The sequence below is a fragment of the Streptomyces sp. Tu 3180 genome (assembly GCF_009852415.1).
Taxonomy (GTDB): Bacteria; Actinomycetota; Actinomycetes; order Streptomycetales; family Streptomycetaceae; genus Streptomyces.
This window is the reverse complement of the sequence record NZ_WOXS01000002.1, coordinates 7,854,994-7,911,127: the sequence shown is the minus strand read 5'-3', so window position 1 is coordinate 7,911,127 and position 56,134 is coordinate 7,854,994. Positions and strand designations below refer to the sequence as shown.

General features: G+C 74.6%; 49 protein-coding genes and 2 pseudogenes (2 of these 51 running past the window's edge). 20 read left to right on the top strand and 31 right to left on the bottom strand.

Annotated features, from left to right (window positions below; translation table 11 throughout):
• The 7 genes from GL259_RS35610 to GL259_RS35580 form a co-directional block, all read right to left on the bottom strand.
• Positions 1-627, bottom strand: partial view of an ABC transporter ATP-binding protein gene (locus GL259_RS35610; RefSeq protein ID WP_159537686.1) — the 5' portion only. The gene continues 177 nt to the left of window position 1, outside the view; only the first 627 of its 804 coding nucleotides appear in the window; it begins with the start codon at positions 625-627; the stop codon falls past the left edge of the window.
• Complete coding sequence (locus tag GL259_RS35605) at positions 624-1,406, bottom strand: ABC transporter ATP-binding protein (protein ID WP_159537684.1); 783 nt, start codon at positions 1,404-1,406, stop codon at positions 624-626. Before GL259_RS35605 ends, GL259_RS35610 begins: the two co-directional genes overlap by 4 nt.
• A 230-nt stretch (positions 1,407-1,636) precedes the next feature.
• Positions 1,637-2,890: a helix-turn-helix domain-containing protein gene (locus GL259_RS35600; protein WP_159537682.1), complete on the bottom strand. Its 1,254-nt coding sequence runs from the start codon at positions 2,888-2,890 to the stop codon at positions 1,637-1,639.
• 143 nt (positions 2,891-3,033) lie between these two features.
• The gene (locus GL259_RS35595; protein WP_159537680.1) at positions 3,034-5,934 is read right to left on the bottom strand and encodes a helix-turn-helix transcriptional regulator; all 2,901 of its coding nucleotides are present in this window, start codon (positions 5,932-5,934) and stop codon (positions 3,034-3,036) included.
• Positions 5,935-6,171: 237 nt separating this feature from the next.
• Positions 6,172-7,116 (bottom strand): alpha/beta hydrolase, encoded by a 945-nt coding sequence (locus tag GL259_RS35590; RefSeq protein WP_159537679.1) that lies wholly within the window; start codon positions 7,114-7,116, stop codon positions 6,172-6,174.
• Positions 7,117-7,778: 662 nt separating this feature from the next.
• A complete protein-coding gene (locus tag GL259_RS35585; RefSeq protein ID WP_159537678.1) occupies positions 7,779-7,991 on the bottom strand; it encodes a hypothetical protein in 213 nt (70 codons plus the stop codon).
• Between the two features lie 455 nt (positions 7,992-8,446).
• Complete coding sequence (locus GL259_RS35580; protein WP_159537677.1) at positions 8,447-10,132, bottom strand: hypothetical protein; 1,686 nt, start codon at positions 10,130-10,132, stop codon at positions 8,447-8,449.
• Between the two features lie 300 nt (positions 10,133-10,432).
• On the opposite strand from GL259_RS35580, the gene GL259_RS35575 reads away from it, so the two are divergent.
• Entirely contained in the window at positions 10,433-11,254 is an 822-nt protein-coding gene (locus GL259_RS35575; RefSeq protein WP_159537676.1) for an SAM-dependent methyltransferase, read from the top strand.
• A 68-nt stretch (positions 11,255-11,322) separates the two neighbouring features.
• On the opposite strand, the gene GL259_RS35570 is transcribed toward GL259_RS35575, so the two are convergent.
• Together GL259_RS35570 and GL259_RS35565 are read right to left on the bottom strand one after the other, a co-directional pair.
• Positions 11,323-12,243, bottom strand: a complete 921-nt coding sequence (locus GL259_RS35570; protein WP_159537675.1) for a helix-turn-helix transcriptional regulator — start codon at positions 12,241-12,243, stop codon at positions 11,323-11,325.
• A 147-nt stretch (positions 12,244-12,390) separates the two neighbouring features.
• Positions 12,391-12,621: a DUF397 domain-containing protein gene (locus GL259_RS35565; protein ID WP_159537674.1), complete on the bottom strand. Its 231-nt coding sequence runs from the start codon at positions 12,619-12,621 to the stop codon at positions 12,391-12,393.
• A 210-nt stretch (positions 12,622-12,831) separates the two neighbouring features.
• Here GL259_RS35565 and GL259_RS35560 point away from each other — a divergent pair, with 210 nt between their 5' ends.
• The 5 genes and pseudogenes from GL259_RS35560 to GL259_RS35540 all read left to right on the top strand — a co-directional run bounded on the left by GL259_RS35560 (position 12,832) and on the right by GL259_RS35540 (position 19,069).
• Positions 12,832-13,386, top strand: a complete 555-nt coding sequence (locus tag GL259_RS35560; protein WP_166461605.1) for an ATP-binding protein — start codon at positions 12,832-12,834, stop codon at positions 13,384-13,386.
• A gap of 29 nt (positions 13,387-13,415) precedes the next feature.
• On the top strand, positions 13,416-13,961 hold the full coding sequence (locus tag GL259_RS35555) for a hypothetical protein (protein WP_208026560.1): 546 nt from the start codon (positions 13,416-13,418) through the stop codon (positions 13,959-13,961).
• Between the two features lie 260 nt (positions 13,962-14,221).
• Positions 14,222-16,936: a SpoIIE family protein phosphatase/ATP-binding protein gene (locus GL259_RS35550; protein ID WP_243762619.1), complete on the top strand. Its 2,715-nt coding sequence runs from the start codon at positions 14,222-14,224 to the stop codon at positions 16,934-16,936.
• Positions 16,937-17,062: 126 nt separating this feature from the next.
• A pseudogene (locus GL259_RS35545) lies at positions 17,063-18,426 on the top strand (FAD-dependent oxidoreductase).
• Between the two features lie 145 nt (positions 18,427-18,571).
• Positions 18,572-19,069, top strand: coding sequence for a lamin tail domain-containing protein (locus GL259_RS35540; RefSeq protein ID WP_159537671.1), 498 nt, complete (start codon positions 18,572-18,574; stop codon positions 19,067-19,069).
• Positions 19,070-19,105: 36 nt separating this feature from the next.
• Here GL259_RS35540 and GL259_RS35535 read toward each other — a convergent pair whose 3' ends face one another.
• From GL259_RS35535 to GL259_RS35525, 3 genes are all read right to left on the bottom strand, one after another.
• The gene (locus GL259_RS35535; protein WP_159537669.1) at positions 19,106-19,615 is read right to left on the bottom strand and encodes a flavodoxin domain-containing protein; all 510 of its coding nucleotides are present in this window, start codon (positions 19,613-19,615) and stop codon (positions 19,106-19,108) included.
• A 114-nt stretch (positions 19,616-19,729) separates the two neighbouring features.
• A complete protein-coding gene (locus tag GL259_RS35530) occupies positions 19,730-22,099 on the bottom strand; it encodes a glycosyl hydrolase family 65 protein (protein ID WP_159537667.1) in 2,370 nt (789 codons plus the stop codon).
• A gap of 656 nt (positions 22,100-22,755) precedes the next feature.
• A complete protein-coding gene (locus GL259_RS35525) occupies positions 22,756-23,430 on the bottom strand; it encodes a pyridoxamine 5'-phosphate oxidase family protein (RefSeq protein ID WP_208026558.1) in 675 nt (224 codons plus the stop codon).
• Positions 23,431-23,813: 383 nt separating this feature from the next.
• Between GL259_RS35525 and GL259_RS35520 the strand changes: the two genes are divergently transcribed.
• Positions 23,814-25,016: a globin domain-containing protein gene (locus tag GL259_RS35520; RefSeq protein WP_159537663.1), complete on the top strand. Its 1,203-nt coding sequence runs from the start codon at positions 23,814-23,816 to the stop codon at positions 25,014-25,016.
• Positions 25,017-25,134: 118 nt separating this feature from the next.
• Here the strand turns inward: GL259_RS35520 and GL259_RS35515 are convergent, their stop codons facing one another.
• From GL259_RS35515 to GL259_RS35500, 4 genes are all read right to left on the bottom strand, one after another.
• The gene (locus tag GL259_RS35515) at positions 25,135-25,509 is read right to left on the bottom strand and encodes a hypothetical protein (protein WP_159537661.1); all 375 of its coding nucleotides are present in this window, start codon (positions 25,507-25,509) and stop codon (positions 25,135-25,137) included.
• Positions 25,510-25,593: 84 nt separating this feature from the next.
• On the bottom strand, positions 25,594-26,106 hold the full coding sequence (locus tag GL259_RS35510) for a roadblock/LC7 domain-containing protein (protein WP_159537659.1): 513 nt from the start codon (positions 26,104-26,106) through the stop codon (positions 25,594-25,596).
• Between the two features lie 38 nt (positions 26,107-26,144).
• On the bottom strand, positions 26,145-26,924 hold the full coding sequence (locus tag GL259_RS35505) for a DUF4388 domain-containing protein (RefSeq protein ID WP_159537657.1): 780 nt from the start codon (positions 26,922-26,924) through the stop codon (positions 26,145-26,147).
• Positions 26,921-27,325, bottom strand: a complete 405-nt coding sequence (locus tag GL259_RS35500) for a hypothetical protein (RefSeq protein WP_159537655.1) — start codon at positions 27,323-27,325, stop codon at positions 26,921-26,923. Before GL259_RS35500 ends, GL259_RS35505 begins: the two co-directional genes overlap by 4 nt.
• Before the next feature lie 455 nt (positions 27,326-27,780).
• On the opposite strand from GL259_RS35500, the gene GL259_RS35495 reads away from it, so the two are divergent.
• From GL259_RS35495 to tgmB, 4 genes are all read left to right on the top strand, one after another.
• Positions 27,781-28,956 (top strand): hypothetical protein, encoded by a 1,176-nt coding sequence (locus tag GL259_RS35495; RefSeq protein WP_243762489.1) that lies wholly within the window; start codon positions 27,781-27,783, stop codon positions 28,954-28,956.
• A gap of 449 nt (positions 28,957-29,405) precedes the next feature.
• Positions 29,406-29,732, top strand: a complete 327-nt coding sequence (locus GL259_RS35490) for a YkvA family protein (RefSeq protein ID WP_166461604.1) — start codon at positions 29,406-29,408, stop codon at positions 29,730-29,732.
• Positions 29,733-29,852: 120 nt separating this feature from the next.
• Complete coding sequence (tgmA, locus tag GL259_RS35485) at positions 29,853-30,044, top strand: putative ATP-grasp-modified RiPP (RefSeq protein ID WP_159537653.1); 192 nt, start codon at positions 29,853-29,855, stop codon at positions 30,042-30,044.
• Positions 30,045-30,060: 16 nt separating this feature from the next.
• Positions 30,061-31,044 carry an ATP-grasp ribosomal peptide maturase gene (gene tgmB, locus GL259_RS35480; protein WP_159537651.1) on the top strand — a complete coding sequence of 328 codons (984 nt, stop codon included), beginning with the start codon at positions 30,061-30,063 and terminating at the stop codon, positions 31,042-31,044.
• A 43-nt stretch (positions 31,045-31,087) separates the two neighbouring features.
• On the opposite strand, the gene GL259_RS35475 is transcribed toward tgmB, so the two are convergent.
• Both GL259_RS35475 and GL259_RS35470 read right to left on the bottom strand, forming a co-directional pair.
• Positions 31,088-31,303 carry a hypothetical protein gene (locus GL259_RS35475; protein ID WP_073934139.1) on the bottom strand — a complete coding sequence of 72 codons (216 nt, stop codon included), beginning with the start codon at positions 31,301-31,303 and terminating at the stop codon, positions 31,088-31,090.
• A gap of 163 nt (positions 31,304-31,466) precedes the next feature.
• The gene (locus GL259_RS35470) at positions 31,467-31,940 is read right to left on the bottom strand and encodes a hypothetical protein (RefSeq protein ID WP_159537649.1); all 474 of its coding nucleotides are present in this window, start codon (positions 31,938-31,940) and stop codon (positions 31,467-31,469) included.
• A gap of 187 nt (positions 31,941-32,127) precedes the next feature.
• Between GL259_RS35470 and GL259_RS35465 the strand changes: the two genes are divergently transcribed.
• Positions 32,128-33,099: a helix-turn-helix domain-containing protein gene (locus GL259_RS35465; protein WP_159537647.1), complete on the top strand. Its 972-nt coding sequence runs from the start codon at positions 32,128-32,130 to the stop codon at positions 33,097-33,099.
• 108 nt (positions 33,100-33,207) lie between these two features.
• On the opposite strand, the gene GL259_RS35460 is transcribed toward GL259_RS35465, so the two are convergent.
• From GL259_RS35460 to GL259_RS35445, 4 genes are all read right to left on the bottom strand, one after another.
• A complete protein-coding gene (locus GL259_RS35460; RefSeq protein WP_159537644.1) occupies positions 33,208-33,462 on the bottom strand; it encodes a DUF5133 domain-containing protein in 255 nt (84 codons plus the stop codon).
• Between the two features lie 110 nt (positions 33,463-33,572).
• Positions 33,573-35,342: an ABC transporter ATP-binding protein gene (locus GL259_RS35455; RefSeq protein WP_159537642.1), complete on the bottom strand. Its 1,770-nt coding sequence runs from the start codon at positions 35,340-35,342 to the stop codon at positions 33,573-33,575.
• 205 nt (positions 35,343-35,547) lie between these two features.
• Complete coding sequence (locus GL259_RS35450; protein ID WP_159537640.1) at positions 35,548-36,405, bottom strand: aldo/keto reductase; 858 nt, start codon at positions 36,403-36,405, stop codon at positions 35,548-35,550.
• A 358-nt stretch (positions 36,406-36,763) separates the two neighbouring features.
• Positions 36,764-37,645 carry a GNAT family N-acetyltransferase gene (locus GL259_RS35445; protein ID WP_159537638.1) on the bottom strand — a complete coding sequence of 294 codons (882 nt, stop codon included), beginning with the start codon at positions 37,643-37,645 and terminating at the stop codon, positions 36,764-36,766.
• A gap of 291 nt (positions 37,646-37,936) precedes the next feature.
• Here GL259_RS35445 and GL259_RS35440 point away from each other — a divergent pair, with 291 nt between their 5' ends.
• Complete coding sequence (locus GL259_RS35440; protein WP_159537636.1) at positions 37,937-38,827, top strand: Gfo/Idh/MocA family oxidoreductase; 891 nt, start codon at positions 37,937-37,939, stop codon at positions 38,825-38,827.
• Between the two features lie 92 nt (positions 38,828-38,919).
• Here the strand turns inward: GL259_RS35440 and GL259_RS39150 are convergent.
• Together GL259_RS39150 and GL259_RS35435 are read right to left on the bottom strand one after the other, a co-directional pair.
• Positions 38,920-39,021 (bottom strand): annotated as a pseudogene (locus tag GL259_RS39150) (IS5/IS1182 family transposase); the annotation flags it as partial.
• A 190-nt stretch (positions 39,022-39,211) separates the two neighbouring features.
• Positions 39,212-41,641, bottom strand: coding sequence for a SpoIIE family protein phosphatase (locus GL259_RS35435; protein ID WP_159537634.1), 2,430 nt, complete (start codon positions 41,639-41,641; stop codon positions 39,212-39,214).
• Positions 41,642-42,368: 727 nt separating this feature from the next.
• On the opposite strand from GL259_RS35435, the gene GL259_RS35430 reads away from it, so the two are divergent.
• Both GL259_RS35430 and GL259_RS35425 read left to right on the top strand, forming a co-directional pair.
• Positions 42,369-43,571, top strand: coding sequence for a glycoside hydrolase family 64 protein (locus GL259_RS35430; protein ID WP_159537632.1), 1,203 nt, complete (start codon positions 42,369-42,371; stop codon positions 43,569-43,571).
• A 323-nt stretch (positions 43,572-43,894) separates the two neighbouring features.
• Complete coding sequence (locus GL259_RS35425) at positions 43,895-44,101, top strand: hypothetical protein (protein ID WP_159537630.1); 207 nt, start codon at positions 43,895-43,897, stop codon at positions 44,099-44,101.
• 103 nt (positions 44,102-44,204) lie between these two features.
• On the opposite strand, the gene GL259_RS35420 is transcribed toward GL259_RS35425, so the two are convergent.
• From GL259_RS35420 to GL259_RS35400, 5 genes are all read right to left on the bottom strand, one after another.
• Positions 44,205-44,693, bottom strand: a complete 489-nt coding sequence (locus tag GL259_RS35420; RefSeq protein WP_159537628.1) for a DUF5709 domain-containing protein — start codon at positions 44,691-44,693, stop codon at positions 44,205-44,207.
• Between the two features lie 125 nt (positions 44,694-44,818).
• Entirely contained in the window at positions 44,819-45,664 is an 846-nt protein-coding gene (prcB, locus tag GL259_RS35415) for a proteasome subunit beta (RefSeq protein ID WP_159537626.1), read from the bottom strand.
• Positions 45,665-45,755: 91 nt separating this feature from the next.
• On the bottom strand, positions 45,756-47,252 hold the full coding sequence (locus tag GL259_RS35410) for a hypothetical protein (RefSeq protein WP_159537624.1): 1,497 nt from the start codon (positions 47,250-47,252) through the stop codon (positions 45,756-45,758).
• 216 nt (positions 47,253-47,468) lie between these two features.
• Positions 47,469-49,823, bottom strand: coding sequence for a glycosyl hydrolase family 65 protein (locus GL259_RS35405; protein WP_159537622.1), 2,355 nt, complete (start codon positions 49,821-49,823; stop codon positions 47,469-47,471).
• Positions 49,820-50,557, bottom strand: coding sequence for a beta-phosphoglucomutase family hydrolase (locus tag GL259_RS35400; RefSeq protein WP_159537620.1), 738 nt, complete (start codon positions 50,555-50,557; stop codon positions 49,820-49,822). The genes GL259_RS35405 and GL259_RS35400 overlap by 4 nt, the downstream gene beginning before the upstream one ends.
• Before the next feature lie 93 nt (positions 50,558-50,650).
• Between GL259_RS35400 and GL259_RS35395 the strand changes: the two genes are divergently transcribed.
• Positions 50,651-51,367 (top strand): nucleoside/nucleotide kinase family protein, encoded by a 717-nt coding sequence (locus tag GL259_RS35395; RefSeq protein WP_159537618.1) that lies wholly within the window; start codon positions 50,651-50,653, stop codon positions 51,365-51,367.
• 44 nt (positions 51,368-51,411) lie between these two features.
• The gene (locus GL259_RS35390) at positions 51,412-51,915 is read left to right on the top strand and encodes a GNAT family N-acetyltransferase (protein WP_159537616.1); all 504 of its coding nucleotides are present in this window, start codon (positions 51,412-51,414) and stop codon (positions 51,913-51,915) included.
• A gap of 362 nt (positions 51,916-52,277) precedes the next feature.
• On the opposite strand, the gene GL259_RS35385 is transcribed toward GL259_RS35390, so the two are convergent.
• On the bottom strand, positions 52,278-52,679 hold the full coding sequence (locus tag GL259_RS35385; protein ID WP_159537614.1) for a DUF3662 domain-containing protein: 402 nt from the start codon (positions 52,677-52,679) through the stop codon (positions 52,278-52,280).
• 50 nt (positions 52,680-52,729) lie between these two features.
• Complete coding sequence (locus tag GL259_RS37830; RefSeq protein ID WP_166461603.1) at positions 52,730-52,891, bottom strand: hypothetical protein; 162 nt, start codon at positions 52,889-52,891, stop codon at positions 52,730-52,732.
• A 199-nt stretch (positions 52,892-53,090) separates the two neighbouring features.
• Here GL259_RS37830 and GL259_RS35380 point away from each other — a divergent pair, with 199 nt between their 5' ends.
• The 3 genes from GL259_RS35380 to GL259_RS35370 all read left to right on the top strand — a co-directional run.
• On the top strand, positions 53,091-54,008 hold the full coding sequence (locus tag GL259_RS35380; RefSeq protein WP_166461602.1) for a MurR/RpiR family transcriptional regulator: 918 nt from the start codon (positions 53,091-53,093) through the stop codon (positions 54,006-54,008).
• 322 nt (positions 54,009-54,330) lie between these two features.
• Positions 54,331-54,705 (top strand): hypothetical protein, encoded by a 375-nt coding sequence (locus tag GL259_RS35375; RefSeq protein WP_166461601.1) that lies wholly within the window; start codon positions 54,331-54,333, stop codon positions 54,703-54,705.
• 203 nt (positions 54,706-54,908) lie between these two features.
• Positions 54,909-56,134: the 5' portion of a SpoIIE family protein phosphatase gene (locus tag GL259_RS35370; protein WP_243762488.1), read on the top strand. 1,195 nt of this gene lie beyond the right edge of the window; only the first 1,226 of its 2,421 coding nucleotides appear in the window; its start codon is at positions 54,909-54,911; its stop codon lies off the right edge, out of view.

The following is a 56,134-nucleotide window of genomic DNA, read 5'->3' as shown; positions in this document are numbered from 1 at the left end:
GCCGAGTTCGGCGCGCAGTTGGGCCACGACCTCGGCGGTGCGGGCGCGTTCGGCGGCGTTCATGCCGGCCACGGGTTCGTCGAGGAGCAGCACACGGGGCTCCAGGCAGAGGGCGCGGGCGAGTTCGACGCGCTTGCGGTCGCCGTACGACAGCAGCGCGACGGGGCTGTCGAAGTGGGCACCGAGACCGGTCAGTTCGGCGATCTCGCGGGCCCGTCCGAGGTGCTCGCGCTGTTCGCGCCGGGCGCCCGGCAGCCGTAGCGCGCTCGCCGCGAAACCGGCGCGGGACAGGGCGTGGCGGCCGAGCATCAGGTTGTCGGCGACCGTGCCGTGGGTGGTGACGATGTTCTGGAAGGTGCGGGCCACGCCGAGCGCGGCGATGCGGTGCGGGGCGAGCCGGGTCAGCTCGGTGTCACCGAGCGTCACCGCCCCGGCGGCCGGCCGGCACAGGCCGGACAGCACGTTGAAGCAGGTCGACTTGCCGGCGCCGTTGGGGCCGATGAGCGCGTGCACCGAGCCGGGGGCGACGGTGAAGGAGACGCCGTCGAGGGCGGTGAGGCCGGCGAAGCGCACGGTGACGTCCCGTACGTCGAGCACGGGCGGCGCGGCGGGGGTGCGGTCGTTCACGCGGCCCCCTGGTCCTCGGCCGACTCGCCCAGGTAGAGGCGGCGTACGGCGTCGGTGCGGGCGAGTTCCGCGGCGGGACCGGACAGGCGGGTCTCCCCGACCTCCAGGACGTGGGCGTGGTCGGCCAGGGAGAGGGCCATGCCCGCGTTCTGCTCGACCAGGAGCACGGCGGTGCCCTGGGCGTTGATCTCGCGGATCACCTCGGCGATGCGGTGCACCATCTGCGGGGCGAGGCCCAGGGAGGGCTCGTCGAGGAGCAGCAGGCGCGGGGCGGCCATCAGGGCGCGGCCGATGGCGAGCATCTGCTGTTCGCCCCCGGACAGCAGTCCGGCGGCCTGGTGGGTGCGTTCGGCGAGCCGCGGGAAGAGCGCGAAGACGCGGTCGCGGGCCTCCTGGACCTGGACGCGCCCGCGCCGGCCGAGCCCGAGCCCGCCGGAGCGCAGGTTCTCGTCGACCGAGAGTCCGGCGAACACCCGCCGGCCCTCGGGGACCTGGACGACTCCGGCGCGTACCGCCGCGACGGGGTCCCTGCCGTCGAGCACCGTCTCGCCGTAGCGGACGCGGCCGGCCGTGATCGCGCCGCGGTGCAGGCGCAGCGTGCCGGACACGGCCCGCAGCAGGGTCGTCTTGCCGGCGCCGTTGGCGCCGAGCAGGGCGACGACGGCGCCGTGCGGCACGGTCAGGGACACGGATCGGAGGGCGGACACGGCGCGTCCGTACGTCACGTCGACGTTCTCGACGTGCAGCGCGGCCGGCTCGTCCGGTGGTGCTTCGGGCATCGCGGCTCCTCGGGGCCGTACCGCCCGGGGCGGCGACGGCTTCGGGGTGAAGGGGAGCTCACGACAGCACGGGCGCGGTGGGGCGGTACAGGCTTCCGGGTCCGCTCGCTGCGGCGTACCAACGGGGACGGGCGGGGGTTGTGCGGGTGCCCAGGCGGTGCGGCGGGAACGGCCCGGTGGCGCCCCACGGGCCCGCCCGGCCCCGCCCGTCCTCAGGGGGCGCCCGGTCGTCAGCGGCCGAGGAGTCTGCGGGCCGTCAGGGCGAGGCTGACCTCGACCAGGTCGGACGGGCGGGAGAGGCAGCGGCCCGTCAGCTGCTCGTAGCGGCGGAGGCGGTTGAGGACGGTGTTGCGGTGGCAGTACAGGTGGCGGCTCGCCCGCTGGGCGGACCCGTCGCAGGCCAGCCAGGTGGCCAGGGTGTCCAGCAGGACGTCCGCGTCGGCGGGTTCGAGGTGCGCCAGCGGGCCGAGCAGCCGGTCGGCCAGGGCGGCACCGAGTTCGGGACTCGACACCACCAGCGCCTCGGGCAGGTGGTCGGTCAGCCGGACCGTGCCGCCCTCCTCCGGGGCCAGGCTCAGCGCGGTGTCCGCCAGCCGGCGGGCCTCGCCGACGGCGGCCAGGCCCTCGACCGCGCTGCTGACGCCCACCCGTGCCCCGGGTGCCTGCTCCTCCGGCACGACCGCCTCCTCACCGTCCCCGACCAGGACGATGCCGTAATCCGTTTCCACGCCCGCGTGCCAGTGCACGCGCACACCCGGACCGAGGACCGCCCGGGCACCCGGACAACCGGCGAGCCGGCCGCCGCCCAGCGCGACGACCGCGTACCGCCCCTGCTCCGGCAGGTCCAGTGCCTGCGCGGCCTCGGGCAGGTCGCCGATGCGGCTCGTGCCGTCCAGCAGGGCCGCGGCGAGCAGGCGCACCCTGTTCTCCCGCCGCCAGGCCAGCTGCCGCTCGGTCTGCCGGTAGGCGTCCGCCACGAGGGTGCAGTGCTCGTCGACGAAGTCCCACACGTCGGACGCCACGTGCACCAGCAGCCGTACGTCCTCGGGCGCCGCCCGGGACGTCTCGTCGACCAGGCCCTGCCACACCAGCGAGCCGCCCAGCCGGAAGGCGTGCAGCAGCGCGTCCAGCGGCAGCCCCTGCTCGGCGCGTGCGGCACCGATCTTCCAGGAGCAGCGGCGCGCCGCGTCCCGGGCGCCCCGTGGATCGAGCAGGGAGGAGACGCTGTGCCGCAGCGAGCGGTGCGCCTCCTGCCAGGTCGCGGTGGGGTCCTTCTCGACGGCGGCCCGGTAGGCGGGCTCCTGCTCCTGCAGGAGGGCGATCAGGCGGTCGGTGAGCTGGGGCAGGTCGTCCAGCAGCACCCGGGCGGCCCGGTGCAGCACGCGCAGCGCGTCGGCGTCGATCAGCGACCGCACGCGCGGCGTCCGCGGAGCGGGCAGGGGCCCGGGGCGGAGCAGGGTACGTGGCCGTACGGCGTGTTGCATCGCGCATCTCCCCCAGGGTCGGCTTCCCGGCGGCGCCCGCGCGGCGGCTCCCCGTACCGGCGCCCGGCCGGCCGGAGAGCCCGTGGGCCGCCCGCCACCTGACTCGTCCTGCCTCGAAGGATGGCATACCGTCCGGTCGGTCCCTAGAGTCGTGCACCGGTCTTTTCCGCCTGCTCGACCAGCCGGGCCAGCTCGACCCGGGAACGGACGCCGAGCGTGGCGAAGACGTTCCGCAGGTGGTAGTCGACCGTGCGGGTGCTGACGGACAGCCTCAGGGCCACCTCCCGGTTGGTGGCGCCCTCGGCGACACACCGTGCGATGCGCAGCTGCTGCGGCGTCAGCCGGGACAGCTCCCCCGGACCGCCCCGAGGCGGCCGCCCGGTCCCGGCCCCGCCCGGCGCGGCGCCGTTGGCCCGCAGTTCGGCCGCCGCCTGCTGCCCCCACGGGTGCGCGCCGCAGTGTTCGAAGCCCATCAGCGCCTCGCCGAGCCGTGCGCGCGCCTCGCCCAGCCGGCGCCGGCGCCGCAGCCACTTGCCGTAGAGCAGCTCGGTGCGCGCCCGCTCGAACTCGCCGGCCGTCTCCTCGTGGCGGTCCAGGGCGCGCAGGTACAGCTCGCCGGCGTCCTCCGGTGCGGCCAGCAGCGCGCGGCAGCGCAGGAGCTGGGCGGGAGCCTGCGGGTCCGCCCCGCACGCGGCCCACAGGGCGAAGTCCTCGACCACCGTCCGGGCGTGCTCGGGCCGTCCGGCGAACGCGGAGGCCTCCACGAAGCAGGGGACGGCGAGCATCCACACCGCGAAGTGACCGCGCCGCGCGCCGGGGCGCACCAGCGGTCCGAGCCGGTCGGCGGCCTCCCGGGGGCGGCCCGCGCCCAGGTCGGCACGGGCCAGGGCCCACTGCGCGAGCGTGGCGGCCTGGGCCAGTCCGTGCCGCCGGGCCGTGCGCAGGGCCGCCGCCGCGTGCTCGGCGACGAGCTCCCTCTCCCCCTCGATCGACGCCGCGAGGGCCAGGACCGCGTGGTGGTGGGCGGCGCTGTTCCGCTGCCCGGTCCGCCGCGCGGTGCGCAGCCCCTCCTCGGCGTGGGTGCGTGCGAGCTGGTGGCGGCCGGCCCGCAGCTCGGCGTAGGCCAGGTACTCCAGCGCCTTCGGTTCGAGGGCGGCGGACCCGAGGGTCCGGGCCGCCGCCAGTGCCCGCGCGCCGGTTCTGCGTGCGGCGGTCACCTCGCCGAGCATGAGCGCCGCGGCGGCGGAACCCAGCAGCCGTTCGGGCTCGTCGGCGGGCGGGTCCCACTCGACCACGCGCCGCAGCGGGGCGGCGGCCAGGTCGAAGCGCCCCAGGAGCACGGCGCGCATGCCGTCGCGGTGGTCGCGCAGCAGGGCGGAGCGGCCGGGGCCGGGTGAGGCGGCCCCGGCGGCGGAGGCGTCCGCGGCGTGGGCGGCGGCCGCGGCGGGAAGGGGGGTGGGGACGCGGGCGGGCTCGTGCGTGAGGGGGCCGTCGGGGGCGAGCGCCCGGAGGCAGGCCGCCACGTCACCCGCGGCCCACGCCGCGTCCGCCGCGCCCAGGCCCGCCGTGCCGGCCTCCTCACGGCTGTGTCCCGCCAGCAGGCCGGCGGCGAGCAGGAAGGACTCGCGGGCGTCGTCCACCGGGCCGTCGGCCAGCAGCACCGCGCCGCGCAGGAGTTCCGCTCCCCCGCGCACCGACGCGGGTACCGGGCGGCTCCGGGCGGCGTCGAGCAGCCGCAGGGCCTCGGACGGGTCCCCCGCGAGGAAGGCCTGCTGCGCGGCGGCCGTGTACCGGTGGGCGCGCTCGGCGTCGTCCGGCGTCAGTTCGGCGGCGCGCGTGTGCGCCGCGCGGCGCAGGCCGGGCGGCAGCGCGGCCCGCGGATCGGCCGCCGCCGCCGCGAGTTCGGCCGCGAGGGCGGGGGCGGGGCCCGTGACCGTCCAGGAGCGGTGCAGCAGCGCCGGGACACCGCGCGGGTCCGCCGGGCCCCCCGCCAGCGCGTGGTGCACGGCCCGGCGCCGCTCGGGCGACGCACCGGCGTACACCGCCCTGCCGAGCAGCGCGCTGCGGAACCGCAGCCGGCCGTCGACCAGGGCGAGGGCCCCGGGCAACGGCCCCGCGGCGTACGGCGCCCGGGTCCGCGCCCCGGCGGACGGGGCGGCTTCCGCGTCCGGTGCGGCCGCCCGCTCCCCGGCCTCCTCCGCCGCTCTTCGCACGAGGTCCGCGTCGGCGTCCGGCTCCCCGGTCACCCGCACGGCGGCAGCCGTCGCCAGGAGCAGGTCGGCGTGGTCCGGCGGTACGCCGGTCAGGCACCCGCCGGCGACCGCGGTCAGGATCTCCGCGTCGGCCAACGGCCGGGGCAGCGGGCGGCGGCCGCGGAGCTGGGCGGGCGACAGCCGGCGCACCAGTGCCAGCAGCAGCGCGGGGTTGCCCTCCGCCTCCGTCACCAGTTCCTCGCGCACGGCCGGGTCGACGGTGCCGTCCGTCACGTCGTCGACCAGACCGGCCGCGTCCCCGGGCGTGAGCGGGGCGATGCGCAGCACGGGCAGCCCCGCCGTCTCCCGGCCGACGGGCCGGTGCCCGGGCACGCTGAGGAGCAGCCCCGCCCGGCCGCCCGCCGCGTGCAGCCGCGCGGCCGCGTGTCCCAGGGCGGCGCGCGACGCGGCGTCCCACAGGTGCACGTCGTCCACGCACACCAGGAGGGGGGACGCGGCGGCCGCCGCGCGCAGGACGTCGAGCAGCACCTCGCCCGCCGTACCGTCTCCGGGGAGCTGCACGGGGCGGCCGGCGGCGCGCAGCAGGGCGTGCAGGCCGTGGTGGGGCCGTCCGGTCCGGTCCGGGTCGGCGCGCACGTGCCACACCGGTCCGGCGCGGAAGGAGCGGGCGGCGAACTCGAGGAAGGCCGTGCGGCCGCAACCGGGTTCACCGGTCACGACGCGGACGCCGCCGTCGGTGCGCAGCCCGTCCAGCAGCCCGGCGATCTCCTGCCGCTGCGGTCCCGGGCGGTACCGGAGCGGAGCGGGTCCGGGGGTCGTCTGTCCGGTCATTCCCGCGACCTTACTCACGCGTAAGGAAAGGTGGAAGGCGTACGTCCACACCATCGGGACGACGCATCCGCCGTACCACCGGCGGTTTTCACGACGCGTCGGAGAAGCGGGGAGAAGCGGAGTGTGCCGCGGCCCAGGGCGGGCGGCCGGCGGCGGTGCACGCGCACAACGCCGGTGGCGGCCCGCGTCGTGCGCGGACCGCCACCGGGTCGTCGTGCGGCCGGGCTCAGCCGGACGTCAGGAGGTGTGCGGGCAGTTGCCCCGGGACTCCTCGATCGTCAGGCTCGGCCGCGGCAGCGGACACAGGAACTGCTCGTAGCGGGTGTCGTTGTCGATGAACCGCTTCAGCCACGAGATGCTGTACTTCGCGATCGTCGTGTTCGACGAGTTGGGCGTGAAGTGGGTGGCGCCGTTCAGTTCCAGGTAGGCGCGGTCCAGCGAGGACGGCAGGCCCGAGTACAGGGGCTCGGCGTGGCTGGAGACCGGGGCGACCGTGTCGCCGTCGGCCCCGAAGATCAGGGTGGGGGTCCTGACCTCGGGCCAGCTCTTGTCGAGGTTCCAGGGCGTCAGCGGGATCGCGGCCTGGAGCGAGGGCCGGTCCTTGGCGGCCTCGAGGCTGCCGCCGCCGCCCATGGAGTGGCCCATGACACCGAGCCGGCTGCTGTCGATGCGGCCGCGGACCGCGCTGCGCTGGGTGAGGTAGTCCAGCGCGGCGAGCAGCTGGTCGCCGCGGGAGTCGGGCTGGTCGAGGGTGGTGTTGGTGTCGATGGTGAAGACCACGAAGCCCTGGGAGGCCAGGCGCGGGCCCAGCCAGGCGATGGAGGACTGGTAGGCGGTGAAGCCCGGTGAGACGGCGATCGCGCCGAAGGTGCCGTCGGCGGTGCTGGTCGGGTAGTAGATGGTGCCTCCGCCGAAACCGGTCACCGAGAGCGAGGAGACGGACAGCTCCGACACGGCGTAGGGGCCGCGCAGCGCCTCGATGCTGGACTGGGTCGGCGCCGGACCGCGCTCGTAGGGGTTGTCCGCCGCGTGGGCGCCGGGGCCGTTGAGGGTGGTGAGGCCGACGACGGCGGTGACCGCCGCGGCCAGTCCGGCGAGCCGGCCGGTCCTGCGCCGTCCGGCGCGAACCGCACGTGGTCCCGCGGTCGATCCGTCGGTGCCGGTGTGGGGGTGCTGGTGCACGGCGAGTGGTCCTCTCTGTCGCGGCGGACCGCCCGGCCGGCCGGTGCACGGGAGTACGGCGTGGGATGGTGCCCGTGCCCGGCCGGGGGCGCCGCCGATGGGCTGGCGGTGCCACTGTCGGAGAGGAGGGGAGGGGTGCGGATCGGCAATCTCACCGGTCTCCCGCGACGCGCCGCGCGGGCCGGTCCGGGAGACGGGGACGCGCCGCCCGCGCGGCGCGGCGCGGGCGGCGCCCCCTCCCCAACGGCCCGTCCGCCGCGGGGCGGCGCGGAAACCGGAGGAGGGCGGTCCCCGAACCGGAGCCCGGGCGGCGGGATCAGGGCTTTGGGGACGGACGTGCCCCGGCCCGGGAACCGGTCGTCTCCCGGGACCGGGCGGCGAGCCCGCCCGGGGTGTCCGCGAGGAGCCGGCGCGGCGGCCGGCCCGCCGGTTCACCGGCGGGCGCGCACCGCGTGCGGAGGGGGAACGGGGCAGGCGAACGGACGCGGTCCCCGTCGGAGTCGGCGCCGACGGGGACCGCGGTGCGTGGAGGCGAGGGGTGCCGTTCTCCGGTACGTGTCACGTTTCCGGTACGCGTCACGCGCGCAGGACCTCACGGCCTCCGGACCGGCCGGGGTGCGTCCCGGCCGTCGCGGCCGTTCCGGCCGGGCGGGCCCGGCCCGTCACGCCGCGTCGTAGACGTGGGCCCGGCCGCCGATCCACTTCACCCAGGCCGGATCGTCCAGCAGCCGCTCGCCCTGCGGCAGCCCGGCCCGCCGCAGGAGCTCCACCACGTCCCGGTCGGAGTTCGCGAGGCCGACGATCTCACCGCGCACGGTCACACGCCGTCCACCCGACCCGAGCGGCGGGTGTACCCCGATCGGCGCCTTCGTCATCCTTCCAGGATCCGGCCGGGACGGCGGATGCGCATCCCGGCCCCGCGCGTCACCCGAGTGGCCGTCCGGGCGAGCCCTCCCGGGCCGCGCCGTGTTCGTATGGAAGCGGTCTCCATGCCTACCCGGAGGGAGCTGGGAATGCACGAGATGTGGTGCGGTGCAGACACTTCGGGGGAGCCGGTGTGGCATGTCCTCACCCCTGACAGGAGGTCCACGCTGTGCGGATTGGAGAAGCAGGAGGAGTCCCGCCGGCGGCATGCGACGGACCGGCACTGCTTCCCCTGCATGAAGACGTTCCAGACCGTCGTGGAGTCGGGACCCCGGCGCCGGGCGGAAGCCGCGGCCGACTGAGACCGCCCCGCCGGCCGCCCGCGGCCGGCGGGCCGCGTACCCCCGCGCGGCGAAGAGACGACGGACACCACGACCGCCGGACGGGTGCGGGGCCCGGCCGGGGCTCAGTGGCAGTGGCAGTCGTCCCGGTCCGCGGTGACGGGGTAGGCCTCCAGGCGGCAGAAGCAGGACGCCTCGATCGGCACGTCGGCCAACGCGGCGGCCTGCTTGAGCTGTTGGGCCACGATCGCGGCCTGGTCCGTCTTTCCGGTGCGCAGCAGGCACTCGTGGAATCCGTGCAACGCCCAGACGTTCCCGGGATGTTGCAGGGGCCGGGGCAGGGTCGCGTCGAGGCCGAGGTCCGCGCGGTAGACCGCCTCGGCCTCCTCCACGCGGCCCTGTTCCAGCAGCAGTGCGCCGTAGGCGTGCCGGGTGGGCTGCATCCAGCCCCAGGGTTCGTCGTAGGGCAGGTCGTCGTCCAGTTCGACGGACCGCTCCAGCGCGGCGAAGGCGGCGTCGTGGTCGCCCTTGCGGTAGGCGAGTTCGCCGTCCAGCATCGCCGCCGCGACGGCGAGGATGTCGCGGCAGGTGTTGTTGAACAGCATGCGGGTCTCGGGGACACGGCTCACGGCCGCGCGGAAGTCCTCCCGTTCCCTCTCGGCCCGGTCCGTGGCGCCGGTCGCGGAGAGGGCGACGCCACGGGCGTAGTGGAGCATGGCGGTGGTCACGCAGTGCAGTTCCGGGTCGGCCGGGAACGGCAGCGCCAGGACGTCGTCCCAGCGGCCGAAGCGGATCAGGACGTGCACGCGCATCGCGAGGAGCCCCTCGAGCCAGTCGGCCATGGGCGGGCTCTGCACGCGGAGCAGTTCCTCGGGGACGGCGGCCTCGAGCCGTGCGGCGGCGTCCAGGGCGACCCCCGACTGTCCGGCGAACATGGCGCCGTAGATCCTGAAGTGGTGGTTGTGGGCGCGGTAGAGGGTGTAGAAGTTCATGGCGCCGGCGCGCTCGAGGTACTTCTCGTCGGCCGCGACGGCGAGGGTGTTGTCCGAGACGACCCGGCGGTAGTCGCCGCACAGCACTTCCAGGTGTGAGGGCATGTGGTTCAGGTGCCCGGCGTCGGGGACGGCTCCGCGCAGCCGGTCGGCGACGGTGAGGGCCGCTTCCGGCGTGGGGGACATCTCCATCAGGTGGATGTACAGGTGCAGGATCCCGGGGTGCCGGGCGCCGGCGTCGGTGGCGAGCGCGGCGTCGAGCACCGCCTTGGCCTCCAGGGTGCGGGCGCCGTCGGCCGGGCGGCCGGTCCTCAGGTCCCACAGCTGCCAGGGGGTGAGGTTCATCAGGGCGTCGGCGCAGAGCGCGGCCACGTCCGGATCACCGGGGGCGCTCGCGTACACCTCGCGCATCCGGTCCGCGTAGGGCTCGTTCCACACCGAGCAGTCCTCCGTCACCCGTGACTGCGGGTAGCGGGCGCGCAGCGCCCCGACCAGGGCCCGCTCGACGGGGGTGGCGCGCGCGGCCTTCCGGTACGCCCGCTCCACCGCGTCGTGCGTGCGGGCGACGGTGGTGACGAGTTCGTCGCCGTCGAAGGCCTCCCAGGGCTTGTTGTAGTTCGGGCCGAGGGCGTAGGCGATGCCCCAGTGGGCCATGGCGCAGTCGGGGTCGGCCGCGGCCGCCTTCTGGAAGCAGGCGACGGCCTCCTCGTGGTTGAACGCGTAGGTCCACATCAGCCCCCGGTCGAACCAGAGTTGGGCTTCGGCGGAGGAGGTCGTCACGGGCCGGCCGTAGGTGCCGAGGTCGTAGTAGTCGTCCATGCGTGCCTCCCGGGGAGCGAACGGGCCGGCCGCCGCCTCGTCGGCGGCCGGCCCAGCCGGACGAAACCGACGATAGCGGGGCACAGGCGCCCGCGCAGACGTCCACGGGGACCGGCCTCCCCGGAACCCGACCCGTCACGCTCGGCACCCGCGCGAACGCCCTCTGCGACCGTCCACCGCCGGCGCATCGTTCGTCCGCGCCCACGTTCACCGACGGACTGGCACGGGCCGCTCGGCGCTCCCTAGGATGTACTCCCTGTCCGGCCAGTCGAGTTGGCGCGGTACTCCGCAGGGGGAACGATGCACACGGGTAAGCAGCTGTCCACCGAGATCGACGCCACCGTGCCGACGGCCGCGCGCATGTACGACTACTACCTGGGCGGCAAGGACAACTACGCGGCGGACCGCGCCGCGACCGAGGAACTCGACAAGGTGGTGCCCAGCACGCGCCGCCTGGCCCTGAACAACCGGCGCTTCCTCCAGCGGGTGGTCCGCACCCTCACGCAGGAGTACGGCATACGGCAGTACCTCGACCACGGTTCCGGCCTGCCCACCCAGGACAACGTCCACCAGGTCGCGCAGCGCATCGACCCGACCGCCCGCGTGGTGTACGTCGACAACGACCCGATGGTGCTGGTCCACGGCCGCGCCCTGCTGGAGCAGGACGAGCGCACCGCGGTCATCCAGGCCGACATGCGCGAGACCGACGAGATCTTCGGCCACCCCGAGACCCGGCGCCTGATCGACTTCTCGGAGCCGGTGTGCGTGCTGTTCAACTCGGTGTTCCACTGCATCCCGGACAGCGACACCGACGGCCCGCTCGCCCTCGCCCGCCGGGTGCGCGAGAGGCTGGCGCCGGGCAGCTTCATGGTGATGTGCCAGCTGGTCAGCGAGGATCCCGAGGTCCGGAAGTTCGTCACCGACTTCATGGCCCAGGCGACCCAGGGGCACTGGGGCCGCGTACGCCGGGAGCAGGACGTCGAGTCGTACTTCGAGGGCCTGGAGATCCTGGAGCCGGGTCTGGTGGAGGTGTCCACCTGGCGTCCGGACACCGAGGTGGCGCCCCGTCAGCTCACCCAGGAGTGGATCGAGTTCGGCGGCGTGGGGCGGATCCCCCGGTAGCCCGAGGCGCCGGCCTCCCGGCCGGCCCCCGGGCCCGGCGAGGGGCGTCACCCGTCCACGCGCCGCCGCTACGGCGCGGAGTAGCGCTCCCGCATCGTCCTGCGCAGCAGGTCCACGGATTCGCGGGGCTTGAGGGCCTCGTCGGCGAGGCGGTCCAGCGCGATCCGGTACTCCTCCGTCTCGTCGCGGTCCTCGAGGAAGTTGGCGCTCCTGATGTGCTCCAGGTAGACCACGTCGGGCAGGTCGAGACCGCCGAAGCGCAGGTACGTCACCGGGATGGCGGGAGCCGAGGCGTTCGTCACGTCCAGCGGGACGATCTGCACCGTCACGTTGGGCCGCTCGGCCATCCTGACCAGGTGCTCGAGCTGTTCGCGCATCACCCCGGAGCCGCCCAGGACACGCAGCAGGACCGACTCGTCGATGACGGCCCACAGCTGCGGGGCGCCCTCCCGCAGCAGCAACCGAGCGCGCTGCATGCGCAGTTCGACCCTGCGCTGCACCTCGCTCGCCGGGGCGTTCGGCAGGCCGCGCTCGACCACCGCGCGGGTGTACGCGGCGGTCTGCAGCAGGCCGGGGACGTACTGGATCTCGAAGGTGCGGATGGTGGCGGCGGCCTCCTGGAGGCCGACCAGACGGTCGAACCACTCGGGCATCAGCCTCTTGTCGTACCGCTGCCACCAGCCCGGCTCTCCGGCCCGCCGCAGCAGTCTGAGCAGGACCGAAGCCTCGTAGTCGTCGGTGCCGTACAGCTCCAGCAGGGCCCGGACGTCGCTCTCGGTCGGCGGGCGGCGGCCCTTGCCGGACTCGATGCGGGACAGCTTCGCGGCGCTGAAGCCGACGGCGCGCGCCGCCTGGTCCTGGGCCAGCCCGGCGTCCTCGCGGAAGCCTGCGAGCTGCACGCCGACCAGCATCTTCAGCAGGGTCGGAGCCGGCTCGGGCCTGTCCAGATAGGGTTCCAGACGGGAGATGCGATGCGACGCGGCGGACATCCTGACTCCCAGCAGACCGACACAAGGGCGATTCACACTATCGCACCTCATCCTGTCGCACCGCGGCCGCGTGCGGAAGTCGTGAAGAAGTGGGGAGTCGCGCTTCCGCCTCTCCGGCGCCGACCCGAACCACCGACGCCCGCGGGCTCAGACCAGGTGGTCGAACTCGCCGTCCTTCGCGCCGGCGAGGAACGCCGCCAGCTCCGCGGCCGTGTAGACCAGGGCGGGCCCGTCGGGGTCGCGGGAGTTGCGCATCGCTATCTCCCCGTCGGTCAGCGGGGCCACCTCGACACAGTTGCCCTCGGCGTTGCTGTGCCGGCTCTTGACCCAGCGGACGTCCAGCTGGCTGGCCCGCACTCCGTTCCGCACTCCTGGCACCGCACTCTCCTTGCTGTTCACGTGTCGCGCCGCGCACGGGGCCCGGCCGTTCGTCCGGGACGGGCCGTGCCCCGTCGGCCGCACCCGCCCCGTCCCCCATTTCGCGCAATTTCTCGTGCAATTGCACGCGAGCGCTGTCAGCGTGGATAATAGCTGCGGCGTCAACCCCCGTGCTGACGCCCCGTCCTGACGTCGCATCGGGGAGATGCCGTGTCATCACCTGCGCATCCAGCACTCCGGCCGCCGACCGTGGTCGCGGCACGGACAGGTGGCCCCGGCACCGCCGCGGCGCTCCCGTACGACCTGCCCACGGCGGCGCCGTACGGGGAGCCGCACCCGATACCGGAGACGGCCGGCACCGTGTCGGCGACGCTGCGCGTCGAATGCAGCCGCGAGGGGCTCGCCCGCGCGCGGTCCTTCACCCGTGACACCCTGCGCGTCTGGTCGCTCGGCCACCGCTGCGACGACGCCGCCCTCGTGGTCACCGAGCTCACCACCAACGCCGTGACGCACGCGGCACCGCGGTGCGCGGGGGCGCCGGGCGTCCGGCTCGGGTTCCGCCTGGAACCGGCGCATCTGCTGCTCGCCGTCTCCGACCCCGACGACCACCCGCCCGTCCACGTCCCCGGCACCGGCTCCGCCCTGGAGGAGCACGGCCGGGGGCTGTGCATCGTCGACGCCCTGTCCGAGGCGTGGGGCTGGACCCCCACCCCGCCGGCGGGCAAGACGGTGTGGGCCCGGTTGTCGGTCCACCCGCCCACCTGACACGACTGCCGCGGAAAGGCACCCACGCCATGCGCAGCGCTTCGACACAGCAGCCGAGCAGCGAGCGCCCTGTGCGCCACACGTCCCCCACCGGAGTGGCACGGACCACACCCCTCACGGCGCTGTCCCGCGTGCCGTGGGGCGACATCCAGGACTCCACCGGATCGGCGGCGGCCATCCCCCTGCTGCTCAACGGCATCGCCTGGGGGGACGCCGACACGGCTCGGGCCGCCCTGGAGGACCTGCGGAAACGGATCTGCCAGTACGGCTTCGTCACGGAACAGGCGACCGCCGCCACGGTCCCCTTCCTCTGGGAACTGGCCCAGTTGCCGCACGTCACCTGCCGGGCCCGGATCATCCGGCTGCTCAAGGCCATCGCCGACGCCCGGCAGTGGGAGAGCACCGCCGCCGCGTACCCCAAGCTCCTCAACCACCGGGAGAACCCGGTGGTGTGGGAGCGGGCGGCCCGGCAGGCGGTGCGCTCCCGGCGCGGCGAGCTGAACCGGCTGATGGCCGAGCAGGACACCGAGATCGCCCGCGCCACGACGGAGCTGGCCCGCGCACTGGCCGAATGAGGCCGGCGGGCCGGGGTCCGGGGTGGCCCGGTCACAAAACGCGCGCGGCGGTCGGGGGACGGGCCGCGCGCCGGGGGGAGGGCCGCGCGCGGGCCGCGGGGGACGGCCGCGCGCGGCCCGGGGACGGACGGCCCGGCGACGAGAACCGCCGGTCACGATGGGTGACGCCCCTCGCCTCGGGTGGCCCGGCAGTGTAGACATGGCACATGGTCCGACTCATGGGTCGATCCAGGACCCGGCCGCCCCAGCGGCCCGGCACCATGGCGTCCGTACGGCGCCGACGGCAGAGGGACGGCCGCTCACGGTGGCATCCGGCGGCGGGTCTGCGGTCGGTGCTGAGCGGCCGCAGCGTCGCCGGGCAGGTGTTCGTGCTGTACCTGGTGATCGTGCTGCTGCTCGTCGTGGCGGCCGTCGTCGCCCTGCTGCTCCAGGCGCGACGGGAGAGCGACGAGGAGGCCCGCAGCCGCTCGCTCGCCGTCGCGGAGGCCTTCGCCAACTCGCCGGGGGTCGTCGAGGCGCTCGGCTCCCCCGACCCGACGGCCGTGCTGCTGGATCGTGCCGAGGCGACCCGTGAGCGGACGGGGGTCGACTTCGTCGTCGTCATGAGCACCGAGGGCATCCGCTACACGCACCCGAAACCGGATCGCATCGGCAAGCAGTTCGTCGGCACGATCGAGCCCGCACTGGCCGGTGAACCGGTGGTCGAGGAGGTCGAGGGCACCATCGGCGAGCTGGTGCAGGCCGTGGTGCCGGTCACGGACCCGGACGGCACCGTGGTGGGACTCGTGTCGGCGGGCATCACGACCGAGCGCGTCGGCGGGGCCGCCGCCGACCAGCTGCCGCTCGTGCTGGGTGCGGCGGCCGCCGCGCTCGCCCTGGCCACCGGGGGCACGGCCCTGGTGAGCAGACGGCTGCTGCGTCAGACCCACGGCCTGGGCCCGCACGAGATGACCCGGATGTACGAGCACCACGACGCGGTGCTGCACGCGGTGCGCGAGGGCGTGATCATCGTCGACGGGGACGGGACCCTGATGCTCGCCAACGACGAGGCGCACCGCCTGCTCGCCCTGCCCGAGGACGGGGAGGGCCGGCACGTGCTGGACATCGGCCTGGATCCCGGCACCGCCGAACTGCTGTCCTCGGGGCGGATCGCCACGGACGAGGTGCACCTGGTCGGCGACCGGCTGCTGGCGGTCAACCAGCGGCCCACCGACCGGGCGGGCGGTCCGCCCGGCAGCGTCGCCACGGTCCGGGACTCCACGGAACTGCGCGCCCTGTCCGGCCGCGCCGAGGCGGCGCGCGAGCGGCTCAACATGCTCTACGACGCCGGGGTGGGCATCGGGACGAGCCTGGACGTCACCCGTACGGCCGAGGAGCTCGCCGAGCTGGCCGTGCCCCGGTTCGCGGACTTCGTCACGGTGGACCTGTTCGAGTCGGTGCTGGCGGGCGGCCACCCGGACGCGACGGCCGTACTGCGCCGCACGGCCATGACGGGGATCCGCGGGGACGCCCCGCTCTATCCCGTGGGCGAGGCGATCCGCTTCATCGGCTCCTCCCCGCAGGGCCGCAGCCTCACCACCGGCCGGGCCCTTCTGGAGCCCCGGCTCGGTGACGCCCCGGGCTGGCGCGCGCAGGACCTCGAACGCTCCGGGCAGGTCGTGGCCTACGGCATCCACTCGCTGATCACCGTGCCGCTGCGGGCCGGCGCCCTGGTGCTCGGCGTGGTCAGCTTCTGGCGCTCCGAGAAGCCCGAGCCGTTCGACGCCGAGGAGCAGGCGCTGGCGGAGGAGCTGGTCGCCCGGGCCGCCGTCTCCATCGACAACGCGCGCCGCTACACGCGCGAGCACAGCATGGCGGTGACGCTCCAGCGCAGCCTGCTGCCCCGCAGCCTGCCGGAGCAGACCGCCCTGGAGATCGCCTACCGCTACCTTCCCGCGCAGGCCGGGGTGGGCGGGGACTGGTTCGACGTCCTGCCGCTGTCCGGGGCCCGGGTCGCGCTCGTGGTCGGCGACGTCGTCGGCCACGGCCTGCACGCCGCGGCCACGATGGGCCGGCTGCGCACGGCGGTGCACAACTTCTCCGCGCTGGACCTGCCGCCCGACGAGCTCCTCTCCCTGCTCGACGAGATGGTCGCGCGCATCGACCAGGACGAGGCGCAGGAGGAGCACAGCGCCCCGGTCACCGGGGCGACCTGTCTGTACGCCGTCTACGACCCGGTCTCGCGGCACTGCGCCGTGGCCCGTGCGGGCCATCCCCCGCCGGCCCTGGTCCGTCCGGACGGCGGCGTGGAGTTCCCCGACGTGCCCGTCGGCCCCCCGCTGGGGCTCGGCGGCCTGCCGTTCGAGACGGCCGACCTGGAACTGCCGGAGGGCAGCCGGCTCGTCCTCTACACCGACGGGCTCGTCGAGGACCGGCGGCACGACATCGACGTGGGCCTGGAGTTGCTGCGCGACGCCCTGTCCCGGGCCGGGGACTCCCCCGAGGACACCTGCCGGGTCGTGCTGGAGTCCCGGCGCCCGGTCCGGGCCGGCGACGACATCGCCCTGCTCGTGGCGCGGACGCGGGCCCTGGCCGCCGACCGGGTCGCCGAGTGGCCGGTGCCGTCCGATCCGGCGGCGGTCGCCGAGGTGCGTGCCGCGGTCACCCGGAAGCTGGCCGAGTGGGGGCTGGACGAGCTGTCGTTCACCACGGAGCTGATCCTCAGCGAGCTGGTCACCAACGCCATCCGGCACGGCGGCGCCCCCATCCGGGTGCGCATGCTCCACGAGCGCAACCTGATCTGCGAGGTCTACGACAGCAGCAGCACCTCGCCGCACCTGCGGTACGCGACCATGACGGACGAAGGGGGGCGGGGCCTGTTCCTGGTCGCCCAGCTCGCCGAGCGCTGGGGCACCCGCTACCTGCCGGCCGGGAAGGTCATCTGGGCGGAACAGCCGCTTCCGGGGACATGGGAGCAGCCGCCCCCGGGGGCATAAGGGAGCCGGAGAGAAGTCATAACGGAGACTTATGAGCCCATAGACCGGACCCGCGTACCAGGTAAGGCATGCCTCAGTTTAGGCTTCCGGACGAGACCCTTGTCCTCGCTCGAAGGGAAGCTGACCATGCCCCGCCCCCTGCGGGTAGCCATCGTCGGATCCGGCCCCGCCGGGATCTACGCCGCCGACGCCCTGCTCAAGTCCGACGTGGCCGCCGAACCGGGCGTGTCCATCGACATCTTCGAGCGCATGCCGGCGCCGTTCGGACTGATCCGCTACGGCGTCGCCCCCGATCACCCGCGGATCAAGGGCATCATCACGGCCCTCCACCAGGTGCTCGACAAACCGCAGATCCGTCTGTTCGGCAACGTGGACTACGGCACCGACCTCCACCTCGACGATCTGCGCGCGTTCTACGACGGCGTGATCTTCGCCACCGGCGCCACGGCCGACCGCGCGCTGCCCATCCCGGGCATCGACCTCGACGGCTCCTACGGCGCCGCGGACTTCGTCTCCTGGTACGACGGCCACCCCGACGTGCCGCGCACCTGGCCGCTCGAGGCCGAGAAGGTCGCCGTGCTCGGCGTCGGCAACGTGGCCCTGGACGTCGCCCGGATCCTCGCCAAGACGGCGGACGAGCTGCTGCCGACGGAGATCCCGCCGAACGTCCACGAGGGCCTGAAGGCCAACAAGGCCGTGGAGATCCACGTGTTCGGCCGCCGCGGCCCGGCGCAGGCGAAGTTCAGCCCGATGGAGCTGAGGGAGCTGGACCACTCCCCAGCATCGAGGTGATCGTCGACCCCGAGGACATCGACTACGACGAGGGCTCGATCGCCACCCGGCGCGGCAACAAGCAGGCCGACATGGTGGCCAAGACCCTGGAGAACTGGGCGATCCGCGACACCGGCGACCGCCCGCACAAGCTGTTCCTGCACTTCTTCGAGTCCCCGGTGGAGATCCTCGGCGAGGACGGCAAGGTCGTCGGCCTGCGGACCGAGCGCACCCAGCTCGACGGCACCGGCAACGTCAAGGGCACCGGCACCTTCAAGGACTGGGACGTCAGCGCGGTCTACCGCGCGGTGGGCTACCTCTCCGACAAGCTGCCCAAGCTGCCCTGGGACATCGACTCCGGCACGGTCCCGGACCAGGGCGGGCGCGTCATCCAGGAGAGCGGCGAGCACCTGCGGTCCACCTACGTCACCGGCTGGATCCGGCGCGGCCCCGTGGGCCTGATCGGCCACACCAAGGGCGACGCCAACGAGACGGTGGCGAACCTGCTGGACGACTACGCGAACGGGCGGCTGCACACGCCCGCCTCCCCCGACCCCCAGGCCGTGGACGCGTTCCTCGACGAGCGCGGCATCCGCTTCACCACCTGGGACGGCTGGTACCGCCTGGACGCCGCGGAGAAGGCGCTGGGCGAGCCGCAGGGACGCGAGCGCGTGAAGATCGTCGAGCGCGAGGACATGCTGCGGGCCAGCGGCGCCTGAGCCGTCGCCCCCCTGAGCGGTCGCACCACCGGGCGCCCGTCCGGTCCGATCCCGGACCGGACGGGCGCCCGTTCCGCATATGATCCGATCCTTCACCGAAACACCACAGGTTCTTCACCGAAGGACCGTGCAGGGGGATGAGTTCATGCGCATACGCACCGCCGTCGTCGCCACCACCGCCGCCGTGGGCGCGCTGGCCGCTCTGACCGCCGTTCCGGCGCAGGCCGCCGAGTACACCTCCGCGCTGAAGGTGCGCGGGATCCAGTACGACGCGCCCGGCAGCGACTCCAACCGGTGCTCCACCGGCAACACCGACGAGGAGTACCTGACCGTCAAGAACTACTCGTCGTCGAAGACGGTCAACCTCAGGGGGTACGTCGTCAAGGACGCCGCCGGGAACCGGTTCGCGTTCACCGCCGACCACCACCTCCAGCCCGGCGACTACGTGAAGCTGCGCGGCGGCAACGGCGACGACTCCGGCAAGTACAACGTCGTGTACCGCGACAACTGCAACTTCATGTGGAACAACGACAAGGACACGGTCTACCTCTACAAGCCCACGGGCAGCCGCGCCGACGTCCACGCGTACACCAAGCGCGGCTCCGACCCGGACGGCAACGGGTACATCGCGTTCCACCAGTGATCCGGCGTCAGGCGGGCCCGGCCCGGTGCCGGGGGCTCACCGGGCCCGCCGGTCGCCCGACAGCTCGCGGGCGACCCCGGCCGCCCACCGTTCGACGGCGGCGAAGTCCCGGAAGTCCCCGCCCCTGCCCCCGCGCAGGATCATCCGTGCGACACGTCCCTTCGCGCCCTCCTCCAGGCAGCCGCCGAAGGTGACGTGTCCCCTGGCGTCGAGCCGGTCCCCCGTCCGCCGCACACCGGGCACGGGCGGGACGTCCCGCTCGGCGGCCGAGGTGTCGAGGGGCCCGCTGCTGAAGAGCCACAGCGGGCGTTCGGCGAGGGACCGCCGGTGCCGCCGTGCGAACCTGCGTGCGTCCTTGTGCCACCGCCCGGCGTACAGGCCGCCGCCGAGGACGACCCCGTCGTACGGCGTGACGTCCGTGACGGTGCCGGCCGGCGCGGTGTCGGCCGTCAGTCCCTCCTTCCGCAGCGCCGCGGCCACGGCCTCGGCGATCCGAGCGGTCGATCCGTTGGTGCTTCCGTAGGCGACGAGCACGCTCTCGGTCATGGCGTCCGCCTCCTTCCACACCTCGAGCGTCCGGCGGAACGGACGCCCGGTCCATGGGCCGGACGGGCACCACCGGGGCCGAACGGCCCGGGGGCCCTCCGCCCCGGCGCCCGGTCAGCCCGGGAGGACCAGCTGGTCCGTCTCGCCCGGCTGGAGGCGGACGGTGCGGTCCGGGAGGTGCACGTCGATCGGCGACCGGCCGGACGAGGGCACGGCGACCTCCAGCAGGCCGTGTTCCAGCCGCAGCCGCACGCCCCAGTGGCCGTGGTAGCGCAGGGTGAAGCCGTAGGAGGACAGCTCCGGCAGGGGCACCGGGTCGAGCCACAGGGCCCCGCCGCGGGGCTCCAGCCCGGTCAGCCCGCGCTGGACGAGATCGAGGGTGCCGGCCATCGCGCCGAGGTGGATGCCCTCGCCGGTGGTGCCGCCCTGGATGTCGGCGATGTCCGCCTGGAGGGCCTCCTGGCAGAACTTCCAGGCGTCCGCGCGCCGGGCCCGGGCGAGGACCCGGCCGTGGACCAGGCCGCTGAGGGTGGACCCGTGGCTGGTGCGGTGCAGGTAGTGGTCCACCGTGCGCCGCCAGGTCCGTTCGTCCAGGCTCAGGCCCAGCCGGCGGAAGACGCCCTGGAGCTCGGTGGGCGAGAAGAGGTAGCCGAGCATCAGGACGTCCGCCTGCTTGGAGGCCTGGTAGCGGTTGACGGTGTCGCCCTCGGCCTCCAGGATCCGGTCCAGGCGCCGGATGTCGCCGTAGCGCCGGCGGTAGCCCCGCCAGTCGAGTTCGGCGAGTTCGCCGTAGCCCTCGAACTGGCTGATGACGCCGTTGTGGAAGGGGACGTGCAGGGTGCGGGAGATGTGGTCCCACGCGTCGAGTTCGCCCGCGTCCAGTCCGGTCCGCTCGTCGAGTTCCCGGCGGCGCGGCTCGGGGAGGCCCCGCAGCACGTCCAGGGTGCGGGTGAGCACCCAGGTGGCCGTGACGTTGGTGTAGGCGTTGTCGTCGAGTCCCGGCCCGGCGGCGTCCGGGTACGCGTCGTGGTACTCGTCCGGGCCGACCACGCCCTTGATGCGGTACCGGCCCAGCCGTTCGTCGTAGGTGGCCGAGTCCGCCCAGAAGCGGGAGATCTGCAGCAGCATCTCGGCGCCCTTGGTGTGCAGGAACTCCTCGTCCCCGCTGGCCTCGCAGTACTGCCACACGTTGTACGCGATCGCCGATCCCACGTGGTGCTGGAGGCGGGAGTGGTCGGGCAGCCAGCGGCCGGAGTGCGGGTTGAGGTGCAGCTGCTGGGTCTCCTCCCGGCCGTCGCTGCCGCTCTGCCAGGGGTACATCGCCCCCCGGCGTCCCGCGTCCCGCGCGGCGGTGCGGGCTCGTTCCAGGCGGCGGTGCCGGTAGTGCAGCAGCGCCCGGGAGACCTCCGGGAAGTGCAGGTTGAGGTACGGCAGGACGAACAGCTCGTCCCAGAAGACGTGGCCGCGGTAGGCCTCGCCGTGCAGGCCCCGGGCCGGGACCCCCACGTCCAGGTCCGCGGTGTGCGGCGAGAGGGTCTGCAGCACGTGGAAGAGGTGCAGCCGGAGGATGCGGCCCGCCTCGCCGGGCACGTCCAGTTCGGCGCGGCGCCACAGCTGGTGCCAGGCCGTCAGGTGCGGCCGGAGCAGTTCGTCGAAACCGCCCGCCCGGCCCACCCGGTCGACGGCGGCGTGCAGCGGGTCGCTGATCGCCGGATCGCGGGAGGTGTGCAGGGCGACGATCTTGTCGACGGTGGCGGGGCGGCCGGCGGCCAGGTCCAGACGGGTCGTCTGGAGGGCGCGCGGGCGGTCGTGCCGGCTCCCGACGGGCGCGCCCGACGTGAGCCGGGCGGCGAGGGCGACCCGGACGTCGGAGGTGCGGGTGCGGCAGCGCAGCCAGACGGTGTCCGAGGTGGCCGTTCCGGTGAGCACGTGGGTCAGATGGCGGCCGTCCAGCTCCCGGTAGCGGGGCACGCCCGCGTTGGTGACGCCGCCGTCGAGCGCCGCCTCGGTCTCGAGGGTGCCGGAGAAGCCCTCGGCGGTGAATTCGGTGCGCAGTGCGGCCAGGTGCGGGTCGGCCATGTGCACGAGCCGCTGCTGGCGCACCAGCAGCGCCCGGCCCGCGCCGAGGTCGTACCGCGTGCTGCGCTCCAGCAGCCCGGAGGACAGGTGCAGGGTCTCGCGGTGGCCGAGCACGGTCGCGGTGTCGGGGGTGAGCCAGGGCTCGCCGGGCAGGCGGAAGCGCAGCGGCAGCCAGTTGGGGAGGTTGACCATGTCCTCGTTCTCGACCTGCCGCCCGGCCACCTCGGAGGTGAGCCGGTTGTAGCAGCCGGCCACGTAGGTGCCCGGGTAGTGCACCCCGTCCGCGGTGCACTCCGGCAGCGCGCCCCGGGTGGCGAAGTATCCGTTGCCCAGGGTGCACAGCGATTCCCGCAGGCGCGCGTCGGCGGGGTCGTACCCCTCGTACTCCCACGTCCAGCCCGTCACTTCGACGCTCCTCCCGCCGACGGCAGCCGCACGTCTTCGGACGTCCCGTACGACGAATGCCGGGCACCGTGCCGCGGCGGTCCGTCCCGGACCCGTCACCGACGGTGAGATCCACGCCGTCGTGGTCGGTGCGGCCGCCACGGCCGGCGGTTGCGCACGGGGTACCCGCGGCGGGCGCGGAGCACACACCGGGAGGCCCCCTGGGGCCCGTCACGCGATGCGGCGCCTTCCCCGCGGAGCCGGCGGGGGAGCCGTCCGCCGCTCCCCCGCCGGCACCTGCCGCGCCGGTGCGGCGCCCCGGCCCGCGGAGCCGGGGACGCCCGGCCGCCCCGCGCGCCCGGCCGTGTCGCGCGGACCGCTGCGGCGTCCCCCGGCCGGAACGCCCGGGCCGTCGCCGGCCGCACGTGCGGCGCCGCCCCCGGGCCGCTCGTCGCGCCCCGTGCCGGCGCGCACCCGTTCCACGGCCGTTTCGCGGCGCCCGGGCCGTGGTCCCGTCCCGCTGGGGCCGGCCGGTCCCGATCGGGGACCTTCGGCCCCGGCGGTGCGGCGGCCGGACGGGCGACACCGGTGTCGGAGCGGCACCGATCCCCCGCGGTGCCGCTCCGCCGGTACGTCCGGTCCGGGCCCGCCGGGTCGCCGGCCTGCGCCCCGCCGGTTCACACCTCGATGCGGCGTCCGGTCACCTCCAGCGGATCGATCCGCGTCCACAGCTCGCGCCGGCCGCCCGCCCAGGGCTCGCTGAACGCCCGCTCGTCGAGGCGGCGCGCCTCGTCCGGATCCGTGACGGCCCGCGCGTCCCCGCGCACCAGCACGCTCCATCCCTGGCTCAGCGCGTCGTCGATCCGGTCGACCTCGAAGGCCACCCGGTGGCCGGAGGCCCCCGCGGGGGTGGTGCCGGGGCCGGTGCGGAAGACCACCGCGTCGTCGACGACGCTGTAGTTGACGGGGACGATGACCGGCCCCTCGTCGGTGGGCACGGCGATCCGTCCCACGCCGTGGGTGCCGAGCAGGGCGCGGCACTCCTCGGTGTCCAGCTCGGTGAACTCCGGGTGGCGGGCGGCCCGCCCGGAGCCGGGCGGCAGGTCGGCGTCCCCGCCGGTGAGCCGGTTCAGCGTGGTCCCGAGTACGCCGGCCAGCCTGAGCAGGACGCCCGTGCCCGGCGCGGCGCCCGGCTGTTCCTCCAGGTAGCGCAGGTAACCGGGCGCCAGGCCCGACCTGACCGCCACTTCCCTCCGGGTGAGGCCCAGCTCCGTGCGGCGCCGGGCCAGACGGCGTCCCAGGTCGCCCACCGGGGCGCCCTCCACCGCGTTCGGCGGGACCTGCTCGGCCATGACGGCCACTCCCTCTCACGTCCGGCGCGTCGGACCTCCGGGGCGCTTCGGCACCCGGACACCCCTTGGGAGTCCAGTCTGTCCGGTTCGACGGTGTTCCGCATGGGCCGGACGGCCCTGCCCCGGGCCGCCGGTGCGCCGGTGTCCGGCGGGCGCGCCGGGCCCCGCGCGTGGCGCCGGACGGGCCCGGGGAAGTGCCGACCGGCCCCGTCCGGCACCCGTCCCCCGGGACCGGGGGTCCCTTCCTGCGGGCCGATGGGCCCGTCTTGCCGCCCTGACCTCCGTCACCGGCGAAAACGGGGTCCCCGGGTTGCCATACAGGTTCCGCCGCCGGCCCGATCCGCGGCCGGAGCCCCTGTCCCGCCCCGTTCCTGGGAGACCCCATGCTGTCCGAAGAATCCGCCGCAGTGGTGCGGGCCACCCTGCCCGCCGTGGCCGGAGCGCTCGACGAGATCACCACGCGTTTCTACGACACCATGTTCCACGACCGGCCCGAGCTGCTGGACGGGATGTTCAACCGGGGCAACCAGGCCAGCGGGGCCCAGCGCCGGGCCCTGGCCGGGTCCATCGCCGGTTTCGCGGGCGCGCTGCTCGCCGACCCGGACACCCGGCCGGACGCCCTGCTGTCCCGGATCGCCCACAAGCACGCCGCGGTCGGGATCACCGACGACCAGTACACGATCGTGCACAAGTACCTGTTCGGTGCGATCGCCGAGGTGCTGGGCGAGGCGGTGACCCCCGAGGTCGCGGCCGCCTGGGACGAGGTGTACTGGCTGATGGCCGGGGCCCTCATCGCCCGGGAGGCGCGCCTGTACCACGACGCCGGCGTCGCACCGGGCGACGTCTGGCGCCGCTGGACGGTCGTCGAACGCCATGAGGAGACGGACGACGTGGTGTCGTTCCTGCTGCGCCCCGCCGACGGCGGGCCCGCGCCGCGCGCCCGGGCGGGCCAGTACGTCAGCGTGCGGGTGCTCATGCCCGACGGGGTGCACCAGCTGCGCCAGTACAGCCTGTCCTCCGACCCCGGCGACGAGCTGCGCCGCATCACCGTCGAGCGGGTCGCCGGCGCGGACGGCGCACCCGACGGCGAGGTCTCCAACCTGCTGCACGAGCGCACGGGCACCGGGGACGAACTCATCCTCTCCGCGCCCTTCGGGGACGTGGCGCTGGACGACGCCGACACCCCCCTGGTCCTGGTCTCGGCCGGCATCGGCTGCACTCCCATGGTGGGCATGCTCGCCCGGCTGGCCGCCCTCGGCTCCACCCGCCGGGTGCTCGTGCTGCACGCCGACGGCTCGCCGGCCGAGCACGCCCTGCGCGCCGAGACCCGCGAGGCGGTGGACGGGCTGCCCGACGCGGAGGCGGTCTTCTGGTACGAGCGTCCCGGTGCCGAGGAGCCCGACGCCCGCAGCGGGCTGATGGACCTGACCGGGATCGACGTCCCGGCGGACGCGACGGTGTACCTGTGCGGCCCGCTGCCGTTCATGCGCACCGTGCGCGGCCGGCTGCTCGGCGCCGGTGTCCCCGCCCGCAACATCCGCTACGAGGTCTTCGGCCCCGACCTGTGGCTGCCCGGCGCGGCCTGACCCGCACGGGCGCAGCGGCCCGGTGACGGCCGGCGGCCCGTGTCCTCACCGCACTGCGCCGGCCGGGGCCCTCCGCGCGGTGCGGGGGCCCCGGCCGGTGATCCGTCCGGGGGCCGGCTCAGACCTCGAGGTCGGCCTCGATGCGGCGCAGCTGGTGCCGCGCCATCGCCAGGTTGGCCCGGCCCGCCTCGAGCACCAGGTACAGGAAGAGGCCGTTGCCGCCGCGCCCCTTCAGCAGACGGATCAGGTGGTACTGGCTGTTCAGGGTGATCAGGATGTCCTCGATCTCCTCCTTCAGCCCCAGGTGCTCCATGGTGCGCAGCTTGGACCGCACGACGTCCGTGTTGCCGGCGGCGGCGACCTCCAGGTTGAAGTCCTTGCCGCCGCCGATGGTGCCGAGGGCCATGCCGCTGGTGTAGTCGACGAGCGCGGCGGCCGTCGCCCCGTCGATGGAGCTGAGGCATTCCTTGAGCGCGGTCTCGGTGTTGGCCATGGAAGGTGTCCTTTCCGTCGTGATGGGTGGTTCGGGCCGGCCGCCGGGTCGTGTGCCGGTGCGCGGCCCGGGGGGAAAGCCTGATCAGCCGCCGGTCTGGGGGCGGGGCGCGGGCCGCTGCGGGGTCCGCACCGGGAGGGTGCCGATGCGGCGGGCCGGGTCCGGGGGCGGCGCGGGGTGTTCCGCGGTCGAGGTCCGGTCGGCGTGCCGGCCCCCGCCCGGACCGACGCGGATGTCGACGAGGTCCGCGATCCGGGCGCCGCTGCGCCGGCCCTCCAGGTGCAGCCGGCCCACGTTGACCCGGTCGTCGGCGAGGAGGGTGAGGACGGCGGTGGTGCCGGCCGCGTAGGTGGCGATGTAGCCCTGGGTGCCGCGCACCAGGAGCTCCCGGAAGTCGCCGCGGGCGGCGGCGTCCGTCATGCGGTGGGCGACCCCCAGCGCGGCGGCGGTGAGCGCGGCCAGTCCCTCCGGTTCGGTGTCCGGTGCGTCGTGGGCCAGGACGAGTCCGTCGACGGTGGCCGCGAGGGAGCCCGTCAGCCGGGGTACGCGGGTGCGGAGCCGACGCAGTTCGTCCAGCACGTCGGTCTCGACGGCCATGAGCAGTCTCCTTTCGGCACGCTGTCGGCGCGCGCGGATCACAGTGCCTCCAAGGCGTCCAGGAGCCGTCTCAGCAGCGCTGTGTCGGGCTCGTCCCACGCCGAGCCGCCCTCGCCGGGGACGGGGTGGACGGGCGCGGCGGGCGGGGGCGGCGCGGGGGTGACCAGTCCGTCGGCGGCGAGGCGGCGCAGTTCGACGAGGGTGTGGAAGGTGCGGCACGCCAGGGCCGAGGCGATCTGTGCGGCGGTGCGGCCGCCGTCGACCAGGGCGAACGCGCGGCCGCGGCGGGGCGGCAGGTCGGCGGGGTCGACGCCGGGCACGCGGGTGAGCGGGGCGGTGTCCACGGCCGGGTCGGGCCAGATGCGGTGCAGCAGGTCGCGGCGCCGCCAGGACTCGCGCAGCACCGTCGCCACCGGTACGGGGCGGACCGAGCCGAACCAGTGCGCGACTCCGGGGCGGAAGCGGAGCGCGGTGCCGTCGGGAGGGAGTGCGAAGTACGCCGCGTCGAAGAGCGCGCCCAGATGGCACAGTTCGAGCGCGCCGGCGGTGAGACGCCCGTTGTCCACCAGCTGGCGGCCGACGCGGTGCCGGGCCCCGGCCCGCTCGACCGCCTCCCACCACCCGTCCCGGGCGACGGCACCGCTGCGGGTGAGCAGGTCCCCGACGTCGGGGCTGTGGGCGGACTCGACGTGGACGACCTGTCCCGCCGAGAGGTAGAGGACGCCGGACTCCGTGGAGAGCGCTCCGGTGGCGCGGTCGGCCGCGAGGGTGCCGAGCAGGTCCGGGGCGGATCCGTCCGCACGCGCCGCCGTGGTCATCCGAGCACCAGCCTGTCCGCCATCTCGGCCAGCCGGATCCGGGCCAGGGCGAGGTTGCCGTCGGCGCGGTCGAGCCACAGGTAGAGGAAGACCGTGCTGTCGAAGGTGGTGACGACGAACCGCAGCAGGTGGTAGGCGTCGGCGGTGGTGAGGATCAGGTCCTGGACGGGCGGCTCCTTGCCGGGCCCGGCGGGTCCGCCGCCGTCGGCCGGCGCGAGGGTGCCGCTCTCCGTGGAGAGGCGGGCGAGTTCGGCGGTCTCCGCCGCCGTCGCCTCCGGATCACCGCCCGGCGCCTCGCCCACCGCGCCCAGCGCGAGCCCGCTGATCCAGTCGACCACCAGGGCCCCGCGGGCACCCGGGACGCGCATGGCCTCCAGCAGGCTCTCGTCGATTCCGGGCACGCCGGATCCCCCTCTTCTCGCACGTCTGTGCCGCGAACGTGACGCCGACGCTACGGTGTGTGCTCGACCGAGGTGAGGACTTTGGCGTTTTCCGGAGGAATATGCGACAGGGCCGGCTCGGCGCTGATAGGGTCCGCGCCCCGTCCCGGCACCCGGGGACCGGCCGTCCGGTGCGCGCGGGCAGGACCCGCCCCGATGCGGATGGTGGGCCGGCCCTGCCCGCGGGACCCCATGATGGTGCCCCCGGTACCGCCGGGACCACGGGTGAACGGCCGTCATCGTGTGCGCGCCGCGCACACCCCGCGCGCGCCGCCGCGCGTGCGCCCGTGTCACATGGAGGCCGTCCGGCGGGGTAGGAGCAGCCGGGACCCGCCGTCCGGCGGGTCCCGTGTCACTTCGCCGGCCGACGGCGACGATACTGGCAGGAGCACGTGCCCCCGCTCACCACTGGACCCATGCCGACCTCCCCCACAGCCCGCCCCGCCACTCCTCCCACTGTCTGGCTGGCCCGCGGCCGCCACGCCGGAACCACGGCCGAGGACGTGATCCGGCACACCCTGCGCCGGCTCAAGGACAGCCAGGACATCGACGACTTCCTGGAGGTCCCCGAATCCGCGACCGCCCCGTACCGGGTCTTCGAGTCCCGCGCCCGGATCGCCGGGGAGGTCACCGTGCGGGCCCGGCTCAGGCTCGCGCCCGGCACGAAGAGGGGTCAGGACTGGACGCTGGTCGCGGAGGCCGCACAGCCGTGGGACCACGCCTGGCCGTCCCCGGCCGGCATGTTCTGGCCTCAGGAGCCGGACGCCGACTGGCGGTACGACGCCGCGACGGGGCTGCGGCGGGAAGGGATCAACCCGCTCCCCGAGGACGACAAGGCCGTGCGGCGGCGGCTGCGCGACTGCGCGCGTGACACGTGGAACCTCCACGTCGTCGTCCACGAGGCCATGACCACGGACGAGCGCGGCCGGGTGCCGCTCGCGCACTGGCTGCCGCCGGCCCTGCGGCACCGCGTCGTGGAGCACCGGGCCGCGCCGCAGCAGGCGCGGGTGGTGAACTGGGCGCTGCGGGAGTTCGGCGTGGAGGTGCCGCGCGGAGGTGCGGTGGTGCTGCCCGGCAGCCCCGCTCCGGACGGCTACGGCGCCGGGGACTTCTCCGTGCGCGCGGTCTTCCTGGACGGTTCGGAGCCCGTCGACCTCGTCGAGGCCGTGACCCGGTTCGACACGCTGCCGCGTCCGCTGCCGGACGGCGCGCAGGACGCCCTGACCGCGCTGCGGGAGGAATGGCGCCTGCTGACGCTGGAGGAGGAACTCGCCCGCGAGCGCGAGCGGGTGGCCATGTACGCCGAGGCGCTGGACGCCATGACGAAGTCCCGGGACCTGTACCGGGAGGCCGCCGAACGCGCGCACGAGGCGCTGGCCGCGTACCGGGAGTCGGCCGAGGCGCCGGGAGAGAGGCCGCTGCCCCTCCCCCGGACGGCCGCCTCTCCGCTCCGGCAGCTGACCCGCGCGCTGGACCGGCTGAAGGACGGCGCCGGGATACGGCGTCCCCCGGCCCGCGGGGACGCGCAGACGGCGGCTGCGTCGGGGCCGGCGGCGTCCGAGTCCCCGTCGGCGACGGCGTCCGAGCGGTAGCCGGTCCCGAAACGGGCGGGCGGGCCGGTCGCCGTTCGGACGGTGGCGCGAGCGCGAGGTCCACCGCCCGGGACGGGGGGCCGGACCGGCGGGCCGCCGGACGGATCGCCGTACGGCCGCCGGGACGCCGTGGCGTACCCGATCCGGCGGATCCACGGGAAGGCTGGGGCCGCCCCGGGCGCCGGACGTGCGACGAGCGGACGGGCGGCGGACGGCGGACGACGCCGTACGGACCATTACCGGGCGCCCCGTCCGGCGCCGGCATTCGGCCGGGCCACCGGGGTGACCTGCGGTGATCCGGTGTTCCGCGGGGTCTCGCGGGGCATCGGGCGCGAGCGGGCCTGTCCGGTTCCCGCCCGCCATACCGGCGCCGGAAGGGGGAATCCGCTCGGAGGGACCTGTGCCGGGGCGAAGTCCGTGGCGCGGGCCCCGGGGAGGAGGGCAGTCCGTTGGAGAGGACCACCGTGGTGCTCGCCGTCGCCGCGGTCCTCGCGGCCGTCGTGCTGGCCGGTGCCGTCGCGGTCCTGGTGCGACTGGTCCGCACGCGAAGGGAGTTGCGCCGCGCCGGTCTGCCCACGGGACCGCGCTGGGTCTTCTGGGGCGCGGTCCTCTATCTGGTACTGCCGGCCGACCTGTTGCCCGACCCGGTCTTCCTGGACGACATCGGCGTCCTCCTGCTGGCTCTGCGCACCGTACGCGGCTCCCTCGGCGCGGGTGCGCTCGGGGGAACGTCCCGGCGCCCGGACCACCGCCCCGTCGATGACTACGCTCCGTGAGGAAACCAACCACCCGTTCGATTCGTATAAGTCTCTGGAAAGCAAAAGAAGTCGGCGGACCGGGCGACGGCGGGCAGATGGCCGTCATCTGATCGGCGCAGCACCGACGAGGGAGAGACGATGCAACCGTTCGCGCTCAACTACGCCCGTCCGGCGGTGGAGTTGGCGGCTGCCACTCCGTACGCGTACGACTCCGGACTGCAGTTGAACGTACTCGTCGACGGGCGGATCGCGGCCTGCGACCACGCGCTGTTGCGCGAGGTGGGGACCACGACGTCCACCGCGGGTTCCAAGACCCACTTCGACGACTGATCGCGGACCGTAGACGATGACCGTGCTGATCCTCACCTGTGAGGAGGACGTGACCGCCGACATGGTGGTGGTGCATCTGAACGGCTCGGGGGTGCCGGTGGTGCGCCTCGATCCCGCCGACCTGACCGGCGGCGTCTCGCTGTCCGGCGAGTTCGTCCACGGCCGCTTCCGCGGCCATCTGTCCGCCGGGGGGCGGCTGGTGAGCATCAACGGCCTGCGGTCCGTGTGGGTGCGCCGGCCGGGCACCCCGGCCGGGCGGGCGGCCCAGCCGTCCGCATGGCTGACCGAGGAGGCGTCCCAGGCGCTCTACGGGATGCTGCGCGGCTGCGACGCGCGCTGGATGAACCACCCGGACGCGGCCCGGCAGGCCCGCCACAAGCCGTGGCAGCTGCGGCTGGCCCAGCGCTGCGGCCTGCCCGTGCCCGCCACGGTGATCACCACGTTTCCGCGCGCCGCCCGGGAGTTCGCGGAGCGCTTCCCGGACCTGGTGGTCAAACCGGTGTCGGGGGCGCATCCGCAGGATCCGCCGCGGGCGGTGCCGACCAGCCGGGTGGCACCGGACACGGACTTCTCCGCCGTCGCGTTCGGGCCGACGCTGCTCCAGCGGCGGATCGCCAAGCGGGCCGACATCCGGCTCACCGTGGTGGGGGAGCGGTTGCTGGCCGCCCGCAAGGCGACACCACCGGACGCGGATCCGGAGCAGGTGGACGTGCGCTTCGCCGCCCCCGGGGCACCGTGGGAGCCGGTCGAGGTCCCGCCGCGCACCGCCGACGCAGTTCACGCGTACATACGGAGCGCCGAACTGGCGTACGGCGCTTTCGACTTCGTCGAGGACGCCGACGGGACCTGGTGGTTCCTGGAGTGCAACCAGTCGGGGCAGTTCGGGTTCGTGGAGGTGGAGACGGGACAGCCGATCGCGCGGACCATCGCCGAGTGGCTGGCCCGTCCCGTTCCCGCGACGGCTCCGGAGGTCGACGGGGCGAGCAGCACGCTGCGGTGAGGGGCCGCCGGCCCCCGGTCGCGCCGGGCCGCGGGCCCCGTGGTCAGTGCGACCGCGGTCCGGGCAGCAGGGCGGTGCGCTGCCACCCGTTGCCCGGGGACTGCGGCCGGTCGAGGCCCGGGGCGTAGCCGGGGGACTGCAGAGGTCGCATGACCAGCTCCAGCTCCCTGCTCACGCGTTCGGCCTCGCGGCGCACCTGTGCGGGCACGTCGCCGCACTCCGCGATGAGTCGGTCGTAGATGGGGGAATCCTGGAACACCCGACAACGTGCCTTTCTGCTCGTCGGCCCCGACGCGGGGACGCGACTGCCGAGTGTAGGCGTCCGTTCGCCGTGACGTGGCGATTCCTCCGCACGACGTGACACGGAACGGGCATTTCGCATGAACTTCGTTTAAGGTGCACCACTTCCCCTTATCGGCTTTTCAGGCACCTGTCGTGGAGCCGGGACGGACGATCATCAGGACCGTGACGGTGGCCCACAGCAGGTTGAACACCCCGGTGGACATGGCCAGTCGCACCGTGCTGTGCCGGTCGACGGGGTGGCGCTCGTTCAGTTGTCCGATGAGCTCGTCCTGGCGAGGCAGCACGAAGGCGAGCAGGACACCGGTGGCCGCCGCGGTCAGGGCGATCGACATGACGAGCCAGCCGTCGCCCAGGACGCCCATCGCCAGGGCGGTGGCGAGCCCGAAGAGGGGCACCACGACCCCCACGCGGGCGTAGACCCGGCAGATGCGGTGGAGCAGTTCGACGGTGGTCACCGCGGTGGCGGCGGGCCCGCCGCCCTCGGCCGGGGCCGCCCGGCGCACGGCCGGCGGGAACATGCTCGCCGCGACGGTCACGGGACCGACGGCGACGATGGCGGCGAGAACGTGGAGGGACAGCAGGAGCTTGGTCACCGGGGCCCTTTCGATGGTGCGATCAGCGGTGGCGGGCTCACGTTAGGGCGCCCGCCGGACGGCCCCAGAGGCTGGAACGACAGGTTCCAACGGGTTCCCGCCAACCCCGCCGACCGGTGCTTTTCCCGCCCCGCCCTCCGGCGCCCCGGTTCCCGCGGGTGGCGGGAACCCGCCTATCGTGGCGGTCATGCACTCCGTGGCGATTCTGGTTCTCGATCGGGTCGTGCCGTTCGACATGGCGGCGCCCCTGCAGGTCTTCGACTGGACGCGGCTGCCCGACGGCCGGCGTCCCTACCGGGTCCGCCTGTGCGCCGAGACGCCGGAGGTGCCCGCGGACGGCAACCTGACCCTGCGCGTCGACCGAGGGCTGGAGGCGCTGGCGGACGCCGACACGATCATCGTCCCGGGCCGCGCCGAAGGCGCCCCGCCCCTCTCCCCCGCCGTGCTCGCGGCGCTGCGCCGGGCGGCCGGTGCGGGCACCCGGATCGCCTCGGTGTGCGTGGGTGCCTTCGTGCTGGCGGAGGCCGGGCTGCTGGACGGGCTCCGCGCCACCACCCACTGGGTGGCCGCCGAGAAGCTCGCCGCCGACTTCCCGCTCGTCGAGGTGCAGCCGGACGTGCTGTACGTCGACAACGGCCAGATCCTCACCTCGGCGGGTGCCGCCGCCGCACTGGACATGTGCCTGCACATGATCCGCCGGGACCTGGGCTCGGTCGTGGCCGCGAACGCGGCCCGGATGTCGGTCATGCCGCTGGAGCGGGAGGGCGGCCAGGCGCAGTTCATCGTGCACGAGCACCCGCCCGTGCCCCGCGGCTCGGACCTGGAGCCCCTGCTGGACTGGATCGAGGACAACCTGGCGCGCGAGGTCACGCTCGCCGCCATGGCGGCACGCGCCGGGATGAGCGAGCGCACCTTCAGCCGCCGTTTCCGCGAGCAGACGGGCACCACTCCGTTGCAGTGGCTGCTGCGGGCACGGATCAGGCGCGCCCAGTACCTGCTGGAGAACAGCGACCACACCGTCGAACGGATCGGCCGGCAGGCCGGATTCGGATCGCCCACGGCGTTCCGCGAGCGGTTCCGCAAGGTGGTGGGCACCACGCCGTACGCCTACCGCTCGGCGTTCCACGGCGGGCGCACCGCCCCCGCGACGGGCCGGTGACCGGTTCGGGTGCCCGCGGCGCGGACCCCGGTGGAGGCGCGAGGCCGTCCGCGCCTCCACCGGGGTCCGCGGGACACGACGTCCTGGCCGGGTGCGGGAGCGGCGGGATCAGACGGCCAGGGACAGGTCGCTCTCCCCGTCCGGTTCCGCGGTCCGGCCGGCCGGCTGCTCCTGTGCGAGCAGGTCGTCCGCCCGTGCGACGGCGTCGTGGATGCTGGACGTTCCCGTCATCACGCAGAGCGTGTAGCTGACGTCCTCCAGTTCGCGCGCCGCGGTCGGCGAGTGCCTCTCCGCCTGAGCGATCTGCAGCGTCGCGTAACGCGTCAGCAGCTGTCTGACCACCTTCGGGTCCGGTACGAGCACGAAGCGCCCCTCTCTGGTTTTCGCTGCGTATGCCCGCACCTCCCGGAAGCACTCACCCCATGTACTCACCTGGTCGGAATTGACCAAAAACATTCGCTTACCGACCGTCCTCAGGCCACCTGACCGCTGTGCAGCGCCGTGTACGCCCCGCCCCGCCGGATGAGCTCCTCATGGGTGCCGATCTCCTGGATCCGGCCCTCCCCCATGACCACGATCCGGTCGGCACCGCGCACGGTGGACAGCCGGTGCGCCGCCACGAACGTGGTGCGCCCGCGCAGCAGCCGGGCGAGCGCCTCCTGCACCAGTGCCTCCGAGCGGGTGTCCAGCGCGGACGTCGCCTCGTCCAGCACCAGCACCTTGGGGTCCCTGATCAGGGCGCGGGCGATGGCGAGGCGCTGGCGCTGCCCGCCGGACAGCCGTGCGCCGCGCTCCCCCACCACGGTGTCGAGGCCCTGCGGCAGCCGGTCGACGAACTCCAGCGCGTTGGCGTCCCGCAGGGCGGCCCGCACCGTCGCCTCGTCGGCGTCGTCCATGCCGTAGGCGACGTTCTCCCGGACCGTGCCGTCGAACAGGATCGACTCCTGGGGCACGACCGACAGGAAGCGCCGGTAGGTGCGCAGGTCGAGGCTGTTCATGTCGGTCCCGTCGAGCAGCAGCCGGCCGGAGGTCGGGCGGATGAAGCCGATGACGAGGTTCAGCACGGTGGACTTGCCCGCCCCGGAGGCGCCCACGAGGGCGATGGTCTCGCCGGGCGCGACGTCGAGGGTGAAGTCGCGCACCGCGGGGCGCCCGTCCGTCTCGTACGCGTGGCCGACGCCCTCGAAGGTGATCGCGCCGCGCAGTGCGGTGAGCTCCGCCTTGCCCTCGTTGTCCTCCAGTTCGGGCGCCTGGAGGACCTCGCCGACCGAACGGACGGACTCCAGCCCCTTGGTGATGACCGGGGCCAGCCCGGCGAGCGTGGTCGTCGAGTTGGTGAGGGTGGTCAGGAAGGCGCTGAGCATCACGACGTCGCCGGCGGTGACGCCCCAGACGTCGTAGTACGAGACGAGCGCCGCGCCGGCCAGCACCAGCACGCCCACCACGTTGAGGACGACCCAGGCCAGCGAGCCGAACCGGCCGTTGACCAGGTCCAGGCGCATCCCGGAGGTGAGCAGCCGGTCCAGGGTGCCGTTCATCCGGCGCAGGGCCTTGCCCTCCAGGCCGTGGGCGCGGGTGACCGGGATGAGCCGGGTCATCTCCGTGACCCGGGAGGACAGGGCCTCCACCTCGTGGCGGAAGTGCTCGTTGTGGGTGCGCAGCCGGGCCCTCAGCCGGGCGACCAGCAGGGCCGCCGCGGGCACGACGACGAGGAAGACCGGGAGGAACTCCGGGGTGCGGACGGCGATGATGACGAGCCCGCCGGTGAGCACGGTGATCGCGCCGAGTCCGGTCTCCGCGGTCTGCTGCACCATCTGCTCGACGGTCTCCACGTCCCGGACGACCTTGGCCTGGAGCACACCCGCGCTGACGCGGGAGTGGTAGCCGATGGAGAGCTGCTGCATGCGCGTGCACAGGGCGGAGCGCAGGGCGGTGCCCATGCGGCGGACGCTGCCGTAGAGGAGGCGGACGTACAGGACGTGCAGCGGGTAGTTGACCAGCAGGATGACCATGATGATGCCGGTGCTGGCCCAGAGCCGGGATATCGGCTGGTGCTGCACGACGGTGTCGATGATGGACGCGGTGATCAGCGGCAGCAGCCAGACGGGGCTGTGCTTGACCGTGAAGACGCCGACGGCGGCCGCCAGGCGGCCTCGGTCGGCGCGGAACAGGTAGGCGAGGGTGCGGATCGGATGCTCGCCCCGGTAGCGGTGGTCGAGCGGTCTTTCCAGCGACGACGCCATCGGTGGTGGTCCCCCCTGTGAACCCGTGGTCCTGTGAGCCTTCGAGCCGTCAGGCGGCAAGCGCTTTCCCGCACGGCCCGGAGCGCACCGGGCCCACGGGGTCCCGTGGGCGGTGTCCGCGGCCCGGACCGGCCGCCGGCGCCGCGGATCACCGTGCGTCCGCCCGCGCCGCGCCCCGTGGGGCGCCGCGCGGGCGGAGCCGGTCTCAGGCCGCGTCCAGCTCCGCGACCTCGTCGGCCGTGAGCACGAGGTCCGCGGCGCCCACCGAGTCACGCACGGACTCCGGCCGGCTCGCCCCCGGAATCGGCACGACCACCGGTGACTTGGCGAGCATCCAGGCCAGGCACACCTGGTGCGGACTCACGCCGTGCGCCTCGCCGATCCGCGCGAACGGGGCGTACGCCGAGCCCAGTTCACCGGCCCGGGAGATGCCCCCGAAGGGGCTCCAGGGCAGGAACGCGATGCCGAGCTCGTCGCACAGTTCCAGCTCCGGCTCGCTGGAGCGGAAGGCCGGGGAGAACTGGTTCTGCACGGAGACCAGCCGTCCGCCGAGGATCTCGTCGGCCTGCCGGATCTGGTCCGGGTCGGCGTTGGAGACGCCGGCCATGCGGATCTTGCCCTCGTCCAGCAGCTCGCGCAACGCGCCGACGGACTCGGCGTACGGGACGCGGGGGTCGGGCCGGTGGAACTGGTAGAGCCCGATGGCCTCCACACCGAGCCGGCGCAGGGACTCCTCGCAGGCCCTCCTCAGGTGCCCGGGGCTGCCGTCCAGCGTCCAACTGCCGTCGCCGGGACGCAGATGACCGCCCTTGGTGGCGACCAGGACGTCGCCGCCCCGGTGGTGGGAGGCGAGGGCCCTGGCGATCAGGGTCTCGTTGTGGCCGACCTCGTCGGCGTCCCGGTGGTAGGCGTCCGCGGTGTCGATCAGGGTGACGCCGGCGTCCAGCGCGGCGTGGAGGGTGGCGAGGGAGCGGGCCTCGTCCGGCCTCCCCTCGATCGACATGGGCATGGCACCCAGTCCGATCGCGCTGACCTCGACATCACCGATGCGGCGGGTGTGCATGTACGCGTGACCTCTTCCGGCTGTCGTCCGGCTGTTGTGAAAGCGGTTCCAGCCTGGTCGCCCGGGGGCCGGAAATCCAATAGAAGAAAGCGAACGCATTCAGCAGGCCTGACGCTGAATCGGGCCCGGACGGTCACGGACGGGCTCGCACCGGCTCCGGCGGCGGACCACGTCTCGGCGCCGACGGCGGGTCCGAAGGCCGAGCCCGCCTCCGGCCCGGGTCACCGCGCCCGGGCCGGACCGCTCCGCCACCGGCCCCGCGACCGCGTGCCGCAGGTCACCGGAGGGCCGGGCGTGTGCCGGAAGTGCCGACGGGCCGGGCGAGGTGCTGCCCCGGGTCCGGCCCGTCCGTCCGCCCCTACAGGTCGAGCCGGTGCTGATGCTCCGTGTGCGTGGGGATGTAGCCGAGGCTGTCGTTGATGCGCCTCATGTGCGTGTTGCCGTCGGCGGTGTCGGTCAGGAGGCCGCCGAGGTCCGGATGGCGCCCGTGGGCCTGCCGGATCGACCCGGCCTTCATCCACAGGCCGAGGCCGTGTCCGCGGTGCTCGGGCAGCACGCCGGTGCCGTAGTGCTGGGCGTCTCCCCTGCCGTCGCCGGGGACCACCAGTTCGGTGAACCCGGCGATCGAGTCGTCGGAGGTGTCGATCGCGACGACGGTGTGCAACCGGTCGCCGCGCTCCGCGACGGCCTCCGCCGCGGCCCGGACCCGGTCCACGTCCCAGGCCACGGGGGCGTGGTCGGTGTCGCCCATGGGCATGTCGTCCATGGCGCGGCGTGATGCGGCGAACGTCCGGGCCAGGCCGTCGGGGACGGTCCCCCGCCATGAGGCCAGCCGGTAGCCGGGGTGCGGACGCCCGATGATCCCGGCGAGGGCGGTGGTGTCCACGTCGGCCAGCGACAGGCGGGCGAACCTCAGGGTGAGGACCCTGCGGAAGCCGCGGGCCGCCAGGAAGCGGTCGCCGGGCGATCCGGCCTCCGCCTGCGCGACGACGCGGCGTCGGGCGGCGGCCCGGGCGGCGGCCACCGCGGCGTCGAGGAGCCGGGAACCGACCCCCTCGCGACGCTCCGCGGGGTGGACGTGGACGGTGAGTTCGGCCAGGTGGTCCTGTCCGGGGCCGGTGAACAGGCGGAGGAAGGCCGTCCCTACGGGGACGGAACCGGCGTCGGACGCCAGCCATGCGAGCCGTCGGTGGCGCGGCCCGCCGGAGGGGTCGGTCAGCGGGGTGATGCGAAGCGACAAGGTGTCTCCGTCGTGGGGAGGGGGCAAGGGTCGGTACGCGGGCTCGGCTGCCGGGCACTCCTGCGCATGTGCTCCACACCTCCTCGTCGACGGCACCGGTCCTGACGACACCGGCGGACGGGAGAACCTAACCGGTCCCCCGCTTCCCCCGCAAAGGATTTGAGCGACGGCCGGCGCGCGCTCCCCCGCCCGGGGGGGTTGCCCGCGGCCCGGGCCGGTGTGACACGCTCGGGCCCGGACCGTGGCCGGAGCACACCGGTGGCGGCGGATTCGACGGCGGAGGACGGCAGGATGCGGATCGGACTGCTCGGCACCGGCCCATGGGCGCGGGCGGCGCACGCCCCCGCGCTGAGCGGGCACCGGGACCTCGACTTCACCGGCGTGTGGGGCCGCCGTCCCGAGGCGGCCGGGGAACTGGCCGATCAGTACGGCACCCGGGCGTACGACGACGTCGACGCGCTGTTCGCCGACGTGGACGCCGTCGCCGTCGCGCTGCCGCCGGACGTGCAGGCGCGGCTCGCGGCACGCGCGGCGCGGGCCGGATGCCACCTGCTGCTGGACAAGCCGCTCGCCCCGACGGTCGCGCAGGGGCGCACGGTGGTCGAGGCCGTCGAGGAGGCCCGGGTCGCCTCGGTGGTCTTCTTCACCACCCGCTTCCAGCCCGAGCCGCAGGCGTGGATCGCCGAACAGGCGGCCCTGGGCGGCTGGTTCACCGGGCGTGCCCAGTGGCTGGGTGCGGTGTTCAGCGCCGACGGCAGTCCCTTCGCGGCCTCGCCGTGGCGGCGGGAGAAGGGCGCCCTGTGGGACGTCGGCCCGCACGCCCTGTCCGTCCTGCTGCCGGTCCTCGGCGACGCCCGGCGGGTGACGGCGGCGGCGTACGGTCCGGGGGACACCGTCCATCTCGTCCTCGACCACGTGAGCGGCGCGTCGAGCACCCTGACCCTGAGCCTGACCGCACCCCCGGCCGCGGCCGGCGCCACGGTGGAGTTGCACGGCGCGTCCGGCACCACGCTCCTCCCGGAGGCCTCCGAGGGGGCGGTCCCCGCCCTCACCCGGGCCGCGGACGCCCTCCTCACCGCGGCCGGCACGGGCACCCCCCACCCCTGCGACGCGGCGTTCGCCCTCCGGGTCACGGACATCCTGGCCGCGGCGGAGGCGCTGCTGCGCAGCGGCACGCGCTGAAGGGTGGTGCGGAAGGCCGCGAACAGGCGGGCCGGAGCGGTGTTCGGGCGTGCGTGGTGATGCGGCGAGGGCGTGCGGGCGGGCGACGGCCTGGCGTGGTGGAGGCCGTGGCCGCGCCACCGGCAGCCGCGGAGGATCTCGTAGTTCTTCATCCGGCCGGTGACGTGCCCGACACGGGCGCGGACCTTGCGGTGGTACTGCGTCGTCCTCCCGGCCGGAGGAAGCCGCCGCCGGACGGCCCCGCCCGCACCCTTTGAGGCCCCGCGACTCCTCCCCCGTGTCCCCGCACGCGCGCCGTGTCCGGCAGCCCCCTGCCACGCGCCTCCCGCAGCCCCGGTGCGTCCGCCCCGGGCCCCGTCACGAGGCTTGGCCGGCCATGTCCGCTCAGGCCACCAGGGGGATCTCGGCCCAGATCGTCTTGCCCTGCCCGGTGTGGCGGGTGCCCCAGTGCCAGGCGAACTGGGCGACGAGGAGCAGTCCGCGTCCGCCCTCGTCGAAGGAGCGGGCGCGGCGCAGGTGCGGGGAGGTGCTGCTGGCGTCGGAGACCTCACAGATGAGGCTGCCGTCGTGGATCAGCCGCAGCTGGACGGGGGGCCGGCCGTAGCGGATGGCGTTGGTGACCAGCTCGCTGACCACCAGCTCGGTGACGAAGGCGGACTCGTCCAGCCCCCAGGCCGTCAGCCGGTCGGCGACCTGTTTGCGCGCCTGGGCGACGACGACGGGGTCCGAGGGCAGACTCCAGGTGGCGACCTGGCCGGCTCCCAGGGCGCCGGTGCGGGCGACGAGCAGGGCGATGTCGTCATCGGGAGGGCCGGGCAGCAGCGTTGCGAGCACGTCGTCGCAGAGCGCGTCCAACGCCTGCGCGGGCCGGGTGAGGGTCCGGCGCAGCGCATCGAGCCTCTCGTCGATCTCGTGGCCGCGGGCTTCGATCAGGCCGTCGGTGTACAGGGCGAGGAGGCTGCCCTCGGGCAGTTCGACCTCACGCGCCTCGAAGGGCAGGCCTCCCAGGCCGAGTGGTGGGCTCGCGGGGAGGTCGAGGAAGGCCGCCTCGCCGTCCGGGGTCACCACGACGGGCGGCGGGTGGCCGGCCCGGGCCAGGGAACAGCGCCGGGAGACGGGGTCGTAGACCGCGTAGAGACAGGTGGCACCGATGTCTCCGGCGATGTCGGCGTCGGCCGCGGCCTCGGAGGACAGACGGATGACGACGTCGTCGAGGTGGGTGAGCAGCTCGTCGGGCGGCAGGTCGATGTCGGCCAGGGTCCGGACGGCCGTGCGCAGCCGCCCCATGGTGGCGGAGGCCTGGATCCCGTGGCCGACGACATCGCCGACCACCAGGGCGACCCGGGCGCCGGAGAGCGGGATGACGTCGAACCAGTCACCGCCCACGCCGGCCCGGCCTCCGGCGGGCAGGTAGCGGGAGGCGGCCTCGACCGCCGGCTGGCGGGGCAGGGCCACGGGCAGCAGACTGCGCTGCAGGGTCACGGCCGTGACGCGCTCACGGGTGTAGCGGCGGGCGTTGTCGATGCACACCGCGGCCCTGGCCGTGATCTCCTCGGCCAGCAGGACGTCGTCCTGTGCGAACGCCTCCGGGTGCCGGGTGCGGCCCAGGAAGACCGAGCCGAGGGTGACACCCCGAGCGCGCATCGGCACCACCATCACCGAGTGCGCCCCGGTCCGGAGGAGCCGGGTGGCCCGTTCGGGGTCCTGGGCCGCCCAGCGGGCCATGGAGGAGCCGTTCACCTCGTACACCGCGGAACGGCCGGTGGCCAGGCACTCGGCGGTGGGCGCGGACGGCGGGTACTCCACCTTGTTCCCCAGCCGGAGCATGATGCCGAGGAGGGCATCGGTGGCTGCCTGCCGTGCGGCCCGGCGCATGGTGACCGGACCGCGCGGCGGGCCGTCGGGCGGCTCCTCGCCGCGGTGGATGAACTCCAGCAGGTCGACCGATGCGTAGTCCGCGAGCCGGGGGACGACCACGTCGGCCAGTTCCTGCGCGGTACGAGTGATGTCCAGGGTGCTGCCGATGCGGTTGCCGGCCTCGTTGACCAGCAGCAGCCGCTGGCGGGTCAGGTACTGCTCGGTGATGTCGAGGAGCGCGACGGACGATCCCTGCACCTGGCCGAGGTGGTTCTTCAGGGGAGAGAGGAACACGGACCAGGTACGCCTCCGTGACTCGGTGGGTGCCCGGAGGTGCCGGATCACGTGCACGGGTTCCCCGGTGCGCACCACCTGGTCCTGGAGCTCTGTGAACTCGTCGTACGCCGGACTGGGCAGGAAGTCCATGAGGCGGCGCCCCCGTATCTGCTCCTCGGACAGGCCCACTATCCGCGCTATCACGTCGTTGGCTCCCACCGCCCGGTTGTCCTGGTCGTAGAACGCCACGGCGACCGGGAGCTGGGACAGGGTGAGTTCCCTCAGCAGCGTGCCCTTGTCCCCGGGCGGGCTCGGGCCGTCCGGAACCGAGGCCGTGAGGACCCATTGGGTCCGCCCGTCCCCGTCCGGGCACGGACAGGCCCGGAGCACCACGTCCACCGTCCGGCCGTCCCGGTGCCGAGCCGGGACGACGCCGTACCACGGCGCTTGTTCCGCCAGACGGCGCAGAGCAGACGAGGGGAGGCGTGAGACGAGCAGATCGGCCGCGGGGCGTGAGACGACCTCCCCGGGTGCGTAACCGAGCAGGCTCCGGGCCTCCTCGCTCCACCCCGTGATCACACCGCGCTCGTCGGCGATGGCGACGGCGGTGGCCGAGGCCGCGGTGCACGGCTCGGGCGTGTCGTCGGGTCGGCTCTCAGCACCGTTGTCCTGTAGTGCCATTTTCACCCATTTCGTCCCAGCAGAAGAACATTTTACCGGTGAGCGGGGAGGAGACGAGCAGGCCGAGCCCGGCCGTGCCGTCCGGCGGCGGAGCGCGGCCGTACGGGGCGACAGCCGTGGGGGCGGCGCGACAGCCGGCCGGGGCGGCGGCGGCCGGCGAGGGTCCGCTTCCGCCGGGCGGCGATCCGGTCGGCAGCACCCCTTCCGGTGCAGCGTGAACGCCCTCGTGCGTGGGCTGCGCAGCTTCCGCTCCGGGGGCGACGACTGCCCGGAGGAGGACCGCCCGCCCCGGCCCGGCTCGCGGGTGCCACCGTGCCGAAGCCCGGTTCGACGCCCTTCGGGGGTGGAGGACGCGCACGACGACGCGCACGCGGACCGGTGTCGAGCCCCGGTCCTGGCGCCCCGCGCTCCGCCCCCGTCGCCGAAGTCCCCGGAGGGAGCGCTCTCTTCACGGCGGCGGTCCGGCGACGGCTTAAGGGGTCCTTAAGAGGCGGTTAAGCAGGCGTAGGGATCTCGTCGTTCTCTCAAGTAGGCGCAGGTCAGAGCGGGTTGGGGACAAGTCGGACCCGTTGGCGGGGGTCCTTCCGGTCCGTACCATCGAAAGCCGCGCACCGGTCCCGGACACGCGGACTGAGAGCGCTCTCATCACCGGAGTGCGCTCTCGGTCCCCTCCCCACGTCGGGCGGCGCGGACAGGAACCCGCACGAGTACTTCAGGAGACCCCCACATGACTCCTCGTCACCAGCGCGCCGTCGGCCGTCGCAAGGTCCTCTTCGCCCTCGGCGGAGCCGCCGTGGCCGCACCCGCGGCGGCCGTGCTCGCCCCGCACGCGCTCGCGGGGACGTCCGCGGACGGGAAGGACGCCTCGGCGGCGGGATCGCTGCCGCTGACGATCGTCAACAACAGCGGTTCCTTCGGCAACGCGAGCGTGCACCTCTACATCGTGGGCAGCCAGGACGGCCGGCAGGTCCGGGTCACCCCCGAGGGCACCCTCGCCCCGGTCTCCCCGTCGGACAACGGCGCCGACGGCTTCACCGACTACGCGATCGACCTGGCCGGCAGCGGCGAGACCCGGCTGTCGCTGCCCTACATGTCCGGCCGGATCTACGTCTCCCTCGGCGCGAAGCTCAAGTTCAAGGTCGTCACGGACGGCAACGGCAACGCGGCGCTGCAGTACCCGGCCGGCTGGGTCGCCTCGGACCCCAACTACGGTGTGCTGCACGACTGCGCGGAGTTCACGTACAACCCCTCCGGCATGTTCTGCAACACGACGATGGTCGACATGTTCAGCGTGCCGCTGAGCATCCGGCTCACCGGGTCCAAGGACCAGACGACGGGCACGGTGCGCGACGGCGGCCGCGCGGCCGCGTTCGCCGCCGTCAAGCAGGTGGAGGCGTTCTCGCGGCTCGTCGTGGGCGACACCCGGATCATCGCCCCCGGCCACGGGCTGGACGCCGGTCTGTTCGCCAAGGACTACCTCGCCCCGTACATCGACGAGGTGTGGAGCACCTACACCGGCCGGGATCTCAAGGTCACCACCAACGCCGGCACCTTCACCGGCCGGGTGCGCGGCGACCGGCTCACCTTCGACGGGCCCGCCCAGGTCTCCTTCGGCAAGCCCTCCACGCGGGACGTCCTCTTCTGCGACGGCGCGCTCGCCGCCCCCAACGACGGCACGACCGGGCCGGTCGCGGCCGTGCTCGGCGCCGGCTTCAACCGTTCGACGCTGCTCAGCCACCCCGCCCAGCCGACGACCGACGCCTCGGTCTTCTACCGGACCGAGCTCACCAACCACTACTCCAAGGCCCTGCACGCCGCCACCGAGGACGGCAAGGCGTACGGCTTCGCCTTCGACGACGTGGCCGACTTCGCCTCCTACATCCAGGACACGGCTCCCACGGGCCTGCGGCTGACGCTGACGCCCTTCTAGCCCGTCCTCCCGGGCCCGTCCTCCCGGGGCGTCCCGGGGCCGCCGCTCCCCGGGCGCGGGCTCCGGGTGCGCCGCGCGGCCCGCGGAGAGGGGGCGGACCGGCCCCGGGACCCCGGCGGTGGCGCACGGGGTTCCGGGGCCGGCCTTTCGGGGCCAGGTTTCCCGCAGGCCCCGAAAGGTACCCCGGCACACAAGAGGAGCGGCCCTTCACCGCGGGTGCCCCGCTCTCCGGATGCACGGCGGGCCCCCGCGTTGAATGGTGATGTCGGACCCGATGACAGCACCGGGGCCGCAACAGCGATCCGGACCCGAGGAGCCAGAAGATGTCGACGTCCCAGCCCGACGCGTCCCGGCAGTCCGAGGGGGGCACCACCCCGGACCACCTGCTTCACGCCCGCACCGGCACCGATGTGTCGCCGGAGGACCTGGTCCTTGCCTCGGGCAAGGACCTCACCCCGCGGAACCTCGAATGGGCCAAGCGGAAGCTGGCCGACGAGGGGCCCGCCGCCATGGACAAGATCCTTCCCTGAGCCCCACGACCCCTGCGACACGGCGCCGCCGCCGGTCCGGTGCGCGTGTGCACCGGACCGGCGGCGGCGCCGTTGCGGAGCGGGCGGGACCCGCGGCGGACCGTCAGGTCCCGTCCTGGCCCCCGGGCAGCGCCGTCTCGTCCTCGACGACGTGCATCGCGGCCTCCTCCGCGCCCGCGGCCCCCGCGTCGATGCCCACGTCCTCGGCGACGGTCTCCTTCGTGGTGTCGGTGCGGACGCCCTCGTCCGGCGCGACCAGCCGTCCGGCGCGGCCGGTGCCCGCCTCCGGGTCGACCGGCTCGCCCTCGCCCCCGGGGAGGTCGCCCACGTCGTCGCCGTCGGGGGCGGACACGTCGGGCACCTCCTGGGCCAGCCGCTGGTCCAGGGTCTCCCCCTCGTGCTGCTCGGCGGCCGTGGTGCCGTGCTTGGTGACGCCGAGCGGTTTCTCCGGCGGGGAGTAGCCCTCGTCGAGGGTCTCGTCGTAGGTCCGTTCGTCGACGGCGTCCTGCATGTCGAGCGGCGCGGCGTCCTCCTGCTCCTCGTTGCTTCCGGTGGGCTGGTAGGCGTCGTCCCCCATCGGTTCGGTGCCCATGGCTTCCTCCCTGTCACGCTGCGTCGCCCCGTTCGTCCCGGGTGCCAGATCCGCGTTTCCCGTCACGCGATCTCTAACCTCCGGGAATCCGCCGGGTGACGGGGACGCCCCGCCCGGGGCCGACGTCACACGCGCGCGGTCGGGCCGTCCGGCCGGGCCTGCCGGCGCTCGACCATCTCGAGGCTCAGCCGCCGGGTCTCGGCCTCGGCGAGCCGTGCGTAACCGTCCTCGTCGATGACCGACACGACCGGGAAGATGCGGCGCGGGATGTCCGGACCGCCGGTCGCGGAGTCGTCCTCGGCCGCGTCGTAGAGCGCCTGCAGGGCGGCCAGGGCCGCCTCGTCGCGGGACATGTCCGGCCGGAAGAGCTTCTTCAGCGCTCCCCTGGCGTACGGGGACCCGGAGCCCTCCGCGTGGAAGCCGTGCTTCTCGTAGCGTCCGCCGGCGGCGTCGAAGGAGAAGATGCGGCCCCGCCCTCCCCCGGGCGCGGCGGTGTCGTAGCCGGCGAGGAGCGGGACGACGGCGAGGCCCTGCATGGCCTGGGCGAGGTTCTGGCGGATCAGGGCGGCCAGCCGGGCCGCCTTCGCGGTGAGGGTCATGGGGGTGCCCTCGATCTTCTCGAAGTGCGCGAGTTCGACCTGGTAGAGCCGCACCATGTCCAGGGCGATCCCCACGGTGCCGGCGATCGCGACCGCCGTGTGGTCGTCCGCGGGCAGCACCTTCTCGAGGTCGCGCTGGGCGATCAGGTTGCCCATCGTGGCCCTGCGGTCCCCGGCGATCAGCACGCCGTCGCGGTAGGTGAGGGCGAGGATCGTCGTGCCGTGCGGGACCTCCGCGGCGCGGACGCCCTCGGGGAGGGTGCGCGTGACCAGCAGCTCGGGGCGGTGGGCCGCCAGGAACTCGGTGAACGACGAGGTTCCCGGTGTGAAGAACTCCTCCCCCAGCCGTCCTTCGTGATCGCTCGCCGCCATGCCGTCGCCCCCTCGTCACCCGTCCGCGCACCGACAACCGACTCCTACCTGGAGCGGGCCCGGGGGAAACCCCCGGTGCCGCCCGCGCGTCTCACCCGGAGCCGTCCGGCCGGGGTGGCGGGGCGATGCGGACCTCGAGGTCGCCGACGCGGTGGACGGGCCAGGGGCGGGCGTAGCCGGGCGGTGTGCCGCCCGGGCCGGTGAGCGCGGCGACCGGGACGCGGTCCGCGGTGCGCAGGATCTCCTCCGCCGTGGTGTTCTCGTTGTTCCCGGCGGTGGCGCCGGAGGAGCAGCCGGTGTAGTAGCCGATCGGGATGGCCTCGTGCCCGGTGATCAGGCAGGGCGGGCGGACGCCGAGCCGGTGCAGCGCCTCGGCGGTGCGGGCCCAGTCGCGGCGGCTGTCGACGTTGCGGTCCACGGTGTGCACCAGGACCGTCAGCTGCACCGCCAGATGGCCGGCCAGCCCGAACGCGACCACGGCCGCGACGGCCGGCCGCCACCTCCCCCGCGGTGTCCGGACCAGGTGCCACAGCGCGTCGGCGACCGGCAGGGCGAGCAGGGCGTAGGCGGGCTGGAGGAAGCGCGGCGCCGCGTATCCGATCATGAACAGGTACGGGAGGGCTGCGGTGGCGGCACAGGCCAGGGGCAGCAGGGTGGGCAGGACGCGCCGGGACCGTGTCGCGACGACCAGGCCGAGGGCGGCGAGCAGCGGCAGGACGAACCACCACAGGGTGATCACGGGGTGGGGCATCGACCCGGTGCACGGCCGGCACAGGGCGCGTCCGCCCAGGCTGCGCAGCTGGTCGTCGACGGCGATCTGCCAGCCCAGCCCGCCCTGGATGCGGGAGGCCTCGGCCAGTCGCTCCGCCGGTCCGCCGAATCCGGCGTAGGCCTCGATCACCCACTCGGCCCCTCCCGCCACGAGGCCGCCCGCGAGGGCGAGCAGGAGCCGCCCGTGCCGGTGTGCCAGGGCGAGGACGAACAGCGGGAGCGCCACCCAGACGGCGTCGGTGGGCCGCATCCACGCCATGAGCGCCGCCCCCGCCGCCACGCCCCACAGCGCGCCGCGGTCCGAGCCGTCCGCGCGGTGCCGCAGGAAGCAGCCGACGGCGATCAGCGCGCCGACGGCGACCCAGTAGTTGGGCATGGCCTGGGGACCGTAGAAGAGGGTCACCCACAGGGAGGCGAAGAAGGCGCCCGCGGTGACCAGGACCCGGGTCGGGAACAGGCCGCGCCAGGCGCACAGGGCCAGGTGGAGGGCGAGGCCGGACAGCAGGGCCAGGTAGACGCGCAGCAGCACCGTGGAGGAGGACCAGGACGCGACGGGCGCCACCAGCAGGGAGACGCCCCGGGAGCGGGGGGCGCTGAAGAAGGCGGCCGGGTGGTGGGAGGTGACCTGGCTGACGTAGACGATCTCGTCCCAGCCCAGGCCCAGCACCGGACGGACCAGGACGAGCTGGGCGAGGACGAAGACGGCGGCCAGCGCCGCGAGCGGTCGGGTGCCGCGCGCCCGCCGGGCCGCGTCCGACGCGGACCCCTGCCCGCGCCGCCGCGCACCGACGAGGAGGGCACCGGTGCCGTCGGTCATCGTCCGTCCCTTGGTCCCGCGCGTCACGTGTCCCGGGTTCCGCGGACCGCGGGGCCCGAGGGCCCGGCGGGGCGGCGCACCCGGATTCCGGAAGACCCGGATTCCGGAGAACCCGGTTTCCGGAAAACAAGGACAAACTAACCCGCCCGGGGCGGGCGGGCAGGGCGGAATACGGCCAACCGCCTGACCCGCCCCGGACGCCCGCCCCACCGCCGGTCAGCGGGGGTGCGGGGCGCGGTGCGGAGGCTGTCCGGGAACCGGGCGCGGCGCGGACGGGGGCACGGGGCGCTCGACGGGGGCGTCCTCGCGCACCGTCAGCTCGGTCCCGTGGTGGCGGACGGTCAGCGGCGGGCCGGAACGCAGCGTGTACGTGGCCCGGTCCGCGGTGATCTCCACGTGCAGGCACCGGCCGAGGAACCGCAGGGTGAAGGCCAGACGGCGCAGCCTCGGCGGCAGCCGCGGGGCGAACCGGAGACTGCCGTCGTCCCAGCGCATGCCGCCGAACCCGGCGACCAGTGCCGTCCAGGTACCGGCCAGGGAGGCGATGTGCAGTCCGTCGCGGGTGTTGTGCTCCAGGTCGGCGAGGTCCATGAGCGCGGCCTCGCCCGTGTAGGCGTGGGCCAGCTCCAGGTGCCCGGTGCGGGCGGCGAGGACGGCCTGGACACAGGCCGACAGTGAGGAGTCGCGTACGGTCAGCGGCTCGTAGTAGGCGAAGTTGCGGGCGATCTGCTCCTCGTCGGAGAACTCCTCGAACCAGTCCGCGCGGGTGTGCATCGCCAGCACCAGGTCCGCCTGCTTGATCACCTGTTTGCGGTAGAGGTCGAAGTAGGGGAAGTGCAGCATCAGCGGGTACTGGTCGGGACGGGTGCCGTCGAAGTCCCAGCGCTGGTAGCGGGTGAACCCGGCGTGCTGTTCGTGGACGCCGAGTTCGTCGTTGCGGGGGACGTGCACGGCCTCGGCGGCGTCGCGCCAGCCGGCGCTCTCCTCCTCGTCGACGCCGAGTTCCGCGGCGCGGTCGGGGTGGCGCTTGCAGGCGTCGGCGGCGGCCAGCAGGTTCGCGCGGGCCATCAGGTTGGTGTACGTGTTGTCGTCGGCGACGGCGCTGTACTCGTCCGGCCCGGTGACGCCGTCGATGTGGAAGGCGCCCCGGTCGTCGTGGTGGCCGAGGGAGCGCCAGAGGCGGGCGGTCTCCACCAGCAGTTCCACGCCGGTGTCGTGCTCGAAGCGCTCGTCGCCGGTGGCCTGGACGTAGCGCACGACGGCGTCGGCGATGTCGGCGTTGACGTGGAAGGCGGCCGTGCCGGCCGGCCAGTACGCGGAGCCCTCGGAGCCCTCGATGGTGCGCCAGGGGAACGCCGCGCCGCGCAGGCCGAGTTGGGCGGCGCGCTCCCGGGCCGCCGGCAGGGTGGTCTGCCGCCAGCGCAGTGCCTCGGCGGCGGCGTCCGGCACGGTGCAGGTCAGCAGGGGCAGCACGAAGACCTCGGTGTCCCAGAAGGCGTGCCCGTCGTAGCCGGAGCCGGTCAGTCCCTTGGCGGGTATCGCGCGTCCCTCGGCGCGGGCCCCGGCCTGCAGGACGTGGAAGAGGGCGAAGCGGACGGCCTGCTGGATCTCCTCGTCACCGTCGACCTCGACGTCGGCCCGGGCCCAGAAGTCGTCGAGGTACGCCCGCTGTTCGTCGAGCAGTCCCTGCCAGCCGCTGTGGGCGGCCGCCGCGAGCGCCGCCTCCACCTGGTCGCTCATGGCGGGGCGGGAGCGGGCGCCGGACCAGCCGTGGGCGACGAGTTTCTCCACCCGCAGCCGCTGCCCCGGTTCCAGGACCGAGGTGACGGTCAGCCGGGCCACGTCCACGTTGCTCTCGCAGCCGGTGGTGGTCCGCCCGGGGCCGTCGATGACGTGGTCGGCGGCCACGGCGACCCTGAGGCCGCTGCGCCGGGTGCGGTGCACCAGGCGCAGCCGGCGGCCCTTGGCGAGGTCCTCCTCCGGTTCCAGCGGGGACTTCAGCGCGCGGGCGGCGCGCGGGTCGCCGTCCGGGCCGGGCAGGCTCTCGTTGGCGACGAGTTCGGACTGCACCACCACACGCGTCCGGCGGTCGACGGGTTCCACCTCGTAGGCGACGGCGGCGATCGCCCGCTGGGTGAGGGAGACCAGCCGGGTGGAGCGGACCCGGACCGTGGAGCCGGCCGGGGAGGTCCACTCGCACACCCGCTCCAGCACGCCCCGGCGCAGGTCCAGGGTCCGCTCGTGGTGGACGAGCCGCCCATAGCGCAGGTCGAACGGCTCGTCGTCGACCAGCAGCCGCAGCACCTTGCCGTTGGTGACGTCGATGACCGTCTGGCCCGACTCCGGGTAGCCGTAGCCGGCCTCGGCGTAGGGCAGCGGGTGCAGTTCGTGGACGCCGTTGAGGTAGGAGCCGGGCAGGCCGTGCGGTTCGCCCTCGTCGAGGTTGCCGCGCCAGCCGACGTGGCCGTTGGACAGCGCGAACACGGACTCGCTCTGCGCCAGGAGGTCGAGGTCGAGGGTCCGCTCGCGCACGGTCCACGGCTCGACGGCGTACGCCCGCTGCGTGATCACCGACCACCCCCGAGTTCGGCGAGGTCCGTCACGACCCGGTCGGCGCCGTGCGCGTACAGCGCGTCGGTCTGCCCCACCCGGTCCACACCGACGACGTACCCGAAGTGCCCGGCGCGGCCGGCGTCCATGCCAGCCTGCGCGTCCTCGAACACGGCCGCCCGGGACGGCTCGACGCCGAGGTCCCGGGCGGCGGCGAGGAAGGTGTCGGGCCTGGGCTTTCCGGGCAGGCCGCGTTCGGCGGCGACCACCCCGTCGATCCGGACGTCGAAGAGGTCCTCGGCGCCGATCGAGCGCAGGACGTCGCGGCAGTTGGCGCTGGAGGAGACGATCGCGGTGCGCAGTCCGCGGGCGCGGACCGCCTCGATGTAGCGCAGGGTGCCGTCGTAGGCCTGCACTCCGTCGGTGCGGATCCTCTCCAGCAGCAGTTCGTTCTTGCGGTTGCCGAGGCCGTGCACGGTCGGGGCGTCGGGCGGGTCGCCGGGGGTCCCCTCGGGCAGTTCGACGCCGCGGGAGGCGAGGAAGGTGCGCACGCCGTCGGCCCGCGGGCGGCCGTCGACGTACGCGTCGTAGTCGGTGTCGTCGAAGGGCCGGAAGTCCTCGCCGTCCCGCTCGCGCAGGAAGGCGTCGAACATCTCCTTCCAGGCGGCCGCGTGGACGACGGCCGTCTTGGTGACGACGCCGTCGAGGTCGAAGAGGCAGGCGAGGATGTCGTCGGGCAGACCCAGATCCGTCATACAGGACACCCTTCCCCCCGCGGCGCCGAACAGTGAGTGGCGCGGGCCACACGACGGCGGGACGCCCGCTTCCCGGGTGGCACACTCCCCCGTGTGACACTGACCTTCGACGACCTCCTGCGCCGCGCCCGCTCCCTGGTACGGGGCGGCCGGCGCGCGATCCTCGGCATCGCCGGCGGCCCGGGGGCGGGCAAGTCCACGCTCGCCGAACATCTGGTGCGGGAACTGAACGGCACCGGGGAGCCGTGGGTCGCGCACGTCCCCATGGACGGCTTCCACCTCGCCGACGCCGAACTCGACCGCCTCGGCCGCCGTGACCGCAAGGGCGCCCCGGACACCTTCGACGCGGCCGGATACGCGGCGCTGCTGCGGCGGCTGCGCGAGGAGGAGCACGACGACGTCGTGTACGCCCCCGGCTTCGAACGGGTGCTGGAGCAGCCGGTCGCGGGGGCGGTCCCGGTGCCGCCGGCCGCCCGGCTGGTGGTGACGGAGGGCAACTACCTGCTGCTGGACACCGGTGCCTGGGCGCGGGTCCGGCCGCAGCTGGACGAGGTGTGGTTCTGCGCCCCGGACGAGCGGGAGCGGATGCGGCGGCTGGTCGCCCGGCACGAGGAGTTCGGCAAGAGCCACGAGGAGGCGGTGGCGTGGGTCCTGCGCACGGACCAGCCCAACGCGGAGCTGGTGGCCGCGACGCGGGACCGGGCCGACCTGGTGGTGCCCCGGTCCGCGCTGCCGGGCGGGGACACCGGGGCGCGGGGGCTCCGGCGTACGGAGGGGCACCGCGCGCCCGGGGACGCGTCCGGCCGCTGAAACCGGCTGGACGCGGACCGGCCCGGCACAGCAGGCTCTCGTCCATGATCAGAGAAGCCACCGTCCACGACGTCCCCGAGATCCACGCGTTGGTCCGCGAACTCGCCGCCTACGAGAAGGCCGCCGAGCAGGCCCGCGCCACCGAGGAACAGCTGCGTGCCGCGCTGTTCGGCGAGCACCCCGCCGCCTCCGTCCTGATCGCCGAGGACGACACGACCGGCGCCGTGGTGGGGTTCGCGCTGTGGTTCCCCCGCTTCTCGACCTGGACCGGCACGCGCGGCATGTACCTGGAGGACCTCTACGTGCGCCCGCACACCCGGGGCGCCGGGCACGGCAGGGCGCTGCTCGCCGCCCTGGCGGCGATCTGCCGGGAGAACGGCTTCGAGCGCTTCGAGTGGGTGGTGCTGGACTGGAACGAGCCGGCGATCGCCTTCTACAAGGCGCTGGGCGCGGAACTCCTGGAGGAGTGGACGGTGTGCCGGCTGACCGGCGCCCCGCTCGAGGAACTCGCCGCGCGGGCCCCGGCCGTGGTGCGCCGGGCACGGTGACGCCCGGCGGGCGGCACGGGGTGCGGCCCGGGGCGGCACGTCCGGCGCCGAGTCCGCCGGGTGCCTCCCCTGCCGTCCGCCGGGCTCCGGCACGGCGTTCACGGGGGGCGGGGATCCCGCCCTGTGCCGCCCCGGCGTCGACCGCCGCGTTCTCGTCGGTGCCGCGGGGGAAGCCGCGGAGCGCTCGACGGTGCGGTCCCGCCTGCCCGCTCCGCGGGGGCGGGTGTGCGTCCCGGTCCCGGAGGGCCGTGGCCCCGCCCGGCGGGGACGCGGACCGGAGCCAGGGGGCTCGGCCGGTTCGCCGGGCGGCCGGCCGGCGGCACGGATCGCGCGATCACGGTCCGCCGACGCGGCTGCGGCCGCTACCGCCCGGCCCGCTGGAAGCCCTCGGCGCTCACGTGCGGCATCACACTGCTCGCCACCCGGTAACGGCCGTTGGGCACGTCACCGGACCTGCGGACGTGCACCGCGAGCGGGCCCGCCCACGCGTAGCCGTGGCGCGCGGCGTGCCGGGCCAGGCTGTCGGTCAGCGCCTGCCCGACGCGGCTGCCGCGGTGCGCCAGTTGGTCGTACACCTCGTCGGCGAGCTCCACGTCGTAGGCGTTGGGGACCATCACCCGGCCCGCGCGGCACACCACGGCGTGGCTGTCGCACTCCCGCCGCAGGGCGTCGACGAGTTCGACCGGGTCCCGGCCGGCCATCCGCGCCCACAGCGCCTCCCATCGGTTCTCCAGTGCCTCTTCCAGCGCGCTCAGGGCGCCCATGCTTTCCACCTGCCGAAACGTGTGCGCGTCGGGGACGGGGGGAGGGAGGGTCAGCGTTCGTCGAAGTCGTCGGGCCGCACCTCGGCCTCCTCCAGCGCCTCGCGCATCGTGCGGCCGGTGGCGCCCCGGTCGCGCGTCTCGTTCTCCTCCCGCTGCTCGATGGTGTCGTCGGTGTCCCGGGTCTTCGGCCGGTTCTCCTCGGGGACGGTCATGTCCGGTGACTCCTCGTGTGTCGTGTGGCTCTCGTCCGCTGTCACGGGGGCTTGCGTCCGCCTCGCCGTACGGCGGCGGGTTCCCCCGCGTCGCGGGGATATCCCTGGGGAAGCGGGCCGATGCGTTCCGGCGAGGGGCCTGGCCACCACGGTGCGTGAGCTATGTTGAACCCCCGTGGGAGACGAAGGAGGCGCACCGGTGCCATCGCCGCAGCAGGCACGCGCACAGGCATCCGCGATCACCTCGGGGAAGGCGGGCCAGGACACGGAGTTGTCCCCGACCTCCCAGCTGCGCACCCTGTTCGACCGCCCCCGCCTCTCCCCCGGCCAGCGGCGCATCGCCCAGTACCTGATCGAGCACATCACCGAGGCGGCGTTCCTGCCGATCACGGAGCTCGCGGACCGGGTCGGGGTGAGCCAGCCCTCGGTGACCCGGTTCGCCTCGGCGGTCGGCTTCAGCGGTTACCCCGCGCTGCGGGAGAGGCTCCAGTCGATCGCCCTCGGGACCCGCGCCGGCGGCCCCGCCGAGGAGAACCGGGGCAACGAGCTCCAGGCGGCGGTCGACGCCGAGATCGAGAACCTGGAGAACCTGCGGCGGGACTTCGCCGACGCCGACCGGGTCATCGAGGTCGGCCGCCGGCTGTCGGCGTCCGCGCCGCTCACGGTCCTCGGCCTGCGCATCTCCGTCTCCCTCGCCGAGTACTTCGCCTATGCCGCCCGCCGCATCCACCCGGACGTGCGGCTCGTGACCCTGGGCGGCAGCGTCGCCTACGACGCGCTGCTGCAGTCACGGGAGGCGGGCGGCACCTGGGTGCTGGCGTTCTCGATGCCCCGGCACGCCCAGGAGACCCTGACGGCGGTGCGGGTGGCGCGCGACGCCGGGCTGAAGGTCGCGCTGATCACCGACCTGGCGCTGGGCCCGATCGCGGACGAGGCCGACGTCACCTTCGCCACCGGCACCGGATCGCGGCTGGTCTTCGACTCCTACGCCGCCCCGGGCGTGATGTGCGCGGCGCTGCTCCAGGCCATGACGGACGCGGACCCGGAGCGGACGCAGGCCCGGCTCGACGAGTACGAACAGGTCGCCGACCAGCACCAGTTCTTCCTCAAGGACTGAGCCGCGCCCCGTCCCGCCGGGATCCCGCCCCACGGGGCGCGGCAGGCCCCGAGCGGACCACCCCCGTCAAAGCACGCATGAATGTTTTCATACGTCTTGAAAACCGGATGGCATATATAAATACTGCTCACGGATCACGGCCCGGCCCTTCCGGACCGGGCTCCTGCGCGAACACCCGACGCCTCCGGCTCCTACCCGCTCCGGCGGCCCGGGTGTCGGGCCGGGCATCCCCGCCCGGCCGCCCGTGGCGGCCCCGGTCATCCCCTAGGCCGGGGCCGCCACGTCCCGTCGTCCACCCCACGACGCCGTACACCCGGAAGCGATGATCATGCCCCTGACCTCCACGCGCCTCGGTCCGGACTGGCCCTGCCAGGTCAAGACGCCCGGCAGCTACGACTGGGAACGCTCGGCGGCCAAGTGGCTGCGCGAGCTGGTGCCGGCGCGCTACGCGAGCTATCCGGCGTTCGTCCGGCGCCCCGTCCTGCTGGCCCGGCACGCCCAGATCCAGGTCGAGCACGAGATCCGGGTGGCGCGCACCGCCCTGCAGACCGCGCGGGCCGATCTGCCCCGGCTGGGACTGCAGGAAGGCGTCATCGAGCACACGATCAAGCTGTACGCGGCGGAGGTCACGCAGCTGCAGCACATCGCGCGCAGCGTGCGGGCGGTCACCCGGGCCCTGGCCGACACCCACCGCTGACCCCGGGTCCCGCCCGGTCCGACGGGGCGGCGCCCGCACGCCGGCACGGGGGCGCCGAAGGCGCGCGCGCCGGCCGCCGGTGGCGTTCCGCAGGCGCCGGGCGACGCAGTGCGCACGGGCAGGTCCCCGGCCTGATCACCGGTGAATTCCCGGCCGTCGGACCGGTGATCCTGTACGTCTTGATGTGCCATGCTCGTCGCGTGATGAGCGACTCCGTTACCCCGGCGGAGCCCGGATCCGCGCCCGACCTGGCCGAACTGGCCAGGGTCGTCGCCCGGCAACGCGCCGAGATGGACCGGTTGCGCGAGCAGGCGGCGACGTCGGCCGTCGTGGAACGAGCCAAAGGCGTCGTGATGGCCCTGACCGGCTGCTCCGCGGACGCCGCGGACGAGACGCTGCTCCAGCGCGCCAAGGCGGCCCGCCGCACCCTGCTGGAGGAGTGCTGGATCACCCTGGGCGACCCGGCGCCCGCCCGGTCCGGCGCCGGCGGACCCGGGGCACGCTCCGCGGCGGACACCCGTGGCGCGGCGTCCGGCCTCCCCGAGGCCGGCCCGTCGGTGGCCCCGTCCGCTCCGGACGACGTCGCCGCCGCGCTGGCCCGCCTCGGCCGCGCCCTCGTCCACGCGGACTCGCCCCGGGACCTGGCCCGGTGCCTGCTGGAACACCTCGCGCCGGACCTGGGCGCGGACTCGGTCATGATCTACGCCCGCCGGCCCGGCGGAGGGCTCGAGCTGGTCGGCCACGCCGGAATCGACGAACGGCTCGCCGCCCGGTGGCGCCAGGTGCCCCCCTTCAACGGAATCGCGATCCTGGACGCCCTCCGGTCCGGTGCGCCGCGCTGGCTGGAGGACTTCGCCGAGGACAGCGAGCGGTACCTGCTGATCGGCGACCCCCCCGAGCGGTGGCGGTCGCGGGCCTGGCTGCCCGTGCCCGCCGGGGAGGGCGCCGAGGTCTGCATCGGTGTGCTGCGCGGGCGCTCCGGGGTGTTCACCCCGCGCGACCGCACCCATCTGGAGGGGGTCGCCCGGCTGTGTGCCGGACGGCTGCGCACGTTCGCCGTCCCGGCGCGACCGGCGGCCGCCGCTCACCCGGACGCCCTGCGGCCCCTGTTCGAGGCACTGCCCGTCGCGGTGATGCTGCTGTCCCCGCTGCGCGGTCCCTGCGGCGAGACCACGGACTTCCGCGTCGACGCCGCGACGGCGCAGGCGGCCGCCGTACTGGGCGGCACCGGGGACGACCCGGTCGGCCGGCGGCTGCGCGAGTACTGGCCCGGCCTGACGGACGAACCGCTGTGGCAGGGCTGCCTGGACGCGCTCGCCACCGGGGAGCCGTACGAGGGGCGGCCGTTCGCCCGTCACGAGGTGGCGGACGGGGTCACGGCGTTGTCCATGTACTCCGTACGGGTGGCCCGGCTGGGGGACTCGCTGGT

Excerpts from the sequence above, each read along its gene's own strand:
- GL259_RS35550 (WP_243762619.1), top strand. The coding sequence starts at position 14,222 with ATGGCGTCCGTACGGCGCCGACGGCAGAGGGACGGCCGCTCACGGTGG.
- GL259_RS35410 (WP_159537624.1), bottom strand. The coding sequence starts at position 47,252 with ATGACCGACGGCACCGGTGCCCTCCTCGTCGGTGCGCGGCGGCGCGGG.
- GL259_RS35505 (WP_159537657.1), bottom strand. The coding sequence starts at position 26,924 with ATGACCACGGCGGCGCGTGCGGACGGATCCGCCCCGGACCTGCTCGGC.
- GL259_RS35425 (WP_159537630.1), top strand. The coding sequence starts at position 43,895 with ATGTCGACGTCCCAGCCCGACGCGTCCCGGCAGTCCGAGGGGGGCACC.
- GL259_RS35555 (WP_208026560.1), top strand. The coding sequence starts at position 13,416 with ATGCGCAGCGCTTCGACACAGCAGCCGAGCAGCGAGCGCCCTGTGCGC.
- GL259_RS35540 (WP_159537671.1), top strand. The coding sequence starts at position 18,572 with ATGCGCATACGCACCGCCGTCGTCGCCACCACCGCCGCCGTGGGCGCG.
- GL259_RS35430 (WP_159537632.1), top strand. The coding sequence starts at position 42,369 with ATGACTCCTCGTCACCAGCGCGCCGTCGGCCGTCGCAAGGTCCTCTTC.
- GL259_RS35450 (WP_159537640.1), bottom strand. The coding sequence starts at position 36,405 with ATGCACACCCGCCGCATCGGTGATGTCGAGGTCAGCGCGATCGGACTG.
- GL259_RS35525 (WP_208026558.1), bottom strand. The coding sequence starts at position 23,430 with ATGGCCGAGCAGGTCCCGCCGAACGCGGTGGAGGGCGCCCCGGTGGGC.
- GL259_RS35595 (WP_159537680.1), bottom strand. The coding sequence starts at position 5,934 with ATGACCGGACAGACGACCCCCGGACCCGCTCCGCTCCGGTACCGCCCG.
- GL259_RS35390 (WP_159537616.1), top strand. The coding sequence starts at position 51,412 with ATGATCAGAGAAGCCACCGTCCACGACGTCCCCGAGATCCACGCGTTG.
- GL259_RS35385 (WP_159537614.1), bottom strand. The coding sequence starts at position 52,679 with ATGGGCGCCCTGAGCGCGCTGGAAGAGGCACTGGAGAACCGATGGGAG.
- GL259_RS35510 (WP_159537659.1), bottom strand. The coding sequence starts at position 26,106 with ATGGCCGTCGAGACCGACGTGCTGGACGAACTGCGTCGGCTCCGCACC.
- tgmA (WP_159537653.1), top strand. The coding sequence starts at position 29,853 with ATGCAACCGTTCGCGCTCAACTACGCCCGTCCGGCGGTGGAGTTGGCG.
- tgmB (WP_159537651.1), top strand. The coding sequence starts at position 30,061 with ATGACCGTGCTGATCCTCACCTGTGAGGAGGACGTGACCGCCGACATG.
- GL259_RS35375 (WP_166461601.1), top strand. The coding sequence starts at position 54,331 with ATGATCATGCCCCTGACCTCCACGCGCCTCGGTCCGGACTGGCCCTGC.
- GL259_RS35605 (WP_159537684.1), bottom strand. The coding sequence starts at position 1,406 with ATGCCCGAAGCACCACCGGACGAGCCGGCCGCGCTGCACGTCGAGAAC.
- GL259_RS35515 (WP_159537661.1), bottom strand. The coding sequence starts at position 25,509 with ATGGCCAACACCGAGACCGCGCTCAAGGAATGCCTCAGCTCCATCGAC.
- GL259_RS35600 (WP_159537682.1), bottom strand. The coding sequence starts at position 2,890 with ATGCAACACGCCGTACGGCCACGTACCCTGCTCCGCCCCGGGCCCCTG.
- GL259_RS35440 (WP_159537636.1), top strand. The coding sequence starts at position 37,937 with ATGCGGATCGGACTGCTCGGCACCGGCCCATGGGCGCGGGCGGCGCAC.
- GL259_RS35580 (WP_159537677.1), bottom strand. The coding sequence starts at position 10,132 with ATGGACGACTACTACGACCTCGGCACCTACGGCCGGCCCGTGACGACC.
- GL259_RS37830 (WP_166461603.1), bottom strand. The coding sequence starts at position 52,891 with ATGACCGTCCCCGAGGAGAACCGGCCGAAGACCCGGGACACCGACGAC.
- GL259_RS35435 (WP_159537634.1), bottom strand. The coding sequence starts at position 41,641 with ATGGCACTACAGGACAACGGTGCTGAGAGCCGACCCGACGACACGCCC.
- GL259_RS35570 (WP_159537675.1), bottom strand. The coding sequence starts at position 12,243 with ATGTCCGCCGCGTCGCATCGCATCTCCCGTCTGGAACCCTATCTGGAC.
- GL259_RS35585 (WP_159537678.1), bottom strand. The coding sequence starts at position 7,991 with ATGACGAAGGCGCCGATCGGGGTACACCCGCCGCTCGGGTCGGGTGGA.
- GL259_RS35420 (WP_159537628.1), bottom strand. The coding sequence starts at position 44,693 with ATGGGCACCGAACCGATGGGGGACGACGCCTACCAGCCCACCGGAAGC.
- GL259_RS35455 (WP_159537642.1), bottom strand. The coding sequence starts at position 35,342 with ATGGCGTCGTCGCTGGAAAGACCGCTCGACCACCGCTACCGGGGCGAG.
- GL259_RS35520 (WP_159537663.1), top strand. The coding sequence starts at position 23,814 with ATGCTGTCCGAAGAATCCGCCGCAGTGGTGCGGGCCACCCTGCCCGCC.
- GL259_RS35535 (WP_159537669.1), bottom strand. The coding sequence starts at position 19,615 with ATGACCGAGAGCGTGCTCGTCGCCTACGGAAGCACCAACGGATCGACC.
- GL259_RS35575 (WP_159537676.1), top strand. The coding sequence starts at position 10,433 with ATGCACACGGGTAAGCAGCTGTCCACCGAGATCGACGCCACCGTGCCG.
- GL259_RS35400 (WP_159537620.1), bottom strand. The coding sequence starts at position 50,557 with ATGACGGATCTGGGTCTGCCCGACGACATCCTCGCCTGCCTCTTCGAC.
- GL259_RS35465 (WP_159537647.1), top strand. The coding sequence starts at position 32,128 with ATGCACTCCGTGGCGATTCTGGTTCTCGATCGGGTCGTGCCGTTCGAC.
- prcB (WP_159537626.1), bottom strand. The coding sequence starts at position 45,664 with ATGGCGGCGAGCGATCACGAAGGACGGCTGGGGGAGGAGTTCTTCACA.
- GL259_RS35495 (WP_243762489.1), top strand. The coding sequence starts at position 27,781 with ATGCCGACCTCCCCCACAGCCCGCCCCGCCACTCCTCCCACTGTCTGG.